Source organism: Kluyvera huaxiensis (genome assembly GCF_040149365.1).
Taxonomy (GTDB): domain Bacteria; phylum Pseudomonadota; class Gammaproteobacteria; order Enterobacterales; family Enterobacteriaceae; genus Kluyvera; species Kluyvera intermedia_A.
Map to the genome: position 1 here is coordinate 1 of NZ_JBEFLV010000022.1, position 56157 is coordinate 56157.

Consider the following 56157-nt stretch of genomic DNA (forward strand, 5'->3'; position numbering starts at 1 on the left):
GATCAGATTGTTGCCCAGGAGCGGTTGAACCGCCTGCAGGATAGCTCGCAGAAATACGTTACCCAGATTGGTGAGAAAACCAAAGCGCTGGTGGCTGGTGGCAGCATGAGCAGCCGCGGTGCGCAGCGGCAGAATGAAGAGGCACAACTGCGGCAGGGCTGGATGAATGCCGGTGGCACCGATGCGGATCAGGGCTATCAGAATGAGCTGGGAGCGCTCAAGGAATACTACGCCGCGCAGGACGAGCTACGTGGTGACTGGCAAGCGGGGGCAAAGTCAGCCTGGGCTGACTACGCCGACTCTGCCAATGACGCGTATGGTTCAATGAAGTCTGCCGCTGCTGCTACGTTCGACGGCATCAGCCAGAACATGGCCGATATGCTGACAACCGGCAAAGGGAACTGGGCTGACTTTACCCGCTCGACGCTTTCGATGTTGACGCAAATCCTGATGAAGCAGGCCATGGTTGGACTTGTCGATTCGGCAACCTCCTGGCTCGGATATGCCACAGGCGGATACACCGGCTCTGGTGGTAAGTATGAGCCAGCGGGTGTGGTTCACCGCGGCGAGTTTGTCTTTACTCAGGAGGCCACAAACCGGATCGGCGTCGGCAATCTGTACCGCATGATGCGCGGTTACGCGACTGGTGGACTGGTTGGCGGGAGTGGGGGCGGTGTTGCGTCTCCGCTCGGTGTTAGCGTCTATGCGCCGGTGTCAATCACTACGGGGCAAGGGGATTCCGGCCAGCAGAAAGGGAGCGGCGATGCAGTCGGAAAAGCCTATCAGCAGGTCATTGATAGCTCCGTCCGCGCGGGGATTGCGAAAGCTATACAGCCGGGCGGCATGATCTGGAATGCCAATAAACAGAGGTAAGCGATGGCGATTGAACATTTTGGATGGCGGATCAAAGCATCCAGCCAGCCAACGCTGAAGAGCAAGGATAGCGTCCGCACGGCGCAATTTGGCGATGGTTATAAACAGGTGACAGGCGCCGGGCTCAATGATGAAACCCTCAGCTATGAGTACTCATTCACCGGGCAACCGGAAACGGTCCGGGAAATTCATGCTTTCCTGCGGCGCCACAAAACAAAATCGTTTTCGTTTACCCCACCCGGCGGTGAGCTCACGTTGTGGCGTGTCGAACCAGACAGCCTGCAGCGCGTCACCAAAAGTAAAGCGGTGGAAACCGTTTCGGCCACGTTTGAACAGGCGTTTGCACCATGAGCTTAAACAGTGATTATCAGAAACTCGAGCCGGGCAATGTCGTCCGGCTTTTTGATGTCGATGGCACCGGTTTTGGCGTCAGTGATGTCCTCCGTTTTCATGCACATAATATTGCGCATACGCCGGAGGAAATCGCCGCCGCCGGCGGGGATGAGGACAAGCTACCTGCAAAATCTATCTGGTGGCAGGGGCTGGAATATAAAGCCTGGCCCTGCGAGATAGAAGGGATAGAGACGGCTACCGACGGAACCAGCGCACAGCCGACGCTGTCGGTCGCTAACCTTGATAGTTCCATTACCGCGCTGTGTCTTGCTTACGATGACCTGCTGCAGGCGAAAGTCACTATCCATGACACGCTGGCGCAGTATCTGGATGCGGTCAATTATCCGGAGGGAAACCCGGCGGCGGATCCGCAGCAGGAAAAGCTGAAGGTGTTTTATATCGATGCAAAGGACAGCGAAACGCATGAAGTGGTGGCGTTTAAACTCTCCAGCCCGATGGATCTGCAGGGGCTAATGATCCCCACCCGCCAGCTGCATTCACTTTGTACCTGGTGCATCCGTAACAAGTATCGATCGGGTGATGGTTGCGACTATGCAGGGACCCGCTATTTCGATAAGCACAACAACCCGGTTGATGACCCTTCGCAGGATGAATGTCCCGGCACGCTGACGGCGTGCAAACTGCGTCACGGCGAAAGTAACGAGCTGCCGTTTGGCGGTTTTCCGGGTACTTCCCTTCTCAGGAGCTGATATGCGACAGAAGATTATCGACGCCATCATGACGCATGCCGCCGCAGAATACCCGCGGGAGTGCTGTGGCGTGGTGGTGCAGAAAAGCCGGGTGCAGCGTTACATCCCCTGCCGTAATCTGGCAACGGACCCGATCGAACATTTCCACCTGTCACCGGAGGATTATGCCGCTGCCGAAGATCTGGGGACGGTTGTCGCCATCGTTCACAGTCATCCGGACGCCACAACGCAGCCGAGCGAACTGGATAAGGCACAGTGTGACGCTACACTGCTGCCCTGGCATATCGCCAGCTGGCCGGAAGGGGATATCCGCACCATTCAGCCGCGCGGCGAGTTACCGCTGCTGGAGCGCCCGTTCGTGCTCGGGCATTTCGATTGCTGGGGGCTGGTGATGAGCTATTTCAGGAAGACGCATGGCATTGAGCTGACCGATTACCGCGTGGATTATCCCTGGTGGGAGGACCAGTATCCGGAGAACTTTTACCGTGATTGCTGGTATGAGTGTGGTTTCCGTGAGTTTAATGGACCGCCGCGCGCCGGCGACATGGTTATCATGCAGGTGCAGGCCAATAAATGGAACCATGCAGGGATCCTGCTTGAAGGCAATATGCTACTGCACCACCTTTACGGCCACCTTAGTCAACGTGTACCCTACGGAGGGTATTGGCAGGAGCGCACAATGAAAATACTACGTTATAAGAATCTTATAAGCTTATGATTCGGTGATGTTTTTTTTGTGAGTCTTGTCTGCTTATTACTTTTAAAATTAATGATAAACATAGGGAATATAAATGTTTAAAGGTATCGCAGTATCTCTGTTAGCAGTATTTACTTTGAGTGGTTGCGCCAATCAAGAGGCTATTAAAAAACACACTGCATCTGGTAAACCTGAAGCAGAATATCCAGGTAAAACTAAAGAGCAGGTAAAGGATGCATTAGTTTCTTATTGCAACCAAAAAGGATTGTCAGTATTTGAATCTACAGACTCACTAGTTGTCTGTGGCAAGCAGGCTGATAGCGTATTAGCGCAAATGCTCGTGGGTAATGCATATTCAACCCCATCAATGGCAAAGATTCGATTCACTATAGCTTCGGTAAACAATACTCCTAAAGTATGGAGTGATATGTGGATTGAAAGCCAAATGCCGGGTGGGCAGTTAAATCAGATGCCATCCAAAAACAATACTGACATCAATTCAGTGCAAAATATGCTTGATAATCTTAAGCCGTAATAAAAAAATTAATAAAAAGCCCACCGAATGGTGGATTTTTTATTTGTGGAGGGGTGAGGATATGGCCTTGATTATACTTGGCGGTGTTCTTGGTAAGACGTTTGGAAAAGAACATGTTCGGTTAATTGATAGGATCGGAGAGATAGGCGTAGCGTTATCAAAAACAATACCAGGATTCGAAAAGTATATGATATCGAGTAAACGTCGAGGTCTTACATACGCTATTTTTAAGGGTAAGAAGAATATCGGAGTTGACGACCTTGGTTTTCCTGTTTCTGATGAAGTTATTCGCATTATTCCTGTCATTATAGGCAGCAAACGTTCTGGATTGTTACAGACTATCTTGGGTGCAGTCATTGTCATTGCATCAGCCGTTGGTAGCTATTTTGCTCCTGGCAACCCAATTTCTGCATTTGGATTTAAGGTTGGTGCAGCGATGATGCTAGGCGGTATTGTGCAGATGCTATCCCCACAACCTGCAGGGCTTGCCAGTAAACAGGATGCCGATAATCAGGCTTCCTACGCCTTTGGTGGTGTGACGAACACAGCAGCCCAGGGTAACCCTGTTCCTCTTGGCTACGGACGACGCCGGATCGGTGGCGCGATTGTATCGGCGGGCATCTACGTCGAAGACAAGCAGTAGCAAACATCATTTCTAACAACCACCTTCGGGTGGTTTTTTTATGGGTGAAATATGGCGCCGAAAAAAATCACAGGGCGGAAAGGTGGTGGTTCTAAAAGCCGGACGCCGACGGAGCAACCGGATGATCTCCAGTCTGTCGCAAAGGCAAAATTGCTGGTGGCGTTGGGTGAAGGTGAATTTGCTGGTGGTTTGACCGGAAAAGATATCTACCTCGACGGGACGCCGCTGGAGAACGCTGACGGCTCGAAAAACTTTGGTGGAGTGGTCTGGGAATTTCGCCCGGGGACTCAGGCTCAACAATACATCCAGGGGATTCCGGGATCTGAAAACGAAATCAGCATGGGGGTTGAGATATCCAGCGCCACCGCCTGGACCCGAACTTTCACAAATACGCTGCTCTCTGCTGTACGCCTGCGTATTAAATGGCCCTCGATTTACAAGCAGCAGGACAACGGCGATCTGGTAGGATACACCATCAATTATGCCATCGACCTGCAGACTGACGGCGGCACGTGGAAAACGGTTCTAAGCACGCGCGTATCGGGTAAAACCACCACGGGCTATGAGCGTAGCCACCGCATCGATTTACCGCAGTCTGGCAGCACGTGGACTCTGCGTTTGCGTAAAACCACAGGCGATGCGAACAGCGCCAAAGTGGGCGACACAATGACGCTTCAGAGCTACACGGAAGTGATCGACGCCAAGCTGCGTTATCCGAACACCGCGCTGCTCTATATCGAGTTTGATTCGAGCCAGTTTAATGGCTCCATTCCGCAGATTTCCTGCGAGCCGAAAATGCGGGTGATCCGCGTGCCGGATAACTACGATCCTGAAACCAGAAGTTATCTCGGCACCTGGACCGGCGCGTTTAAATGGGCCTGGACTGATAACCCGGCATGGGTTTTTTACGATCTGGTACTTAGTGACCGCTTTGGGCTCGGCAATCGCCTGACGGCTGCCAATATAGACAAATGGTCACTCTATGAAGTCGCGCAGTATTGCGATCAGATGGTGCCGGATGGGAAGGGCGGCGACGGTACAGAACCGCGTTATACCTGCAATGTCTACGTACAGGACCGGAATGACGCTTACACCGTGATGCGTGATTTCGCGGCTATCTTCCGTGGCATGACTTACTGGGGCGGTGATCAGATTGTGGCGCTGGCCGATATGCCGCGGGATATCGATTTTTCCTACACTCGCGCAAACGTGGTTGATGGCCTGTTTACCTACGCCAGCAGCACCACCAAAACCCGTTACACCACCGCGTTGGTTTCCTGGTCCGATCCTGACAACGCCTACGCCGACGCCATGGAGCCGGTATTCGAGCAGCAGCTTGTTGCGCGCTATGGCTTTAATCAGCTGGAAATGACCGCTATTGGCTGCACCAGGCAGTCAGAAGCGAACCGCAAAGGGCGCTGGGGGATCCTCACCAACAACAAGGACCGGGTAGTGACCTTCTCCGTTGGGCTGGACGGTAATATCCCGCAGCCTGGCTACATTATCGCGGTCGCTGATGAGCTGCTATCCGGCAAGGTCACCGGCGGGCGTATTCGTTCGGTGAATGGCCGGGTTATCGAACTGGACCGGGTTGCTGATGCCGCTGCTGGCGACCGTCTGATCCTCAACCTTCCATCCGGTGCGGCGCAGAGCCGAACGATTCAGGCGATAAACGGCAACAAGATTACCGTTACAACGGCATTCAGTGAAACGCCGGAGGCAGAATGCGTGTGGGTTGTCGAATCGGATGAACTCTACGCCCAGCAGTATCGGGTGGTCAGCGTGTCTGACAATAACGACGGCACGTTTACGATCTCCGGCGCGGCTCACGACCCGGATAAATACGCCCGGATCGACACTGGCGCCATCATTGACCAGCGTCCTGTCAGCGCCATCCCGCCGGGTAATCAGTCAGCGCCGGCGGATATTGCCATCGCGAGTTATTCCGTTGTGCAGCAGGGTATCAGCGTGGAAACGTTGCGCGCGACCTGGTCCGTTGTGGATAACGCTATCGCCTATGAAGCACAGTGGCGCCGCGATGATGGCAACTGGGTGAATGTGCCAAGGAGCTCAACGACGAGCTTTGAAGTGGAATCCATCTACTCCGGGCGCTATCTGGTTCGCGTTCGCGCAATCAACGCGGCGGAAATATCCTCCGGATGGGGATATTCGGAAGAGGCCACGCTAACCGGGAAAGTGGGCAACCCACCGCAGCCAGTAGGTTTCGCGGCCACGCCGATTAACTGGGGCATTCGCCTGAACTGGGGATTCCCGGCAAACACCTCGGACACTCTGAAAACGGAAATCCAGTACACCCCGAACGGGGACCAGTCGGACCCGCTTTTGCTCAGTGATGTTCCATATCCTTCATCTGAATATAGCCAGCTTGGTCTTAAAGCCGGGCAGGAATTCTGGTTCCGTGCTCAGCTGGTCGATAAAAGCGGGAATGAATCCGGGTGGACGAGCTGGATCAGGGGAATGGCGAACGATAACGCCGATGATTATCTGGGCGACATTACCGGCGATTTCATGACCTCGAAAGACGGTGATACGTTGACCAGTCAGATTGACCAAAACATCGAGGGGATCCTACAGAACGCACTGGCGAACAATGCGACGGTTGAGCATCAGTGGGCGCAATACGGTGAAATTCGCGCAGACATCCTGGTGGTTAAAACAACTATCGCCACCGTTGATAAGGCGATGGCCGAGCTGTCGACTACCGTGCAGGCTGAACTCGGCAACATGACGGCGACGCTGGAAGATAAGCTGACGGCGGTGGTTGATGCCAATGGGGCATCGGCGATTCACACTCTGAAGGCTGGCGTTCGTATCAACGGTGTGTATTACGGCGCCGGGATGTCTATTGCGGTGGTGGCAGATGCTGGGCAGCCGGTTGTTACGCGCATAGGGTTCAACGCTAATCAACTCGTTTTGATGAGTGGTGAAGGTGATACCCAGTTTTCACCTTTTGCATCGATTAACGGACAAGTATTTATCAATGATGCAATTATTAAGGATGCCTCAATTGATGGTGTGAAAATAAAAGACGCCACTATTATTGGCGCTAAAATTAAGGATGCGTCTATTGATTTTGCGAAAATAACTGACACGCTTCAATCAATTAATTTCAGTGTTGATGACCATACAGGGTGGAGCCTTTCTAAAGACGGTAATGGCACGTTTTACGGCACAGTAGCAGCGGAGCGTATAGAAGGTGATATCTCTGCTATCTGGACATTTACGTCTATGTCTATATCTGCGGGTAATCCTACCAGTAAAACAGTGACGTGGGAGGGTGGTTCAAAATATGCGGTACGAATATGTATTCCTTATTTCAATGGGAGCATAGCTTCTACGCGAGATGACCAGGTATATAGATGGCGAATACTGATAAACGGGCAGACAGCATTCGGTTGGTTTAACAGTATAGGTACGACAACAGTCGTAACTGAGTCGGCTGGTTTTGTCGATGTCCCTGCTGGCGTTAAAAACGTCAATATTACGGTTCAGGCTGAGCGTGTCAGTGGCAATATCGGGAATACGTTATATTTAGCTATCAAACCATTTGCGATAATTGTTTCACCAGCGACCACTCGATTTACTGGCTAATAAATCCGCTTCATAAACTACACAACCTATTAGTTGGTTAAGGGGCTAACTTTTGATGTGTGGTTCATTCGGCGGGTTTTTATTACTTAATTCAGGAGGAAAGTATGTCAGCAGGCACATTAACCCTGACAAATAATTCCGCAGCCGTAAAGGGCAACGGAACTGCATTTAATAACGAACTGGTTGCTGGCGACTTTATCGTTGCGACGGTTGGTGGTGTGACATATACGCTGCCGGTTAAAACAATTGAGACTGGTACCACACTGACTCTCGCAAGAAACTACAACGGACCAACGGTGTCTGCCGGGGCATGGACGGCAATGCCCCGGGACACTCTGAACCGCATCAGCGCACAGATTGCGGCGGATACAGCCTACGCTATTCGTCAGCGTGTTCTGGAAATTGATAACTGGTATCAGCTGTTGGAGGTCAACGGTGACGTAACTATTAAAATGGCTGACGGCTCCAGCTACACAGGACCCTCGTGGCTTTCTGTTGTATCCCAGACTCGTAACTTATCAGCATTAGGTATTGGAGGGACTGGCATCTCGTTAACCGCGCTGGACTGGCAGACATTTGACTTTGTGCCTGGTGCAAAATTTAACGTTTCGTCTCTGAACATAACAAACACGCCACCGGGGCTTACTATTCCTTCCGGTAGTTATGGGGTGCTGATTAACGTAACAGGATACGAGGGAAATAACCGGCATGTTGAAGTGTGGATTTCTACAACAACTGCGGCAAATTATTATCATTACGAAATTAGGGTAACAAATAATAATCAGCCAGGGCAGCGTGCGTTTACCGTGCGTCAGATTTGGACGTCTGCCGACGTTATCCCATTAGCCAATACCGCATTATCAACCATTGGGATTGGCGGTTATAGCACTTCAATCTCTAATTTTGACTGGCAAACGGCAACGTTTGATCAGGTGGGGCATTATAACGTTAACTGTTCGAACTGGCTTAATTCGCCGCCGGGTTTGCCTACCGCATCTCTCGCTATGATTGAAGTCGTTGCCATTCACAATCAGGAAGGGGCTAACCGCCGCTACGTACTCAGAGTTAGCCAGATTGTACAAGGCTCAACGCGTCAAATGTGGGACATTGTAGGTTACGGACTTCCTAATCTGAGAACCTGGACGGTTGATTCATATCTGATTTTCAGTTCAGCGGCTGCTGGGCGTCAGAAGCTTGGGTTTAACGATCTAGGGATAGGCGGTCAGATTGGAGCCCTGGCAGCATTTGACTGGCAAACTTTCGCGTTCGAAACCTCAGCGCATTACAACGTGTCGGCAGATTCATGGGTCGGCGCGCCATCTGAACTTTCATCTGTAGCAGGTAATGTGGCTGTTGTTGTTGTTGCGTCAACCGGCTCACAGAATGTGTCTTCGGCATGGAACATGCTCGAACTTACTACTTACAATAACAGTTCCGCTCGTAAAATATTTTCAGTTGTTTGTCGCGGCGCTATCGGTTCTCGCACTTTCTCAGTTACCCCTTTATTAGCTAAAGCGGATCTAGATGCAAGAGTTGGTTACGCGCTATTGGCCCCAGCGGGTAATATCACGACAAGTCAGAGAGTGGTCTTAGACAATCCATTCGGGATTAACGTTCCGGTGATTTGCTACATTGAAATCTCATTTAACAGTACATGGATGACACCTGGGATGATCTATAACCCCAGTTACGGAACGTTAGGTATTACGGCATCGTATAAAGGTGGGGAGGGTATTATTGTCCAGGCCGGAAATTATCGTATTGGTAGTGATCCACTTTCTGGTGGGACCAATGGAGGTGCAGCCGGCACAGGGCTAAATAACACCACTACGGCCCCATATCGCGTTCATGTATTTAAGGTGACAGCATGATTATTTATGTCTGGAAAGGTGATCACCGCTCGTATGGTTTCTCGCCAGAACTATGGGGTGGTGATACGGTAATGGTGGAGGTTGACAGCGATTTCGTCGGTGGCCTCGCGACTTATGATTCTGAAAGCGAGAAATGGATACCAGACGCGCCATACATCCGTACTCACGCTGATGATGTCACGGAGGCGAAATCAAGACTTCATGACCTTATTGCTGAAGCTGAAAAAATAATGGCTGGCTGGGTTCTGGATTTGAATCTGGAGATTATCAGTAACGAGGACAAGCAAAAGCTAATCGCCTGGCGGTTGTATGTGAAAGCGCTGGATGCGCTCGATCTGGATACTGCACCGGATATCGAGTGGCCGACAAAACCAGAGGCGTAACATCAATGGGTTGCAGCAGCCTGTGGTATGCAAGCACAGGCTGCCGCGGGCTGGCGAACATTTGATAGTGCGAGTATTGAATGATTGCCAGTCACGGCGGATTGTACTTAAGCAATATGACGGTTCAAGGCGTTTAATCTGAAACCAGCCACATATCAGCCTCTTCAAACATTTCCTGAACAGTACGGCTTATCTGTTCTTTCTCGTGCTTGCTGGCGTCAGTGTTGATCGCGGGCAGTGTCATCATCGGTTTAACCCGAATATCAGCATCGGGAAAGATCCGGTGAACCCTCCTGGTCAATTCGCCCAGAATGATATCTTTTGCCCCGGGCAGACCATCAAAATTCCTTTTGTCATAAACGAGTTCCACGAACATTGCTCATTGCTCCTTTACTGGATGGGTATACAGTATTTATACTGTGTTTTTATCCAGCATTCAAGAGAGGGCGTAAACATGGGCTTTCCTTCACCAGCTACCGACTATATAGAGCAGCGGGTTACGCCAGCCAGTGTCTGCATGACTCCCGACAGTCGCATCCTCGAGACGTCGGCGGGTTATGCGATCATCGTCCCGGTCACGCGCCCACAGCAGGGTGATGCGCTGTTGATTCTGTCCGGAGGTCGGACGCAGTTTGCGAAGCTTAGGGGGAAAGCGTTAATCACGGATGACGGCGAAGCGATCGAAGGTGATGCAGCTGAAGAGGCTGAGGTTATGAGGCGGGTGACGCACTTTATCAACAGCACTGATGCTGCGATATCTCTTGAGGCGGCATTGGCGCAGTTTTGAGACATATGTACGATAGAAAAATTCCGAAGATTGGCAATAGATCTCTTTATATTTGCATTCAAATTTTGTTTATTATGTATTTACATAACGTAAATTTATAAAATTTAATAAAAACAACTCAGATTGCTTATTTTTAAAGATGTATTTAATATATATGTTATAAATTGCAAAGCTCATTAAGGGATTCCCCAGTGAATATTGATAAAATGAAGATCCAGCATGCCGAGATTATCCATAAAATTAGCCGCCTCAGGGAGCTTAGCCGGGCGGGTGTGACGGCTCATGCGCAAGAAATCGCTCAAACCGTTATCAGTATGAGTTCTGTGATTAAAGTACACCTTTCTGCCGAAGATCAGTTTTTATATCCTTATCTGGAAAAGGTGAACGATCAAAAGCTAAAAACAATGAGCGTAAATTTTCAGCGCGAGATGGCTGATATTGTTGCCGAGTATGAAAAGTTTTCCCGTCGCTGGAATACGGCAAATAAGCTTATCAATTGTGACGAGGCATTTCGCCGCGACGCGAATGTAGTGTTGCGCAAGGTGCATGAACGAATGCAGCGCGAGGATCATAATTTTTATCCGCTGGTAGAGCAGCTTTAAAAAAGGGCGGCAATGGTTCATCCAATACGGGAATTTGGTTTCCCGTATCCAGAAAGGTATGAAAAGGACTTGGTAAAAGCTGGCACTACTCCGAAACTAACCACATATCGGATTCTTCAAACATTTCCTCCAGCATGCGGTTCAGCTTCTCCCGATCGCTTTTGCTGGCATCGCTGTTTAAGCCGTTCGCCTGCATCGGCTTAACCTTCACTTCTGCATCCGGAAAGATCCGGTGCACTCGCTTTGTTAACTCATTCAGAATTATTTCTCTGGCACCTGTTAATCCTTCAACATTCCGTTTGTCGTACACCAACTCAACGAACATACCGCCTCCAAAGCAACAATGATTTTGCACGCAATTTATACTGTTTATTTATACAGCGTCAACGGTTGGGCACGTAGCTTTTTAAGGAAGGTTTTTGGGGCATGTATGGGGCATAAATGCCAGTTTTGGGGCATGGTTGGGACATTTTAACTCATATGAACTTAACCGAATTTCATATGGAGGCGTCTTATAATACACTGATTAACCTAAAGAAAACACATGCTCTTGGGCGTTCTTTAGTGTTTTTTAAAATGCCCGCGTCACGCAGTTAAAGTGGCGGGCATACTCTTCAAGGCCTGTGATCCCCAGCCGCGCCCATTTTGGATGCGACCATTGCGGGAGCCCGAGATAAATCATAGCGCTGCGAGGATCTCGTCGGTGCTGCGTACGCGAGCGATGCGCGGGAAGATATGCGTCATGCTGCTTTGGTGCTGCTCGGCGGAGGAGGCGCTGCAGGCGTCTTCGGCAATAATCAGGTTAAAGCCCAGTTCCCAGGCGTTGCGGGCAGTGGACTCAACGCCGATGTTGGTGGAGATACCGCACAGAATAATGGTGTCGATGCCGCGGCGGCGCAGCTGCATTTCAAGATCGGTGCCGTAAAACGCACCCCACTGGCGCTTGGTGACTTCGATATCGCTATCCTGTTTGCCCAGCGTTGACGGGTAGTTCCACCAGTTGTCCGGCAGCGCTTTTGCCGGGGCCGGGCTATCAACCGGCTGTTTGAGTGCTTCAGCAAAATCGGCTGACCAGCCCACGCGAACCATGATAACCGGTGCAGAGGCGGTGCGACATTTTTGCGCCAGGCGCGCGGCACGTTCCACCACGTCGGTCGCCGTGTGCGGGCCACCGGCAAATGGCAGGATGCCTTCTTGCAGGTCAATCACCACCAGGGCGGTTTTGTTGGCGTCTAAATTCAGCATGGTTTTTCCTCTGTAAACGGGCTGTTGGCGCATACCTTACAATCGTCGCCAGGGTATTGAGGGGATAATTATTGTTAATTTTTGTGAGCGTAAGCAATAAGCGTTCAGCAAACAGGCGTATAAACCGCACTGGGCTTATCGTGAGCGAGAATTTCCAGTATAATAGCCCCCTTTTTTCATCAAGTAGTGACATTCAGCTAAAGCTGCGACAGTTAAGCCTGCACGGCAGGCGACAATCCGCCGACGGCTAAGTTAAGGGATATCTCATGCGTACAGAATATTGCGGACAGCTTCGACAGTCCCACGTTGGGCAGCAGGTGACTCTGTGTGGTTGGGTCAACCGTCGTCGTGATCTCGGCAGCCTCATTTTTATCGACATGCGCGACCGTGAAGGCATCGTTCAGGTATTCTTCGATCCGGATCGTGCGGATGCGTTGAAGTTAGCGTCTGAACTGCGTAACGAGTTCTGCATCCAGGTGACCGGCACCGTGCGTGCGCGTGATGAAAAAAACATCAACGCGGACATGGCAACCGGTGCGATTGAAGTTCTGGCGTCTGACCTGACCATCATCAACCGTTCAGAATCACTGCCGCTGGACTCCAACCACGTCAACACCGAAGAAGCGCGTCTGAAATACCGCTACCTCGATCTGCGTCGTCCGGAAATGGCACAGCGTCTGAAAACCCGTGCGAAAATCACCAGCTTCGTGCGTCGTTTTATGGATGACCACGGTTTCCTCGATATCGAAACCCCGATGCTGACCAAAGCGACGCCGGAAGGCGCGCGCGACTACCTCGTACCTTCCCGCGTACATAAAGGTAAATTCTACGCGCTGCCACAGTCTCCTCAGCTGTTCAAACAGTTGCTGATGATGTCTGGCTTCGACCGCTACTATCAGATAGTCAAATGCTTCCGTGACGAAGATCTGCGTGCTGACCGTCAACCTGAATTTACCCAGATCGACGTTGAGACTTCCTTTATGACTGCACCTCAGGTGCGCGAAGTGATGGAAGCGCTGGTTCGCCAGATGTGGCAGGAAGTGAAGGGCGTGGACCTGGGCGAATTCCCAATCATGACCTTTGCCGAAGCCGAACGCCGTTACGGTTCTGATAAACCGGATCTGCGTAACCCAATGGAGCTGGTCGACGTCGCTGACCTGCTGAAATCCGTTGAGTTCGCGGTATTCTCCGGCCCGGCAAACGATCCGAAAGGCCGCGTTGCTGCGCTGCGCGTTCCGGGCGGTGCTTCCTTGACCCGTAAACTTATCGACGAATACGGTAACTTTGTGAAGATCTACGGCGCGAAAGGCCTGGCTTACATCAAAGTGACCGAGCGTGCAAAAGGCCTGGAAGGGATTAACAGCCCTGTAGCCAAGTTCCTGACCGCTGACATCGTTGAAGCGATTCTTGAGCGCACCGGCGCACAAGATGGCGACATGATCTTCTTCGGTGCAGACAACAAGAAAGTGGTTGCCGATGCGCTGGGCGCACTGCGTCTGAAGCTGGGTAAAGATCTGAACCTGACCGACGAAAACATGTGGGCGCCGCTGTGGGTTATCGACTTCCCGATGTTTGAAGAAGACGGCGAAGGCGGCCTGACCGCAATGCACCACCCGTTCACCTCACCGAAAGACATGACGGCTGATGAACTGAAAGCGGCACCGGAAGATGCGGTGGCTAACGCTTACGATATGGTCATCAACGGCTATGAAGTGGGCGGCGGTTCTGTACGTATTCACCGTGGCGACATGCAGCAGACCGTGTTTGGTATCCTGGGTATCAACGAACAGGAACAACGCGAGAAGTTCGGCTTCCTGCTCGACGCGCTGAAATACGGTACCCCACCGCATGCAGGCCTGGCGTTTGGTCTGGACCGTCTGACCATGCTGCTGACCGGCACCGACAACATTCGTGATGTTATCGCCTTCCCGAAAACCACCGCGGCAGCTTGCCTGATGACCGAAGCGCCAAGCTTCGCGAATCCAGCATCTCTGGCCGAACTGGGTATTCAGGTTGTGGTGAAAGAGCCAAAAGAGTCGGCGGAGAACAAGTAATATGCTATTCAAGCGGCCCGTCTCTATTCTGGTGGTGATTTACGCCCAGGACAGCAAACGGGTGCTGATGTTGCAGCGACGCGACGATCCTGATTTCTGGCAGTCGGTTACCGGCAGCCTGGAAGAGGGGGAAACCGCGTCGCAGGCCGCCCTGCGCGAAGTAAAGGAAGAGGTCACTATTGACGTTGTTTCTGAGCAACTGACCTTGATGAACTGCCAGCGCACGGTGGAGTTTGAAATTTTTCAACATTTACGTCATCGCTATGCCCCCGGCATTGAGCGCAACACAGAATCCTGGTTCTGCCTTGCGCTTCCTCACGAGCGGGAAATTGTGTTCACCGAACACCTGACCTACCAATGGCTTGATGCGCCCGCTGCGGCGGGGCTCACCAAATCGTGGAGCAATCGGCAGGCGATTGAAGAATTTGTCATTAACGCTGCCTGAAAGGGCATAGTTTTTTGGAGATATTTTTATGGCAGGTCATAGTAAATGGGCCAACACCAGACATCGTAAAGCGGCGCAGGATTCTAAGCGCGGCAAAATCTTCACCAAGATCATTCGTGAGCTGGTGACGGCGGCCAAACTTGGCGGCGGCGATCCGGATGCCAACCCACGTCTGCGTGCGGCAGTAGATAAAGCGCTGTCCAACAACATGACGCGCGACACCTTGAACCGTGCGATCGCACGTGGTGTGGGTGGCGACGAAGACACGAACATGGAAACCATCATCTATGAAGGTTATGGTCCTGGTGGCACTGCGGTGATGATCGAATGTCTGTCTGACAACCGTAACCGTACCGTTGCCGACGTGCGTCACGCATTTACCAAAACCGGTGGCAACCTCGGCACCGACGGTTCCGTTGCTTATCTGTTCAGCAAAAAAGGCATCATCTCCTTTGAACAGGGCGACGAAGACACCATCATGGAAGCTGCGCTGGAAGCGGGTGCAGAAGACGTTGTGACCTTCGACGACGGCGCGATTGATGTCTATACCGCATGGGAAGATATGGGCAAAGTGCGTGATGCGCTGGAAGCGGCTGGCCTGAAAGCAGATGCGGCTGAAGTGTCTATGATTCCGTCGACCAAAGCGGACATGGATGCAGAGACTGCACCGAAGCTGCTGCGCCTTATCGACATGCTGGAAGACTGTGATGATGTGCAGGAAGTCTACCACAACGGCGAAATCTCTGACGAAGTTGCTGCTACCTTAGAATAATGCGGCTGAGCCCAAACATAACAGGAGATGTGTGATGTCTATTATTCTCGGCATTGACCCGGGATCGCGCATCACCGGTTATGGCGTTATTCGTCAGGTAGGCCGTCAGCTAACTTACCTTGGCAGCGGATGTATTCGTACCAAGGTGGATGATTTACCGTCGCGCCTGAAGTTGATCTATGCGGGCGTGACGGAAATCATCACCCAGTTTCAGCCGGACTATTTCGCCATTGAGCAGGTCTTTATGGCCAAAAACGCCGATTCGGCGCTCAAGCTGGGGCAGGCGCGCGGCGTTGCTATTGTGGCCGCCACCAATCAGGATCTTCCCGTATTCGAATATGCCGCCCGTCAGGTCAAACAGACCGTCGTCGGGATTGGTAGCGCCGAAAAAAGCCAGGTTCAGCATATGGTGCGCACGCTGTTAAAGCTGCCCGCTAATCCGCAGGCGGACGCCGCCGATGCGCTGGCCATCGCCATTACCCACTGCCACGTCAGCCAGAATGCCATGCAAATGAGCGATACGCGGCTGAATTTAGCACGCGGGCGATTACGATAATGACAAATCAGGCTGGATAAACATCCAGCCTTTTTTTATGATAGCGCATTACCTTTTTAGCCCTTAACGCAGGAGCGTCATGTGATAGGCAGACTCAGAGGCATCATTCTCGAAAAACAACCCCCGTTGGTTCTTCTGGAAACGGGCGGGGTAGGCTATGAAGTGCATATGCCGATGACCTGTTTTTACGAGCTGCCGGAAGCCGGGCAGGAGGCAATTGTCTTCACCCACTTCGTGGTGCGTGAAGACGCGCAGCTGCTGTACGGCTTTAACAATAAGCAGGAACGCACTCTGTTTAAAGAGCTGATTAAAACCAACGGCGTGGGGCCAAAGCTGGCACTGGCGATCCTCTCCGGTATGTCGGCGCAGCAGTTCGTTAACGCCGTAGAGCGTGAAGAACTCGGCGCGCTGGTAAAATTACCGGGTATCGGTAAGAAAACCGCTGAGCGTCTGATCGTTGAGATGAAAGACCGCTTCAAAGGCCTACACGGCGATCTCTTTACTCCTGCCGCCGATCTGGTGCTGACCTCTCCGGCGGGGCCAGATAGCGATGATGCCGAGCAGGAAGCGGTTGCTGCGCTGGTGGCACTGGGCTATAAACCTCAGGAAGCCAGCCGTATGGTCAGCAAAATTGCCCGTCCGGATGCTAGCAGCGAAACATTGATCCGCGAAGCGCTGCGCGCGGCGCTATGAGGTAAAGGATGATTGAAGCAGACCGCCTGATAGCATCAGGCAGTACCATGGCGGAAGAGGTGGCGGATCGCGCCATCCGCCCCAAATTACTGGCTGAATATATCGGTCAGCCGCATGTGCGCTCGCAGATGGAAATTTTCATCCAGGCGGCAAAACTGCGCGGCGACGCGCTCGATCACCTGCTAATTTTTGGTCCTCCGGGGTTGGGGAAAACCACGTTGGCCAATATCGTCGCCAATGAGATGGGGGTGAATTTACGCACCACATCCGGCCCGGTGCTTGAAAAAGCAGGCGATCTGGCCGCCATGTTGACCAACCTTGAGCCTCACGATGTGCTGTTTATCGATGAGATCCACCGCCTGTCGCCGGTGGTGGAAGAGGTGCTCTATCCCGCCATGGAAGATTACCAGCTCGATATTATGATCGGGGAAGGCCCGGCGGCGCGTTCAATTAAAATCGACCTGCCGCCGTTTACCCTGATTGGCGCGACCACCCGCGCGGGGTCTCTGACGTCACCGTTGCGCGACCGTTTTGGTATTGTGCAGCGTCTGGAGTTCTATCAGGTCCCCGACCTTCAGCATATCGTGGGCCGCAGCGCGCGTTTTATGGGGCTGGAGATGAGCGAAGAGGGCGCGCTGGAAGTGGCTCGCCGTGCTCGCGGTACGCCGCGTATCGCCAACCGCCTGCTGCGCCGCGTGCGCGACTTTGCGGAAGTGAAGCATGATGGCACGATTTCGGTGGATATCGCCGCTCAGGCGCTGGATATGCTGAACGTTGATGCCGAAGGGTTTGACTATATGGACCGTAAGCTGTTGCTGGCGGTTATCGATAAGTTCTTTGGCGGCCCGGTTGGCCTCGATAACCTGGCGGCGGCGATTGGCGAAGAGCGGGAAACCATTGAGGACGTGCTGGAACCGTATCTGATCCAGCAGGGGTTCTTGCAACGTACGCCGCGTGGGCGTATGGCGACGGTTCGCGCGTGGGATCACTTCGGGATTAAACCGCCGGAAACGCCTTGAGCATAGTGTCGGATGGCGATGCTGACGCATCTTATCCGACCTACAGTATACACACCGCCGCGCTTGCACATTACCGCCCGTAGGTCGGGCAAGCGCAGCGTCCCCGACAATCAGGCCTGCACATTACCGCCCGTAGGTCGGGCAAGCGCAGCGCCCCCGACAATCAGGCCTGCACATTACCGCCCGTAGGTCGGGCAAGCGCAGCGTCCCCGACAATCAGGCTTGCACATTATCCCCCGTAGGTCGGGCAGCGTAGCGCCCCCGACGATACAGTGCATTCAGTTCGCCTGTTTTTTCATCATGCTGAAAATGAACAGCAGCGCGGCGCACAGCACTACCGAAGGGCCCGCAGGCGTATCGTAGAACGCTGAGAAGGTCAGCCCGCCGGTGACGGCAATCATCCCCATTCCTACCGCAATTCCCGCCATTTGTTCCGGCGTACGCGCAAAACGACGCGCCGTTGCCGCTGGGATAATCAGCAGTGAAGTAATAATCAACGCCCCAACAAACTTCATCGCCACGCCGATGGTGAGTGCGGTCACGAGCATCAGCAGCAGCTTCACGCGCTGTAGCTTCACGCCGTCCACAAATGCCAAATCCGGACTAATGGTCATCGACAGCAGATTACGCCATTGCCAGAAGAGGATCGCCAGCACCACCACCACGCCGAGCGCAATGGAAATAAGGTCCTGTGGCGTCACGGCGAGCAGATCGCCAAACAGATAGGCCATCAGGTCAACCCGGACGTTCGACATCAGACTGACCACGACCAGACCCAGCGACAGCGCACTGTGCGCCATAATTCCCAGCAGGGTATCAATCGCCAGGTGAGGGCGTTTTTCCAGCCATACCAGCCCGGCTGCCAGCAGCAGCGTGACCGCAATGACCGCATAGAATGGATTCACATCCAGAAGAAGGCCAAAGGCGACCCCCAGTAATGAAGCATGGGCGAGGGTATCGCCAAAATAGGACATCCGACGCCAGACCACAAACGAGCCTAGCGGGCCAGCAGCGCACGCCAGCATCATTCCGGCAAGCCAGCCGGGAAGTAAAATTTCAATCATGACTGCCCATTTCCCCGACGCAAAATAATACGGCCCTGTAAATCATGGCGATGGTTATGCTGATGGCGATAAATCCCCAGCTGCTCAGCACCGCGTGGGCCAAACATCGAGATAAATTCCGGATGCATCGAAACCACATCCGGCGTGCCGGAGCAGCAGATATGGTGATTCAGACATAGAACCTCATCCGTTTTTGCCATCACCAGATGCAGGTCATGAGACACCATCAGCACCGCGCAGTTGAGTTCCTGACGCAGTTGGTTAATGAGGTCATACAGCGCAACCTGGCCGTTAACATCAACGCCCTGGGTCGGTTCATCGAGAACCAGTAACTGCGGTTTATTCAGCAACGCACGCGCCAGCAACACGCGCTGGGTTTCACCACCAGAGAGCTTCTGCATTGGTGCATCCTGAAGATGGGCTGCCTGAACTCGCATCAGCGCAGGGAGGATATCCTCTTTACGCGTTGCGGGATGTAAACGTAAAAAACGCTTGACGGTCAGCGGCAATGTCGCGTCGAGGTGTAATTTTTGCGGCACGTAGCCAATGCGCAGCTGTTTATCGCGAATGACAACGCCTTCGCTGGGTGCTACCAGGCCGAGGACCACGCGCACCAACGTTGATTTGCCGGCACCATTAGGACCAAGCAGCGTCAGAATGCGGCCTGGCTTGAGATTCAGCGAGATGTCAGAGAGCACCCGGCGTTGGCCGAAGGTGACTGCAACATTTTCCAGAGATACAAGATTTGTCATAGCAATTAGGGGTTGCACAAGATAGTGAATGTTATAATATCACACATCTCTTATTCATTTCGATTATCAGACGCATAATGTTACAGAAAAATACGCTTCTTTTCGCAGCTTTATCCGCTGCACTTTGGGGAACGGCAGCACAGAGTGCTGATGCCGCCGTTGTGACGTCGCTCAAGCCGTTGGGATTCATCGCTTCCGCGATTGCTGACGGGGTAACAGAGACCCAGGTATTACTGCCTGACGGTGCCTCTGAACATGATTATTCACTGCGTCCATCTGATGCAAAACGCTTACAGAACGCGGACTTAGTGGTTTGGATTGGTCCAGAAATGGAAGCGTTCATGGACAAGTCAACGCAAAGCATTCCTGATGCGAAAAAAGTGACTATCGCCCAGCTTGATGGGGTGAAACCGTTACTCATGAAGGGGGCTGATGATGACGATGACGATCACGGTGCCGAGGGTGGACATGACCATGCCCACGCGGAAAAAGGTGACGAGCATCACCATCACGGCGATTACAACATGCATTTGTGGCTTTCCCCAGAGATAGCGCGGCTGTCAGCGGTTGCAATCCATGACAAATTAGTGGAACTTATGCCCCAGAGTCGAGCCCGGCTTGACGCCAACCTGAAGGATTTTGAGGCCAATCTGGCCACTACCGATAAACAGGTTGCGAACGAGCTGGCATCGGTGAAAGGAAAAGGGTATTTCGTTTTTCATGACGCCTATGGTTACTACGAAAAACACTACGGTTTGACCCCGCTAGGGCACTTTACCGTGAACCCTGAAATCCAACCCGGTGCGCAGCGTTTACATCAAATAAGAACACAGTTGGTTGAGCAAAAAGCAACCTGCGTTTTTGCTGAGCCACAATTCAGGCCCGCTGTCGTTGAATCTGTCGCGCGGGGAACCACCGTCCGCATGGGAACGTTGGATCCTCTCGGCACCAATATACAGCTGAGTAAAGAGAGCTATCCGGCGTTTCTGACTCAACTGGCGACCCAGTATGCGAGCTGCCTGAAAGGAGATAAGTAAGGAAGTGAATACGTGCAGCAGATAGCCCGCTCTGTCGCTCTGGCATTTAATAATTTGCCGCGGCCCCACCGCGTTATGCTGGGGTCACTGACCGTTCTCACACTGGCCGTCGCTGTCTGGCGGCCATACGTTTATCACCCAACCTCCTCACCGGTCATCCGGACTATCGAGCTGGAGAAAAAAGAGATCCGCTCGCTATTACCCGAGGCCAGTGAGCCAATCGATCAGTCCGCTCAGGAAGACGAAGCGATTCCTCAGGATGAACTGGACGACAAAGCCGATAACGAAACGGGCGTGCATGAATATGTGGTATCCACGGGCGATACCCTTAGCAGCATCCTGAATCAGTACGGTATTGATATGGGCAATATCAGCCAGCTTGCAGCGGCGGATAAAGACCTGAAAAATATGAAAGTCGGTCAGCAGCTCTCCTGGACGCTGAACGATGACGGCGATCTCCAGCGTCTGACGTGGGAAATGTCGCGCCGTGAAACTCGCACCTACGATCGCGTTGCTAATGGCTTTAAAATGAGCAGCGAGATGCAGCAGGGCGACTGGGTTAACAGCCTGGTGAAAGGCACCGTTGGCGGCAGCTTTGTCTCCAGCGCCGTGAATGCCGGGTTAACCAGCGTGGAAGCTAGCGCGGTCATCAAAGCTATGCAGTGGCAGATGGACTTCCGTAAGCTGAAAAAAGGCGATGAATTCTCAGTACTGATGTCGCGTGAGATGCTGGATGGTAAGCGCGAGCAAAGCCAGCTGCTGGGCGTGCGTTTGCGTTCAGACGGCAAAGATTATTACGCGATTCGCGCAGAAGACGGTAAGTTCTACGACCGTAACGGTACGGGGCTGGCGAAGGGCTTCCTGCGCTTCCCAACCGCGCGCCAGTTCCGCGTGTCGTCCAACTTTAACCCGCGTCGTCTGAACCCTGTTACCGGGCGCGTTGCGCCGCACCGTGGCGTTGATTTTGCGATGCCACAAGGGACGCCGGTTCTGGCGGTCGGCGATGGCGAAGTGGTGGTAGCGAAGCGCAGCGGCGCGGCAGGTTACTATGTGGCGGTCCGTCATGGTCGTACCTACACCACTCGTTATATGCACCTGCGTAAGCTGTTGGTGAAACCGGGTCAGAAGGTGAAACGTGGGGATCGTATTGCGCTATCTGGCAATACCGGGCGTTCAACCGGGCCGCATCTGCACTATGAAGTATGGCTTAACCAGCAGGCGGTGAACCCGCTAACGGCCAAGCTGCCGCGTACCGAAGGGCTGACCGGCTCCGACCGTACCGACTATCTGGCCCAGGTGAAACAAGTCTTACCGCAGCTGCGTTTCGACTGATATCGCCTAAGAAACAGACGTTCAGAGCCGGTGCTTTCTTAGCACCGGCTTTTTCTTTTGTGTGAACCCCGCGCGCTCGCTACACTATCTGATTATCCGCACCACCCGATGATTCGAACCAGGAACAGGCATGGAAACGAAGAAAAATAATAGTGAATACATTCCCGAGTTTGAGAAATCTTTCCGCCATCCGCGCTACTGGGGCGCCTGGCTAGGCGTACTGGCTTTTGCTGGGATCGCTTACATTCCGGCAAAAATTCGCGATCCGCTGTTGGGCAAGCTGGGTCGTCTGGCAGGGAAATTCGGTAAGAGCGCACGCCGCCGCGCGCAGATCAATCTGCTCTATTGCTTCCCGGACAAAAGCGAAGCCGAGCGGGAAACCATTATTGATGAGATGTTCGCAACTGCGCCGCAGGCGATGGTGATGATGGCAGAGCTGGCGCTGAAAGGGCCGGAAAAAATTCTGCCGCGCCTCGATTGGCAGGGGCAGGAGATTATCGATGAAATGCGCCGTAACGGTGAGAACGTTATCTTCCTTGTGCCGCACGGCTGGGGCGTCGATATTCCGGCGATGGTGATGGCCTCTCAGGGGCAGAAAATGGCGGCGATGTTCCATAACCAGGGCAACAAGGTGTTCGACTTTGTGTGGAATACCGTTCGTCGCCGCTTTGGTGGTCGTCTGCACGCGCGAAACGACGGCATTAAACCGTTTATTCAGTCGGTGCGTCAGGGCTACTGGGGATATTATCTGCCGGACCAGGATCACGGCCCGGAGCACAGCGAATTTGTTGATTTCTTTGCCACCTATAAAGCCACGCTGCCGGCGATTGGCCGTCTGATGAAAGTGTGCCGTGCGCGTGTGGTGCCGCTGTTCCCGGTCTATAACGGCAAAACGCACCGCTTAACGATTCTGGTGCGCCCACCGATGGATGACCTACTGGAAGCCGATGACAACACCATTGCGCGTCGAATGAACGAAGAAGTGGAAATCTTCGTTGGCCCGCATACCGAGCAGTACACGTGGATCCTGAAATTGCTGAAGACGCGTAAGCCTGGTGAAACGGAGCCGTATCAGCGTAAAGAGCTGTATCCGAAGAAAAAGAAATAGCACGCGGTAAGCCCGGAAGGGCGGTATCGCGCGACAACAATAAAAAAGCCCAGGCAGCTGCCTGGGCTTTTTGCACTTCGAGGTTTACTCGACGGTCAGGATACGCGTGGTGTTGGTTGAACCCACGGTGCTCATCACGTCGCCCTGGGTGACGATAACCAGATCACCCGACATCAGGTAGCCTTTGTCACGCAGCAGGTTAACCGCATCGTGTGCTGCCGCAACGCCATCACAAGCGCTATCGAAGAACACCGGGGTCACGCCGCGGTACAGCGCCGTCAGGTTCAGCGTGCGTTCGTGGCGAGACATGGCGAAAATCGGCAGACCGGAAGTAATACGGGACGTCATCAGCGCGGTACGACCGGATTCGGTCATGGTGATGATGGCGGTCACGCCTTTCAGGTGGTTAGCCGCGTACATCGCCGACATGGCAATGGCTTCTTCCACGTTGTCGAACTGTACGTCCAGACGGTGTTTAGAGACGTTAATGCTTGGAATTTTCTCTGCGCCCAGGCACACGCGCGCCATGGCAGCAACGGTCTCAGAAGGATACTGACCCGCGGCGGTTTCCGCAGACAGCATCACGGCATCGGTACCATCCAGCACGGCGTTCGCCACGTCCATGACTTCGGCGCGGGTTGGCATCGGGTTGGTTATCATCGATTCCATCATCTGGGTCGCGGTGATGACGGTACGGTTCAGCTGACGCGCGCGACGAATCAGCGCTTTCTGGATACCGACCAGTTCAGGGTCGCCGATCTCAACGCCCAGGTCACCACGGGCAACCATCACCACATCAGACGCGAGAATAATATCGTCCATCGCATCCTGGCTGCATACCGCTTCCGCACGTTCCACTTTGGCAACGATTTTAGCGTCACAGCCAGCTTCACGGGCCAGACGACGAGCATAGTTCAGGTCTTCGCCGCAGCGCGGGAAGGAGACGGCAAGGTAGTCGACGCTAATTTTGGCGGCGGTCAGGATGTCAGCCTTGTCTTTTTCGGTCAGGGCCTCAGCAGAAAGACCACCGCCTAACTTGTTGATGCCCTTATTGTTGGACAGCGGTCCACCGACGGTCACTTCGGTGAACACTTTCATGCCCTGAATTTCCAGCACTTTTAACTGTACGCGGCCATCATCCAGCAACAGAATGTCGCCTGGAACCACGTCGGCTGGCAGACCTTTATAGTCGATGCCGACTTTCTCTTTATCGCCTTCGCCTTTACCCAGGTTGGCATCAAGCAGGAATTTATCGCCGATATTGAGGAATACTTTGCCTTCTTTGAAGGTTGATACGCGGATCTTTGGTCCTTGCAAATCGCCGAGGATGGCTACATGACGCCCAAGTTTTGCCGCAATTTCGCGTACTTTATCGGCACGTAGCTGGTGGTCTTCCGGCGTACCGTGTGAAAAGTTCATACGTACAACGTTAGCACCGGCAGAAATAACCTTCTCGAGGTTATTGTCGCGGTCAGTTGCTGGGCCTAACGTGGTGACGATCTTGGTTCTGCGAAGCCTTCTGGACATGTAATACTCCGTTGACTAATACAACTTAAGGTGTTGCGTGAACAGGAATTCGGCAATGTCGCCAGGTGGGCGCTACCGAATGATTTAATTAATGACGTCGTGCTTATCGCTTTTAGTGGTTATCGCTGTGTGTCGATAGCTCTTTATCAAACCGCGATTCTTTCAATGCTTCTTTGACTCGCTTCAAGTTATCCCTGAATTTTGCCCCACGGCGCAGGGTAAACCCCGTTGCCAGCACATCAATCACGGTAAGCTGTGCCAGTCTTGAGACCATCGGCATGTAAATATCGGTATCTTCCGGAACATCAAGGGTGATAGCGAGCGTGGCTTCCCGGGCCAGCGGCGTGCCGGCTGAAGTGATAGCGATGACCATAGCATCATTCTCCCGCGCCACCTGCGCCACTTCAACCAGGCTTTTGGTTCTGCCGGTATGGGAAATCAGCACCACTACATCATCGTCGCTGCAATTCATACAGCTCATTCGTTGCAAAACGATGTCATCAGAATAGATGACCGGGACGTTGAATCGGAAAAATTTGTTCATCGCATCGTGTGCGACCGCCGCCGAAGAACCGAGGCCAAAGAAGGCAATCTTCTTGGCCTGGGTTAAAAGATCGACTGCCCGATTGACCGCTGACATATCAAGAGACTGGCGCACATGTGCCAGGCTTGCCATCGCGGACTCGAAAATTTTCGCCGTATAGGCTTCTACGCTGTCATCCTCATCAACATTACGATTAACATACGGTGTACCGTTGGCGAGACTTTGGGCAAGATGGAGCTTGAAATCCGGGAAACCACGGGTATCCATACTGCGACAAAAACGGTTAACGGTGGGTTCGCTGACCTCGGCCTCAAGGGCGAGCGCGGCAATACTTGAATGGATTGCCTGTTCAGGGGCCGCAAGAATAACTTCCGCGACTTTTCGCTCGGATTTGCTAAGGTTTTCCAGTTGGGACTGGATTCTTTCCAGCATGTTCATCGTGACAAGGCGCTCATAGATTGAAACGATTCCATTAATGGGTGAAATCTTCAGGCGTTTTAGCAAGAATATACGCTTGATGCTGGATGAAAAGTGAATAGTAACAGCAAAATATGTTGTTTATTTTCATTACATGATCAACGTCGTATTTTAACTGGCGTCATTCAGGCGAAAGAACGAACAAAATTGGCGGATTGCCTAACGCTGCTGCCGTAACGGTTCCGATTTGTGCGATCGGAAGGCGAGAAGGGCGTTAAAGGGTTTCGGCAATTTGGTAAACACAGTACAGTGCACCGTAAGAAAATTACAATGATATCCGGCATATTTCAGGAAAACCTGAAGGATAAAGTATATATACCCTAAATAATTCGAGTTGCATGAAGGCGGCAAGAGAGCGAATCCCCAGGAGCGTACATGAGTACGTGACTGGGGGGAACGAGCGCAGCCAACGCACAGGCAACTTGAAGTATGAAGGGTATAGAACCGGATCTTTAACTGAGGAGAATGACATGGCGGTAACGCAAACGGCCCAGGCATGCGATCTGGTCATTTTCGGCGCGAAGGGCGATTTGGCCCGCCGGAAACTGCTGCCTTCCCTGTATCAGCTTGAAAAAGCCGGTCAAATTAACCCTGACACCCGTATTATCGGCGTAGGCCGTGCCGACTGGGACAAAGCAACGTACACCAAAGTGGTGCGCGAAGCGCTGGAAACCTTCATGAAAGAGAAAATTAATGAAGGTTTGTGGGATACCCTCAGTGCGCGTCTCGATTTCTGCAACCTCGATGTTAATGATGTTTCGGCGTTTTCTCGTCTGGGTGAGATGCTCGATCAGAAAAATCGCGTCACCATCAACTATTTTGCTATGCCGCCAAGCACCTTTGGCGCCATCTGCCGTGGTCTGGGCGAAGCGAAGCTGAACGCCAAGCCGGCTCGCGTCGTCATGGAAAAACCGCTGGGTACCTCGCTGGAAACCTCCCGTGAGATTAACGACCAGGTCGGTGAATATTTCGAAGAGTGCCAGGTTTACCGTATCGACCATTATCTGGGTAAAGAGACGGTACTGAACCTGCTGGCGCTGCGTTTTGCCAACTCCCTGTTTGTGAACAACTGGGATAACCGCACTATCGATCACGTGGAAATTACCGTGGCCGAAGAGGTGGGTATCGAAGGGCGCTGGGGCTACTTTGACCAGGCCGGCCAGATGCGCGACATGATCCAAAACCACCTGCTGCAAATCCTTTGCATGATTGCTATGGCGCCGCCGTCAGACCTGAGCGCTGACAGCATTCGTGATGAGAAGGTGAAGGTACTGAAGTCGCTGCGCCGCATTGACCGCAGCAACGTGCGTGAAAAAACCGTCCGTGGTCAGTACACCGCAGGCTTCGCGCAGGGGCAGAAAGTTCCGGGCTATCTCGAAGAAGAGGGGGCCAATAAATCGAGCAGCACCGAAACCTTCGTGGCTATCCGTGTTGATATCGATAACTGGCGCTGGGCGGGCGTACCGTTCTACCTGCGCACCGGCAAACGTCTGCCGACCAAATGCTCTGAAGTCGTTGTTTATTTCAAGAATCCAGAGCTGAACCTATTCAAAGAGACCTGGCCTGAGCTGCCGCAGAACAAACTGACCATTCGCCTGCAGCCGGATGAAGGTGTGGATATTCAGATCCTCAACAAAGTGCCGGGTCTGGATCACAAGCATAATCTGCAGGTCACTAAGCTGGATCTGAGCTACTCCGAAACCTTTAATCAAACGCATCTAGCCGACGCCTACGAACGTCTGCTGCTGGAAACTATGCGCGGTATTCAGGCGCTGTTCGTTCGCCGTGATGAAGTTGAAGAGGCCTGGAAGTGGGTTGACTCCATTACCGGTGCGTGGGCGAGCGATAACGATGCCCCTAAACCGTATCAGGCTGGCACCTGGGGGCCGGTGGCTTCCGTGGCGATGATCACCCGTGATGGCCGTTCCTGGAACGAGTTTGAATAAGGGATAACGGTAATCCGGAAGTGTTATTTTACCGGTAACATGATCTAACACAGCATGTAGTGCTATTTTTGCGCATTTAAGCCCCGGGCGGATTCACTCCCGGGGCTTTTTTTATTACACTAGCGGTAGATACTTGCCTCTGAGCTGCGTTATACGGGCGTTTAAGATAAGTTAAGCCAATATATTCGTCCGATTAGACAGCGGCCTGGACAGAAAAATTTGAGGAGCCTTTATGAACTCTGTAATGTTACGGGTAACAAATCGCATTATTGAACGCTCTCGCAGTACGCGTGAAGCCTATCTGGCGCGCATCGAGCAGGCGAAAACTGAAACGGTTCACCGTTCAGAGCTGGCCTGCGGTAACCTGGCGCACGGTTTTGCCGCCTGCCAGCCAGATGATAAAGCGTCGTTGAAAAGCATGCTGCGTAACAATATCGCGATCATCACCTCCTATAACGATATGCTTTCTGCCCATCAGCCGTATGAATATTATCCAGACCAAATCCGTAAGGCGCTGCACAGCGTCAATGCGGTGGGTCAGGTTGCGGGCGGCGTGCCTGCTATGTGTGACGGCGTGACCCAGGGGCAGGACGGCATGGAGCTCTCTTTACTGAGCCGTGAAGTCATTGCAATGTCCGCAGCGGTGGGCCTGTCTCACAATATGTTCGACGGCGCGCTGTACCTTGGCGTGTGCGACAAAATAGTCCCAGGGCTTGCCATGGCGGCGTTTTCCTTCGGCCACCTGCCTTCGGTATTCATTCCGTCAGGCCCAATGGCCAGTGGCTTGCCGAACAAAGAAAAAGTCCGTATTCGTCAGCTGTATGCTGAAGGCAAGGTTGACCGTAACGCGCTGCTGGAGTCGGAAGCAGCTTCCTACCATGCGCCAGGCACCTGTACTTTCTACGGCACTGCCAATACCAACCAGATGGTTATCGAATTCATGGGTATGCAGCTGCCGGGTTCTTCATTCGTTCACCCGGATGCCCCGCTGCGTGCTGAACTGACCGCCGCTGCGGCGCGTCAGGTGACGCGTATGACCGGCAATGGCAATGACTGGATGCCGCTGGGCAAAATGGTTGATGAAAAAGTGGTGGTCAACGGGATCGTGGCGCTGCTGGCGACCGGCGGTTCGACGAACCACACCATGCACCTGGTTGCAATGGCTCGCGCGGCGGGCATCATCATTAACTGGGATGACTTCTCCGAACTGTCTGACGTTGTGCCGCTGATGGCCCGTCTGTATCCAAACGGCCCGGCTGATATCAACCACTTCCAGGCTGCGGGCGGCGTACCGGTGCTGGTGCGCGAACTGCTCAAAGGCGGACTGCTGCATGAAGACGTCAACACCGTAGCGGGCTTTGGTTTGTCCCACTACACCATGGAGCCATGGCTCAATGAGGGCAAGCTGGACTGGCGTGAAGGCGCAACGGCGTCTTTGGATGACAGCATCATTGCCACCTTCGACAAGCCGTTCTCTAAACATGGCGGCACCAAAGTACTGAGCGGTAATCTCGGCCGTGCGGTGATGAAAACTTCTGCTGTACCGGTTGAAAACCAGGTGATTGAAGCCCCAGCCGTTATTTTTGAAAGCCAGCATGATGTATTACCTGCGTTTGAAGCGGGTCTGCTGGACAAAGATTGCGTCGTTGTTGTGCGCCATCAAGGGCCAAAAGCGAACGGTATGCCAGAATTACATAAACTTATGCCGCCACTTGGTGTATTATTGGACCGCTGTTTCAAAATTGCGTTAGTCACTGATGGACGACTGTCTGGTGCATCCGGTAAAGTGCCGTCGGCGATTCACGTGACCCCTGAAGCCTATGACGGTGGGCTGTTGGCAAAAGTACGCGACGGCGACATGATTCGCGTAAACGGCCAGACCGGCGAGCTTACGCTGCTGGTCGATGAAGCCGAACTGGCCGCGCGTCAACCGCATATTCCTGATCTGAGCGCTTCGCGCGTGGGAACAGGCCGTGAACTGTTCGGTGCATTACGGGAAAAACTGTCCGGTGCAGAGCAGGGCGCAACCTGTATTACCTTTTAAGATGACACGATTTGTAGATCTGGCGAGAGAGAATTTCTGATGAAAAACTGGAAAACAACTGCAGAAGCAATCCTGACCACCGGCCCGGTAGTACCGGTTATCGTGGTTAACAAGCTTGAGCACGCAGTACCGATGGCGAAAGCGCTGGTTGCAGGCGGCGTACGCGTCCTGGAAGTGACGCTGCGTACCGCATGCGCGATGGATGCTATCCGCGCTATTGCTAAAGAAGTTCCGGATGCTATCGTCGGCGCGGGTACCGTGACCAACGCACAGCAGCTGAAAGAAGTCACCGAAGCTGGCGCGCAGTTTGCTATCAGCCCGGGCCTGACCGACAATCTGCTGAAAGCAGCGACTGCAGGCACTATCCCGCTGATCCCGGGTATCTGCTCTGTATCTGAACTGATGCTGGGTATGGAACATGGTCTGAAAGAGTTCAAATTCTTCCCGGCTGAAGCCAACGGTGGCGTGAAAGCGCTGCAGGCGATTGCAGGTCCATTCTCTCACATCCGTTTCTGCCCAACTGGCGGTATCTCCCCAGCTAACTACCGTGACTATCTGGCACTGAAAAGCGTTCTGTGCATCGGTGGTTCATGGTTAGTTCCAGCTGACGCGCTGGAAGCTGGCGATTACGATCGCATCACCAAACTGGCTCGTGAAGCAGTTGAAGGTGCTAAGCTGTAAGATAACTGTCTGCCCGATTTGGTTTTCGGGTCGCAGATAAGAAGGGCGGGTATGCGCAAGCAGCCCGCCTTTTTTATTACCCTTGAACGATGACGGCAGCCGCGGCGATTTTTGCGCGCTCAACCGCTTGCTCCACGCTATCGCCCGTTGCCAGCGCCACGCCCATACGACGGGAGCCATCAATATCCGGTTTGCCGAACAGGCGCAATTGCACCCCAGCACCCAGCGCGTTCTGCACATTATCGAAGGTAACGTTACGGCTACTCAGCTGTGGCAGCAGTACCGCGGAAGCCGAAGGGCCGTATTGGCGAATTGCCCCCACGGGTAATCCGAGGAATGCTCGAACATGCAGGGCAAACTCAGAGACGTCCTGCGAAATCAGCGTCACCATTCCGGTATCGTGTGGGCGCGGAGAGACTTCGCTAAACACCACATCATCACCGCAGACAAATAGCTCTACGCCGAATAACCCGTAACCCCCCAGCGCCAGTACCACCTCACGGGCAATTTCCTGCGCACGCGCCAGCGCCAGCTCGCTCATCTGCTGCGGCTGCCAGGATTCACGGTAGTCGCCATCTTCCTGACGATGTCCTACTGGCGCACAGAAATGAACGCCATCGACCGCATTGACGGTGAGCAGGGTTATCTCAAAATCAAAATTCACCACCCCTTCAACAATAACGCGCCCGGCCCCTGCGCGGCCGCCCTGTTGAGCATACTGCCATGCCTGCGCCAGCTGCTCTTCATGGCGAATAAAGGTCTGCCCTTTACCGGACGAACTCATGACCGGCTTAACGATACAGGGGAGGCCAATATTCGCTACTGCCTGGCGGAACTGCGCTTCACTGTCGGCAAAACGGTACGCGGAGGTGGGTAATTTGAGGGTTTCAGCCGCCAGGCGACGGATGCCTTCGCGGTTCATAGTCAGTTTGGTGGCACGCGCACACGGCACCACGTGCTGGCCTGCCTGCTCGAGTTCAATCAGCGTATCGGTGGCGATAGCCTCAATTTCCGGCACGATAAAGTCTGGTTTTTCCTGCTCAACCAGCGCTTTAAGTACCATACCGTCGAGCATATTAATCACATAGGAACGATGTGCGACGTGCATTGCCGGGGCATCGGCATAACGATCGACGGCGATCACTTCGATTCCTAACCGCTGGCACTCAATGGCCACTTCTTTACCCAATTCACCTGAACCCAGAAGCATTACGCGCGTCGCAGCAGGACGCAAAGCTGTGCCTAATAACGTCATTACCTATTCCACCGTCTATCCAAAGTTTGGCACATTATAAACGAAAACGTTTGCGTCTGTCTTGGGATCAGCAAGCAGGAGAGGGTATCGCGTTAAATTTTCGCATCTTTATGCGGCGCAGACATATTCTGACATCCGCTCGCCTAGTCTGAATGTCGTACACGTTTCTATTGGAGGTCATATGTCAGGCTGGTTGAATCAACTGCAATCGCTGCTGGGGCAAAAGTCGGGTGAAGGGAAAAGTGGGCTGAATCAGATGCTGGTGCCTGGCGCTCTGGGCGGTCTGGCGGGTTTACTGATTGCCAGTAAGTCGTCGCGGAAAATGCTGGCGAAATACGGCACCGGTGCGCTGCTGGTCGGCGGCGGTGCGGTAGCGGGCAGCGTACTGTGGAACAAGTACAAAGACAAAATGCGCGGCAGTCCACAAACGGAAATGAAGTATGGCGAACCCGCCGCACCGCTCGATGTACGTACTGAACGGCTGATTTTAGCGCTGGTCTTCGCGGCGAAAAGCGACGGGCATATTGATGCGAAAGAACAGGCCGCCATTGAACAACAGCTGCGTGAGGCGGGCGTAGAAGAGCAGGGGCGAGCGCTCATTGCCCAGGCCATTGAACAACCGCTTGATCCGCAGCGTCTGGCCCGCGATGTCCATAATGAAGAAGAGGCGCTGGAACTGTATTTCATCAGCTGCGCCGCGATTGAGATCGATCACTTTATGGAACGTAGCTATCTGAATGCGCTGGGCGACGCCTTGAAGCTGCCAGTGGAGGTGCGTGAAGGCATTGAACAGGATTTACGGCAGCAAAAACAGCAACTTTAAATGACTTATTACAGGTTTTGCTTGCATCGTCGTCTAATTTGTCCACCCTTATAGGGTGTGACTAATACAGAAGAATAATGAGATGCCACCTAAAGCAAAACGGATACCCCACACCATGACCTTGCATGGTGATACGCGCGTTGATAATTACTACTGGCTTCGGGATGATTCGCGATCCCAGCCCGCGGTGCTTGACTATTTGCAGCAGGAGAATGCCTACGGGCGCGAGGCTATGTCATCGCAGCGCAGCCTGCAGGATCGCGTATTAAAAGAGATTATTGACCGCATACCGCCAAAAGAGGTATCAGCACCGTATATCAAAAACGGCTATCGCTATCGTCAGGTCTATGAACCGGGCCGCGAGTACGCGATTTACCAGCGCCAGGCGCTGGGCGAAGAAGCCTGGTCATTACTGATTGATGAAAACAAACGCGCCGCCCACAGTGAGTTTTATACGCTGGGCGGGCTAAATGTGGCCCCTGATAATAACCTGCTGGCGGTGACGGAAGATTTTCTCTCGCGCCGTCAGTACGGCCTGCGCATTCGCCATCTGCAAAATGAAACCTGGCTACCGGAAGTGATTGAGGGCGTTTCGCCGGGCGTAGTCTGGGCCAACGATTCACGCACGCTCTATTATGTGCGCCAGCATCCCGTCACGCTGCTGCCGTGGCAGGTGTGGCGTCATCATATTGGAACGCCAACGGTCCAGGACGAGTTGATCTATGAAGAGGCGGACGACGCGTTTTATGTCAGCCTGCACAAAACCTCATCGCGTAAATATGTGGTGATTGCGCTCTCCAGCGCGACGACCAGCGAAATGCTGCTGCTTGATGCAGACAAATCAGATGCCCAGCCGCAGTCCTATTTACCGCGCCGTAAAGATCACGAATACAGCATCGACCACTATCAGCAGCAGTTCTATCTGCGCTCCAACCGCGATGGCAAGAACTTCGGTTTATACCGCAGTGATAGCTGGGATGAGCATGCATGGCAAACGCTGATTGCCCCGCGTGACGCGGTCATGCTGGAAGATTTCACCCTGTTCCGTGACTGGCTGGTGGTTGAAGAGCGCGAACATGGCTTGATTCGACTACGGCAAATCCACCGCCACAGCCAGCGGGAAACGCAGATTGCTTTCGATGATCCAACGTACGTCACGTGGATTGCCTATAACCCGGAACCCGAAACGGCCTGTCTGCGTTACGGCTATTCGTCGATGACCACGCCGGATACGCTGTTTGAGCTGAATATGGACAGCGGCGAGCGGCAGGTACTTAAACAGCAGGAAGTGAAAGGCTTTGCCGCCAGTCGCTATCGCAGTGAGCGTTTATGGGTAACTGCCCGTGATGGCGCTCAGGTGCCGGTGTCGTTGGTCTATCGGCAGGAACATTTCCGCCGTGGTAAAAATCCGCTGCTGGTGTACGGCTATGGATCCTATGGCGCCAGTATGGATGCCGACTTTAGCAGTAGCCGCCTGAGTCTGCTGGACCGTGGCTTCGTCTTTGCTATCGCGCATATTCGCGGCGGGGGAGAGTTGGGGCAGCAGTGGTACGAAGACGGTAAATTCCTGAAAAAGAAAAATACCTTCAACGATTACATTGATGTTTGCGATGCGTTGCTGGAACAGGGGTACGGGAACCCAACCTTGTGCTACGGCATGGGGGGCAGCGCTGGAGGCATGCTGATGGGGACAGTGATTAACGAACGTCCTGAACTGCTTCACGGCGTGGTGGCGCAGGTGCCGTTTGTCGATGTCGTCACCACCATGCTCGATGAATCAATTCCGCTGACCACCGGGGAATTTGAGGAGTGGGGCAACCCGGAGGATGAGGACTACTATCACTATATGAAGTCCTACAGCCCATATGACAATGTCAGGCCGCAGGCGTATCCGCATCTTCTGGTGACCACCGGCCTGCACGATTCACAGGTGCAGTATTGGGAACCGGCAAAATGGGTCGCTAAGCTGCGCGAACAGAAGGTCGATGACAACCTTCTGCTACTGTGTACCGATATGGATTCCGGGCATGGCGGGAAGTCAGGGCGTTACAAAAGTTACGAGGGCGTGGCGCTGGAATACGCCTTCCTGATTGCCCTGGCGCAGGGGACGCTGCCAGGACAAACGGAACGCTAGCTACTTTTCAAGATAGTGTTTTAACGTCAGCCGTAATTCCGGGCTCATGCGATCGAGGTTGTTGAACAGCCAGCGCAGGTAGCCCGGATCGTCTTTGGCGATTTCCGCCACCTCTTGCCCACGATATTTGCCGAAGGTAAAGGTGCGTAGCAGCGCCGGACGCCCGGTGACGTCAACCATCTGTTCGGCGCTCCAGCCGGAGACCTGCATGATATCAATCAACAGCGCGGCGGTGATGTAACAGTCGTACAGGGCGCGGTGATGGTGCAGGCCGGATGGCGTGACGACGCTCAGCTTACGCGACTTATACAGCGCCATATTGCTGTATTTAATCCCCGGCCATAAACGACGCGCCATCTTCATGGTGCAGATCCATTCGCCATCCATTTCCGGCAAGACGCGGCGGTCGAAGCTGGCGTTATGGGCGACGTACCATGGACTGCCCTGATAGAACGGTACGACCTCTTCAATCCACGGCTTATCGGCCACCATCTCTTCGGTAATGCGGTGGATGGCCATCGCCTGCGCGCTGATAGGGCGATCGGGGCGAACCAAATGGCTCATAGGATTAACTATTTTACCGTCAACAACATCGACGGAGGCAATCTCAACAACGCCTCCCTGTAAGTCGCAGGTTTCGGTATCAATTACGCGCAGCATGGCGAACTCCCGGCCAAAAACGACTAGCGTAAAGGAATGATCTCGCCTTGCCAACCCTGGGCGCTTTTTCTGCCGGTTAACAGTAGTTCGCCGCCGTCAGCTCGCACGATTAGCTGGCCGTTTTCATCCCATAGCGCGCTGCCGCCGGAAAAAGTGCCGTTGGCGTAATTGGATTTTAAGACGGCAATTGAATATTTATGTGCAAAGCGCTGCAAGCGTTCGGTGGTTCGCTGCTGTTGGGGCTCAGCCATTGAGCTGACCGTCGCCATAAGCGATGCCTGAGAAGAGAGGCCGCAGCCCTCATGGCTTAGTTCAAACACGCTAATTTGGTCGGACTCCGGCGCAAGGCAGGTCCCATGACCCTGTTGGTGCTTGGTAGGGTGAACGCTGTGTGGATTGAAAATCACGATGCCCTTAATCCGCGTACCGTTTGTGTCCATCGGCAGCCCGGCGATGATGGTCATCTGATGACGCTGGGCGGCGTCGCAAAGCGGTTGTAGTTCAGCGTCGCACGGTGGCGCGGGCAGCGGGTGATCGTCGACGGGGCCGGTGAGCGATAGCTCCGGGAAGATAAGAACCTTACATGCCTGCTCGGCGGCGGCGTCGATAAATCGCAGATGGTGAGTGATATTTTCCGCAACATCACCCTTACGAGGCGCATATTGCGCCGCAGCAATAGTCCATGTCAGCATAGTTGCATCCTTCAACACGTTGAATTGGGCTTTTATTCTGCGTAATAGTACTTGATTCTATGTAAGAAAATGTCACCAAGGGTAATGATTACTTGGATTTTGGCTCGTACGGCAGACGAGAAAGATTGACGGAGGCTAAGCGATGCGCGATCAGTCGCTCGCGAAACCAGTTGCGCAGGTGCTCAGGTTGTTCGCGCTCCACCACTTCTGCCACAATCGGCATATTGTAGCGTTCTTTGAATGCCACACCCGCGGCGGCCAAATCAACGTTCACTTTGTCCATTTCGTCTTGCGGCAGGGTAGCCAGATTGGTTTGCATGATTTTTTCTCCTTAGAATACCGGCGCAAAAGTTACTAAGAGTCTCGCAAAATGGCAAGTCCGAAGGGCCCTCATCTCGACTCGTTCATTATACAGCGTTATTCTTTGATTTAGATTGATAACAAAAAGGAATGATGGAAATGAAATTCACCACGCCTCGCGCACTCTTCGCCACGCTGTTCCTGCTAAGCGCTTTTGCTACGACGCCGGTATGGGCACATGCCCACTTGCAGCAACAGACACCGGCGGCGGATGCGGAAGTCAGCCCCGCGCCTACAGCCTTGACGCTGACCTTCTCTGAAGGCATTGAGGCGAATTTTAGTGGCATAACGTTAAAAGGTGCAGACGGGAAGTCTATCAATACTGGCAAAGCGGCGCGCAGCGACAGCGATAAAGCCCAGCTTATCGTTCCATTGACCGAGACGCTGGCATCGGGCCTGTATACCGTCGAGTGGCACGTGGTATCGGTTGATGGACACAAAACCAAAGGTCAGTACCAGTTTAGCGTGAAGTAACCATGCTGAACGCACTGTATATCGGACTCCGCTTTATCCACTTTGCCTCGCTGATGGTGGCGTTTGGCTGCACGCTTTATGCGGGCTGGTGGGCACCATCTGCGCTACGCCGCCTGCTGATTCAGCGTTTCTCATCTCTGCTTCGCGGCTCCCTGGTTTTAGGCGCGCTTTCGGCGATGTTGATGCTGATGGTGCAGGGCGGCTTGATGGGCGAGGGTTGGTCAGATACCTGGAGACCGGAGATCTGGCAAGCGGTGCTACAAACGCAGTTTGGCAGCGTATGGCTATGGCAAATCGTGTTGGCCTGGGTCACGCTCGGCATTCTGTGGGTGCAGCCAAGGCAGATGATGCGACGGCTTTTGCTTCTCTGCGTCGCACAGTTTATCCTGCTGGCCGGAGTCGGGCACGCCGCAATGTCTGACGGCGCGCTGGGCGCCTTGCAGCGCATTAATCATGCATTGCACCTGCTTTGTGCGGCGGCATGGGTCGGCGGGTTAGTGCCGTTCCTTTACTGTTTGCGTTTGGCAAACGGTCGTTGGCGTAAGCTGGCCATCTCCACGATGATGCGTTATTCCCGTTACGGTCATCTCGCCGTTGCGGGGGTGATAGCCACGGGGCTGGTCAATGCGTGGCTCATTCAGGGCGGCTTAACGACCGCGACGGCTTATGGCCTGGCGCTGTGGATGAAGTGTGGGTTGGTAGGGCTGATGGTCGTGGTGGCGTTGGCAAACCGTTACCTATTGGTGCCAAGAATGTCGGCGACCGATTCACGGGTTCAACGGCTTTTTCTTCGCACCACGCAGGCTGAAATTATTTTGGGGGCTCTGGTGCTGGCGTGCGTGAGCGTATTCGCCACCTGGGAACCCTTTTGATGAAATGGCGAAACCATGAAAAAAATCATTCTCTCTTTGTTGTTATTAACGGTCTCTGGCTCCGCGCTGGCGGCGCAAATTATTACCGTCAGCCGCTTTGAGGTGGGTAAGGAAAAGTGGGCGTTTAACCGTGAAGAGGTGATGTTGACCTGCCGCGCAGGTAACGCGCTGTACGTCATCAATCCAAGTACTTTGGTTCAGTATCCGTTAAATGATATTGCCGAGGAGCAGGTAAAAGCGGGTAAGACCCAAGCGCAGCCGCTGAGCATCATTCAGGTTGACGACCCTAAGCAGCCCGGCGTGAAAATGAGCCTGGCGCCGTTTATCGAGCGCGCAGAGAAGCTGTGCTGATTCATAGCATAACGGCTTAATAAGCAATAAAAAACCGCAGCCATTCCTGATGAATGATTGCGGTTTTTTTATTATATGCCGTTTAATCGACGAAAATTTTCCGCTCACAGAGTCTGCGGACTGGAAAACCTGTCACGGTCATCTATTCTTATAAAGCATGGCGATTGAGCCTGCATTAATGCCAACTTTTAGCGCACGGCTCTATCCCAAGAGCCATTTCCCTGGACCGAATACAGGAATCGTATTCGGTCTCTTTTTATCCAGCTTTAATTTCAGTCACTTACGGCTCTATGTCCGAAAATGTCCGAAAAATGTCCGAATTTCAATATTCGGGCTTTCTTTGTTATACCACACCGTTTTTGGCATTCACAATTCATTTACACACAGAAATCAGATCATCACGAACTCTTTTTTTCTGCTGTCAAAATACTTGGCGGCCATTATTTCTGACTTGTGGCCAAACAGACGTTGAACAAATTCCTTTCCACATTCCACTTCATACATTCTGCCTGCCAGACTTCGGATCTCATGAAACGATGGTGGGTTGTCGGTAAATTCTCTTCCTGACAAATTTCTCGCCTTCACAAAACCCTTCGTCAGACTATCCAGGTTTATGCTTCCGTCCTCGCTGTTTTTTCTAATCCCCTGACCTGCTCCCAGTTGATTAACACACTCCGATGTTAGTAATGCCTCCATAAGCAACATCCCCATGAAGAAGCGTTTTGCCAGTGTAACGAAACCCTATTGCGCTGTTGTATGGTGAACGTGAGATTAGCAGGGGTATCTTCAGTGTTGGAGACGTGGCCGAAGACATTTAAGCCAAACACGAATACGGGTGTCGAACTTGAGTAATATCAACAAGAAAGCTAGTAATGTAAAAATTTGTATCTTTGCTGTGTTAGGATAAATCTGATTACAATCAAAGGATGATCTTAATGAAAAAAATTTTAGTTGTCGCTCTTGGGGCTTTGTTACTCACTGGCTGTTCTATTCGTGTTGCTGATTTGACTGTTGGTAGTACCAAAAACTACAACATCAACGGTAATAAATTTGTCACTGGCCCCCGAGTTACTGCTGAAGATTCCTATCCGGTGGTTATTTTCCCACTAGGAATCCCAAACATGAAAACAGCAATTGATAAAGCTATTGAGAAAGATAAATGCGCTGTTGGATTGAGTAATCTGGTTATCACTCAGCTGAACCATTCCTTCCTCTTCGGCAAAATTGGCGTTCGGGCTGAAGGTAATTTAATCATCGATAAATCATTACCGGGTTGTGAAAATCACAGTTAATAGTTTTTAATATGATGAGCCACCTACGGGTGGCTTTTTTATGGGATCAATATGGCGACGATAACTGTTGCAAAAGGTGGCAGCCTGAAGCATCGCACGTCTGTGGGATGATCTGATAGTGCACAGTCGATGGTGCTCGCATGCTACTGGCGCTGGTGGACGAGGACAATCAATAATCGGCAAATTGACGTAGCACTTATCCGCAACAGCCTAGAGGCGCGCGTAGGCATCAACCGACCCCGTTTTTAATCAATAGATTTAACAGGTTTGCATTTTATGGTTTTAACTATTTGATTATTAGATGATTATAGTTATTGAAAAGCCTAAGTTCGGTTGGAAAAATAGTGGTATCCACATTACAGGAGACGACTATGCAAACCCGCATTTTTCCATTAAGCACTAATAAACAACGTACTTACATTTTACTCACCGAAGTGATGGGCTTGTTTGAACCTTCGATTCTGGGAGGGAAAAGCAAACTGTTTAGAGCGCCGCGGCTGGCAAATATACAATATGGTTATGGCCCGGTAATTGAAGATGACATTGATTCCACTAAAAAAATATTCAGAAGCCGGTCGAGATTTGTGGTTACGAAGTTCCTTGACGATAACAATATTAACGTTGGTGATCTGCTTCAGATTTCAAAAATCGCGCCTTTTTCTTACAGAATCACGGCGGTAAACAAAGCCCATCAGTAGTCATCACCAAGGCAATCTTAACGTGATGCTTTTGAAGCCAGATTAAAGCTAGTGATTGATATCTATCATTAGCTTTAACTAACCAGTACCCAGCTAATTATAACAAAGCAAACTATCCGCTGAATTATTTTGTAACGTTATTAAAAAACCCTATTTTTTTAATACGAAAAGGTGCATGCTTGCGGCGAGTTCAGCCACAGCCTGCCACGCCACACCTTTCTCTGTTTCCGCGATGTTTTGTAAATAAGCGTCCGGGCGGGGAATTAGTCGAACGTAGTACTGTCGAACACTTATACGTACCGCGTAAGACAGATGAACGGATTCGATTTCCCTTACGCGATACCTGTGCTCCACGTTACTGGAATTAATGATGTTCAAAAATTTTGATACCCGCCTGCTTCATCCGCGCAACGCGATGAAGTGGTTCGCTCTGGCTCTATTATGGCTAGTGGTACAACTCCCTTACCCGCTATTGCACACTCTTGGCACTTCCGTAGGTAAAGCATCACGCCGTTTTTTAAAGCGTCGTGAGCAGATTGCTACACGCAACATCGAACTCTGTTTCCCCAACATGGACGCTGCTGAACGGGAAAAGCTGATTGAGCAAAATTTTATGTCGCTCGGTATGGGGCTTATCGAAACCGGTATGGCCTGGTTCTGGAGCGATGCAAGAGTTAAAAAATGGTTTGACGTTGAAGGCTACGACAATCTGATCAACGCGCTGAAAGAACAGCGCGGCGTGATGGTCGTCGGCGTTCACTTTATGTCACTGGAATTGGGCGGCCGCGCTATGGGGTTGTGCCGTCCGATGATGGCGACCTATCGCCCGCACAACGATCCTTTAATGGAGTGGGTACAGACGACGGGCCGACTGCGCTCCAATAAAGCGATGATCGATCGCCGCAACCTGCGCGGTTTAGTTCAGGCGTTGAAAGCCGGGGAAGCCGTTTGGTTTGCACCAGACCAGGACTACGGTCCAAAAGGTAGTGTATTCGCGCCGTTCTTCTCCGTGAGTGAAGCGGCAACTACTAATGGTACGAATGTGCTGTCACGTTTGTCCGGTGCGGCAATGCTGACAGTGACCATGGTGCGTAAGCCGAATAAGAAAGGCTACACCCTGCATATTAGCGAGGCGATGACTGATTACCCTAGCGGTGATGAGATTTCAGCGGCGAGCTATATGAACAAAATTATTGAGCGTGAGATTTTACGTGCGCCAGAGCAATATTTGTGGGTGCACCGTCGTTTTAAAACGCGACCACGGGGAGAATCATCCTTATATAAGGTCGTCCCGCACGCCAAATAAATAACCCGCCGATAGGCGGGTTCTTTTTGGGTTAGACAAGCCGCATAACCCAGGCATCGGAAGGTTGATCGTAGTGCTTACGATAGAGAACAGAACGCTCGCCATCAAGAAGTGCCGGGATGCTGGTGTCAGCGTCCCAGGCGTCTAGCTGCATACATAAATCAGGGTCGGACTTACAAGGGATACTTAACGTTCGCTCGCCAAACTGCTCGGCGTGCAGTACGGCATCATCAATTTCAAATGCGCCGATGCGTACGCTGGTTTTACTCATAATGCTCTCCGTTAATCAGCTGACCTGTCGTGGTACGACCAGTTGGTCGCACCTATTTCAGCGTAGTCAACGCAGAGATTTACGCCAGTAAAATAATGCGTTTTTTTTATTCGCTACTCCGACCTGTTACCAAACAGCTTACCATCGCGGACCAGTTCGCGCGGATAGCTATTCTTCAGGCGTGAAATAATGCGCTTCGCCAACCCCAGAGGAAAGCCCTGGAAGGTGACAATCACATCATCGGAAGCAGGGGATTGCTGTGGATATACATCACGACCACGATACCACTCCTGCGCCTCCTCCAGCGTTAGCTCATGTCCTAACTTGTCGGTTTTAGCCAGCGCAATAACCGCTTCATGCTGCCAGCGGAAGCCTTTGTTGTGCGTCTCTGCAAGTTTTAGGCCGATACGCGAGAAGCGTACTTTACCCAGCAGCGGCTCAATTTCCGTTGGGAATAGCCAGATCTCTTTATCGCGTTGCCATAGGGTGAGCGATTCATCCCATTCGATACCCACTTTACCAGCCGCGCTGGCCACCTCGGCGGATTCGCGGGTCTTCATTGGGAAAAACGGGAATTTACCGACTTTATAGCCCGGCGTCGGTAGCGGCTCTATAGCAGCCGTTTTGCGCAGACGAGCAACAAAGAAGCCTTCACAGTCGTAAATCTGCGGGAATACATGCAAAAAACCTTCCGGTGTCAGTGCCTTACTGGCGCTCGGGAACAGTTCACCCAGCGGCACGATCTCCACTGCATCCGGGTAGCGAGACAGTAGCCAGTCAATGACCGACTCATTTTCATCGCGATTAAGCGTACAGGTAGAATAGACCAGCGTTCCACCGGGGCACAGCGCGTGGAAAGCGCTGTCGATAAGTTCGCGTTGCGTTGCGGCGATCTCAAGGTTGCTGGCCGGAGACCAGTTTTTCAGCGCGTCGGCGTCTTTACGTACTACGCCTTCACCGGAGCAGGGTGCATCCAGCAAAATGGCATCAAAGCATTCCGGCAGCGCAGCGCCGAAGACGCGACCATCGAAATGGGTGAGCGCGGTATTGGTTATCCCACAACGACTGATATTGGCATGCAGCACTTTGACGCGACTGGCGGAAAATTCATTGGCCAGCAGCATGCCGCGGTTATCCATTCGGGCGGCAATCTGGGTGGTCTTGGAACCCGGAGCGGCGGCAACGTCCATCACGCGTTCGGGTTGCACGCCGTCGGCAAATAATGCGGCAACCGGCAGCATTGAACTGGCTTCCTGAATATAAAACAGGCCGCTTAAATGTTCTGCGGTACTGCCCAGCGGCAGCGCTTCCTCATCTTCCCTTTCAATCCAGAAACCTTCCGCGCACCATGGGACCGGCGTTAGCTGCCAGCCGTACGGCGCAACTAGCGCGAGGAAATCATCGACCGTTATTTTTAGCGTGTTGACACGCAGGCTGCGGCGCAACGGGCGCTGACAGGCATCGAGAAAATCATCAAAGTCGAGATGAGCAGGCATGGCCTCACGCATCTGCGCGAGGAATTCATCGGGAAAATAGACAGAGTTTTGAGCCACTGGCGAATACCACAAGGAGATAAAGAGCGCGCAGTCTACCATAAAACGCGCCGGTGACGGGCACCGGCGCGCAGGGATTTAACGTGGCAGGGCAGTGCCCCATTCACGCCATTCTTTGGGTTCAGACTCCAACAACAAGAAGTGTTTTCCTTCCTGTGCTTTTGGTGCCAGCGGCGTTCCCGGCGGTGTGGCGAAGGCGATGCCGCCGCGAATGAACTGATTAAAGGTGCCGGTTTTCACCACGCCGCCAATCAGGCCAAAGTCGAGGCTGTAGCCCGATGCCAGCCAGAAGACCGAGTTGTTGCGAACCAGGTGCTGATAGCGCTGGCCAATACGCATTTCGATCATCACGCGGTCAGAGAGGCTGCCCAGATGCAGGGCCGTGACCGTACCGACTTCCAGACCGCGGAACAGAACCGGAGTACCGATGTTCATCGAACCAGCTTCCGGCGCTTCGACCACAATATTCAAACCGTTCAGATAGCGCGAGTCAGAGATAGTCGCTTCCTGCAGTTCAAAGTCACGACGCATTTCTCCGTGCCCTGGCTCGACGTTGACGTACGGCTGGAGCAGCGTATCAAGATGCTCAACGCCTGCCGCCGAAATCTGCGGTGTAATCACCGAGAAGCGCGTGCCGCGACGGGCGAAGGTGCTGACGTATTCCGGATAGAGCACGGCGCTGGCCTGGACTTCATTGCGTGAAGCATTCAGCTCAAGATTTTGTACCTGTCCGATGTCGATGCCTAAATAGCGAATAGGCATACCGGCGGAGAGTTTATCGGCGTCAAAAGCGTGCAGGGTTATCTGTCCACCGATGGCTCGCGCGGCGGTTTCTGACGGGAACAGCACTCGCTTGTCGCCTTTGCGGCTGCCGTTGCTGGCCTGGTTAATGTTATCGAAGCTGACCGCGCCTTTGAGCGCCCGAGAGAGCGGGGAAGCCTGAACCGTTAACCCGCTGCCGTTAAGCTGCACTTTTGCACCGCCTTCGGCCCAGAAAACGCTGTTTGGCGTCAGCAGCGAGCGATATTCCGGCTTAATGTGCACGGCAATATCAAAGGCATTGGCGCGCGGCTGGACGGCGGTGATTTCACCCACTTCAAACTTGCGGTACAGCACGACGGAACCGGTCTGGATATCCGGCAGCGTTTCAGCGGTCAGCATCAAGGTGGTAGTAGGGTAATCACTCAGGTTGTTTTCCTGCGCTTTCTCCAGATTGGCGTACAGCGGGTAGCTGGCCTTCATCGGGCCTTTTTCACCCGGCAGAATGCGGATGCCGCCGCTCAGCCACTCATTAGCGCTGGCACCGAGGAATTCCACGCCATCAATGCCGACTTTGACGTCCATTTTGCTGTTGACAACAAACTTACTGTCGCCGTGTACTAAATCACGATATTGCGGATCGATGGCGATAGCGAACTCAATCCCTTTTACGCTCAGCGTACGCTGGAGAACCTGACCAATTTTGACCCCATGTAGCATAATAGGCTGACCGCCGTCGATGCCATAGCTCTCCGGCGCCGTCAGCGTTAGCGTCATCACGCCGGGTTGTTGCAGCAGCGTTTTATCGGCTGCCAGCACCGCAAAGCGGTCTTTCGGCTCACCCTCGCCAGGGACCAGTTCGAAGGTGCTGCCGGTCAACAGCATGCTGAGGTTAGGGTTATCGAGCGTCAGTTTAGGTTGATGTAGCTCGATGCGCGTTTTTTCACGCAGCAGCGTAACCACGCTCGGATCGACGGTCATTTCGCCGGTCACCGAGCCATCAGGATTGAGCGTGAGTTTGGTGAGCTGGCCAACTTCCAGCCCCTGATAGAGCATTGGCGTGGAACCGGCTTTCAGCCCGTCACCGCTTGGAAGCTGGAGCTGGATAATCACGCCGCGCTGGCTGTGCGCCAGATCTTCATATAGCCCGTACTCATCGTTCTGCTCGGCCGCTTTAGAATCCGACGGTGAGTCAAAGGCAATCGCGCCATTGACCAGCGCCGATAGGCTTTCCAGCTGTACTTTGGCGCCGCTTAAGCCGACATCGGCTTTAACGCCGGAAACGTTCCAGAAACGGCTGCCTTTTTTTACCAGATTGGTAAAGCGACGTTCAACCAGCACATCGATAGTGACGCCCTGGTTATTCGGATTGATCGCGTAATCATAAACGCGGCCAACCGGAATTTTACGGAAATAGACCAGCGATCCGCTGCTCAGCGAGCCTAAATCGGCCGCGTGCAGGTGAATCATCAGTTCGCCGTTATTCAGCCGGTATTTTGGCTGGGTATCGAGTGCGGTAAAACGATCGCGCGGTTCGCCTTTGCCGGGCATCATGCCGATATAGTTACCGCCCACCAGTGCATCAAGGCCGGAAACCCCGGCAAGCGACGCTTTCGGCGTCACCAGCCAGAACTGGGTGTCGTCGCGTAACGCATCTTCCATATCGCTTTTAATACTGGCGCGGACCTCAATCTTGCTGCGGTCACGGGCCAGGCGAATATCCTGCACCGTTCCGACCTCAACCCCCTGGAAGCGCACGGGCGTCCGCCCAGGAACAATCCCGTCCGCCGACATAAAGTCGATGGTAATGGTAGTGCCCCTGTCTTCGTAGCTATTCCAGATAAGCCAGCCGGCTATCATCAGCGCGATGACCGGCAGTAGCCAAAACGGAGAAATGCGACGTTTCGTTTTAATTCGCGCCTCAGTCTGTGAAGCGGGCGTTTCCTGACTCATGTGCGTCCCAAAGTAAGCGGCTGTCCAGCCATTCAACAGCAAGAATAGTTAATATTACCGCAGCGCCAAAATAAAACGCAGCGGGACCCATCGTGAAAGCGAGAAGCTGATCGCGATTGATGAGCGACATGGTTAATGAAATCACAAACAGATCCAGCATTGACCAGCGGCCAATCCAGGTGACGAACCGCAGCAACAGGATACGCGTACGTAAACCATGCTGACATTTAAAACGAATGCTGATAAGCAGGGTCAGCATGACGATAATTTTGGTGAAGGGCACCAGAATACTGGCGATGAACACGACCGCCGCCACCGCAACATTACTGCTGGCAAGTGACATGATCCCCGAAAGGATCGTGTCCTCCTGACGGCCGCCGTTAACATAGATGATGGAAATCGGCAGCAGGTTAGCTGGGAAAATAAAGATGATTGAGGCGACCAACGCCGCCCAGCTTTTCTGTAGGCTCTGACGACGGCGATAGCGCAGCGGCGTGTGACAGCGGCGACAGCGACCGCGAACGTCGGCAAAACCGGTGTAATGGCACTCAAGGCAAACGCGCAGGTTTGCGTCCGGGCGTGTCGCGGGGCGCTGAGGATAAAAACGCTCCCACAATTGCTCAATATTCAGATGAATAAGCGTCAGAATACTGAGCACCACTAAGACGATAAATGCCAGCAGGCCGAGGCCGGGCTGCAAAAAGGCATAATCCTGAACTTTGATTGACGCCACGGCGATGCCGACGAGGTAGATGTCCAGCATCACCCACTCTTTAAGTTTATCGAGCATCAACAAGACGGGGCGGAGATTCATGCCTAGAATATTACCCAGCCACAGATAGGCGATAGCCAGCACCAGTACCGCGGGCGCGGCAACGGCGCAGAAAAATACCATCGCAGCCGTGACCGGATGGCCCTGATCGGTCATTTGCCAGATACCGGCCAGCAGGCTGGCGTCAATCCGCACGCCAAGCAGGTGCAGCCGCAGCAGCGGTTCGCTCCAGGCAAAAGGCATTAACAGCAGCATAGTAACTGCCATCGCGCCAAGACGGGTTAGCGACCAGTCGCGCCCTTCGCGAACTTTGGCGTTACAGCGCGGGCAGTAGGCGCTTTGTGATGATTTTACGACCGGTAACCGAAAAAGCGTATCGCACTGCGGGCAACGTTGGTAATGTGCCCACGGTAACGGTGCGCCAACGGCGTGAATACGTATTTTTTTCGTCGGTGTTATACGTGAAGTTGTCAGTGCCATTTATTACATTGATAAATGAATGTATAACTCTATCTTAACCTAAGTATGGATTCATCTTGAGCTCAAACGCACTTAATGCGTATTTTATAAGGCTGTAGAGTGAGTAACGAATCAGTAACATCGCAAACAATAGTGATTGAATAATGACCAAAACAGAATTTTACGCGGATCTTAACCGCGATTTTCAGGCATTGATGGCAGGTGAAACAAGTTTTTTAGCCGTAATCTCCAATACCAGCGCGCTGCTGTATGAGCGCCTGTCTGATGTAAACTGGGCGGGATTTTATCTGCTGGAAGGTGAAACATTAGTTCTGGGGCCGTTCCAGGGAAAAATTGCCTGTGTGCGCATCCCTGTCGGTCGCGGCGTCTGCGGGACGGCCATTGCCGAAAATCGCGTGCAGCGCGTCGAAGATGTCCACGCTTTTGATGGCCATATTGCCTGCGATGCATCCAGCAATGCGGAAATTGTGCTGCCGCTTCAGGTTAACGGCCAGGCTCTTGGCGTGCTGGATATCGATAGCACGGTGTTCTCTCGTTTTAGCGAAGAGGACGAAGTGGGCCTGACTGAACTGGTCGGCCACCTTCAAAAAGTGCTTGAAGCCACCGATTATCAAAAATTCTTTGCACCCGTCGCAGGATAATCAACGGATAACGTAGCATTTACGGATGACGTCATTATAATGTCGCCTGTTCATGCCTGCGGCTTGTTGGCTACGTCCGTTGTAATCAGGAAATTTCATGGAAAATCAACCTAAGTTGAATAGCAGTAAAGAAGTTATCGCATTTTTGGCCGAACGTTTCCCGCAGTGTTTCAGCGCGGAAGGTGAAGCTCGCCCCCTGAAGGTCGGTATTTTTCAGGATCTCGTCGAGCGTGTTGAAGGGGAAATGAACCTCAGCAAAACTCAACTGCGTTCCGCATTACGTCTTTATACTTCAAGCTGGCGTTACCTTTATGGTATTAAAGCCGGTGCAGTCCGCGTCGATCTCGACGGCAATCCTTGCGGAGAGCTGGACGAGCAGCACGTGGCACATGCCCGCCAGCAGCTTGAAGAAGCCAAAGCTCGCGTTCAGGCTCAACGTGCTGAACAGCAGGCTAAAAAACGCGAAGCAGCGATTGCTGCAGGTGAGCCGGTTGATGCGCCACGTCGTGAGCGTAAACCACGTCCGCCAGTGCGCCGTAAAGAAGGGGCCGAGCGTAAGCCGCGCGCAGCCACTACGGCGAAACCTGCTGCGAAAGTTGTCCGCGAAGTGCGTGAAGAGAAGCTGACTCCAGTATCTGATTTGTCTGCGTTGACCGTTGGGCAAGCACTGAAAGTTAAAGCGGGCAACAGCGCGATGGACGCCACGATTCTGGAAATCACCAAAGATGGCGTTCGCGTGCAGCTTACTTCGGGTCTGTCAATGATTGTACGCGCAGAACACCTGGTGTTCTGAAACGGAGGCCGGGCCAGGCATGAACAAATTCTTTAGGCTCTCCGCGCTTGCTGGTCTGTTATTAATAACAGGCCAGGCCGTAGCGGTTGATGATATTACCCGTGTTGATCAACTTCCTATCCTTAAGGAAGAGACGCAACACGCCACGGTGAGCGAGCGCGTAACATCGCGCTTTACCCGTTCTCATTATCGCCAGTTCGATCTCGATGAGGCTTTTTCAGCCAAAATTTTCAATCGCTATCTGAACCTGCTGGATTACAGCCACAACGTGCTGCTGGCCAGCGACGTTGAGCAATTTTCCGCGAAAAAAGGGCAGATTGGCGACGAGCTTCGTTCGGGCAAATTAGATGTCTTCTACGATCTCTACAACCTGGCGCAAAAACGCCGCTTTGAGCGCTATGAGTATGCGCTGAAGGTGCTTGAGCGTCCGATGGACTTCACCGGCAACGATACCTTTAACCTCGACCGCTCAAAAGCGCCGTGGCCAAAAGATCAGGCCGAGCTGAATGCGCTGTGGGACAGCAAGGTTAAGTACGATCAGCTGAGCCTGAAGCTGGCCGGTAAAGACGACAAAGAAATTCATGACACGCTGGCACGGCGCTATAAATTCGCGATTCGTCGCCTGGCGCAAACTAACAGCGAAGACGTATTCTCGCTGGCGATGACCTCCTTCGCCCGTGAAATCGATCCGCACACCAACTATCTGTCTCCGCGTAACACCGAACAGTTTAATACTGAAATGAGCCTGTCTCTGGAAGGTATTGGCGCGGTGCTGCAAATGGATGATGACTACACCGTCATTAATTCCATGGTAGCAGGCGGCCCGGCGGCCAAAAGCAAAGCGATTAGCGTAGGCGATCGCATTGTCGGCGTAGGCCAGACCGGTAAAGGCATGGTGGATGTGATTGGCTGGCGTCTTGACGACGTAGTCGCGCTGATCAAAGGGCCGAAGGGCAGCAAAGTGCGCCTGGAAGTTCTTCCTGCTGGTAAAGGTTCTAAAACGCGTATCGTCACCTTGACCCGCGAGCGTATTCGTCTCGAAGACCGCGCGGTGAAAATGTCGGTTAAAAGCGTTGGCAAAGAAAAAGTCGGCGTACTGGATATCCCAGGCTTCTACGTGGGCCTGACTGAGGACGTGAAGGTTCAGCTGCAGAAGCTGGAAAAACAGAACGTCAGCAGCGTGATTATCGACCTGCGCAGCAACGGCGGTGGGGCATTGACCGAAGCGGTTTCGCTTTCCGGTCTGTTCATTCCGTCCGGTCCGGTAGTGCAGGTGCGTGATAACAACGGCAAAGTTCGCGAAGATAGCGATACCGACGGCGTGGTTTATTACAAGGGTCCGCTGGTGGTTCTGGTTGACCGCTTCAGCGCTTCGGCATCAGAGATCTTTGCCGCCGCGATGCAGGATTATGGCCGTGCGCTGATCGTTGGTGAACCGACCTTTGGTAAAGGCACGGTGCAGCAGTATCGTTCACTGAACCGTATCTACGATCAGATGCTGCGTCCTGAATGGCCAGCGCTGGGCTCAGTCCAGTACACCATTCAGAAGTTCTACCGTATCAACGGTGGCAGTACGCAGCGTAAGGGCGTGACGCCGGATATTCTGATGCCAACCGGCAAAGAAGAGACCGAAACCGGTGAGAAGTTCGAAGACAACGCACTGCCGTGGGACAGCGTTAATGCTGCCACTTACGTGACGTCTGGTGACATGGCGCCATTCGAACCTCAACTGCTGAAGCTGCACGATGAACGTATCGTGAAAGATCCCGAGTTCCAGTACATCGCCAAAGACATTGCCCACTTCAATTCGCTGAAGGATAAACGCAATATCGCTTCTCTGAACTACGCCCAGCGTGAGAAAGAGAATAATGAAGACGATGCGACGCGCCTGGCGCGGATTAACGATCGCTATAAGCGTGAAGGTAAGCCGCCGCTGAAAAAACTCGACGATCTGCCGAAAGACTATAAAGAGCCGGATCCGTATCTCGACGAGACGGTTAATATCGCCGTCGACCTGGCGCGGCTTGAGAAAGCCAGCCCCGCAGCTCAACCCGCTGCGAGCAAATAACCCCCAACAGGCACAAGCAATTGTGCCTGTTTTTTTTATCTCTCTCTTCTTCACGTCAACAACTATGCTACAAAATGTAAAGTTGTGTCTTTCTGGTGACTTAGCCTCACGTAATCGTTGAAAATCGCCGTATTGCCCCTACGATATGGGTAATCGCATAGTGCGTTTTGTTAAAAAGAGGTTAAAAGTAAATTATGATGCGAATCGCGCTCTTCCTGATGACCAACCTGGCTGTAATGGTTGTGTTTGGGCTAGTGCTAAGCCTGACAGGAATTCAGTCGAGCAGTATGACGGGTCTGTTGATTATGGCGCTGCTTTTTGGTTTCGGCGGTTCCATTGTTTCATTGATGATGTCGAAATGGATGGCCCTGAAATCGGTCGGTGGTGAAGTGATTGAGCAGCCGCGTAACGAGCAGGAACGTTGGTTGCTGCAAACCGTTGCCCGCCAGTCGGAGCAGGTCGGTATTGTGATGCCGCAGGTTGCGCTGTACCACGCGCCGGATATTAATGCCTTTGCTACCGGTGCGCGCCGTGACGCCTCGCTGGTTGCCGTCAGTACCGGTTTGCTGCAGAACATGAGTCGTGACGAAGCGGAAGCGGTCATCGCCCATGAAATAAGCCATATTGCGAATGGTGACATGGTGACTATGACCCTGATTCAGGGCATTGTGAACACCTTCGTTATCTTCATCTCCCGCGTCATCGCGCAGATTGCGGCCGGTTTCCTCGGCGGTAACCGTGACGAAGGCGAAGAGGGGGGGAATGGCAACCCGCTGATCTATTTTGCGGTTTCGATGGTGCTCGAGCTGGTGTTCGGTATTCTGGCGAGCATTATCACCATGTGGTTCTCGCGCTATCGTGAGTTCCATGCGGATGCCGGTTCAGCAAAACTGGTTGGCCGTGAGAAGATGATTGCAGCGCTACAGCGCCTGAAAACCAGCTACGAACCGCAGGAGGCCAGCAGTATGATGGCGTTCTGTATTAACGGTAAGTCGAAGTCGCTGAGCGAAATGTTCATGACTCACCCACCGTTGGATAAACGTATTGAAGCGCTGCGTAGCGGCGAATACATGAAATAAGAAAAGCGCCTCGAATGAGGCGCTTTTTTTTGATCCGATTTCGTTTAGCGAGGTCGGATTTTAGCTTTGCGCCCGAGGTTGGGTAACACGCAGTCCGCTAAATAGCGTTGCCACCAACGCCAGCGTGCCGGCGAGCAGCAGCGAAACGTGAGTCCCGCCGTTGCCAAACACGTTGAACATCAGCGCGACCAATGCGGCACCGGTACTTTGCCCCAGTAAACGTGCGGTCCCTAGCATCCCGCTGGCTCCGCCGCTACGGTGACGTGGTGCCGACGCGATAATGGTATGGTTGTTAGGCGACTGGAACAGACCAAAACCCGCGCCGCACAGCAACATACGCCAGATAATGTCGATATCGCTCGGAGACGACGGCAGCATCGCCATCGCAAATAACCCGCAGGCCATAATGCCCATCCCCAACGCCCCAAGTAATCCCGCATGTACGCGCTCAATCAGATAACCCGCCAGCGGTGCCATCACCATGGTCGCCAACGGCCACGGCGTCAGCAGCAGACCGGTTTCAACTTCGGTTCGGCCCACGATGCTTTGCAGAAAGAAGGGCAGTGAGACCATCGCCAGCATCTGGGCGCAGAAGGAGCAAATCGAGGTGCAAATGGAAAGTGAAAACAGCGGGATGCGCAGCAGGTCAACGGGCAGCAACGGCACCGGCAGTTGAAGCTGGCGGCGAACGAAGAAGAAGCCAACGACCAGCAGAGCCACCAGTTCGGCACTCACCAGCATCAGTGATTGCCCCTGAGCAAAGCTGCTCAGCGCGGTAATCAACAGGCCGAAGGTCAGCGCATTCATTACCGCACTTGGTAAGTCAAAACGCTGTGTCTGACTACGGGTACCGTTCGACGGCAGAAAACGAACGGCCAATAGCCAGGCAATAATGCCCAATGGAACGTTAATCAGGAATAGCCACTGCCACGAAGCCAGCGACAAAATGGCGGCGGCAATCGTCGGCCCGGCGGCGGAAGACACAGCCACGACGAAAGAGTTAATCCCCATCCCGCGTCCTAGCTGTCGCTGCGGATAAATCAGGCGAATCAGCGCCGTGTTCACGCTCATCAGTGCGGCGCCACCGAAACCTTGCGCAATTCGGGCAAGGGTCAGCATTTCCAGCGAATGCGACAATGCGCAAAGCAGCGATGTGAGGGTAAAAACGATTAACCCGGCTTTATAGATACGGTGGTAGCCAATCATATCGCCGAGGAAGGAGAGGGAGAGCAGAGAGATAACAATCGCAATCTGATAGGCGTTGACTATCCAGATAGAGGACGCGGGTGACGCGTTAAGGTCGCTGGCGATAGTCGGCAGGGCAACGTTGGCGATCGCGCCGTCGAGTACCGCCATAGTAATACCAATAACAATCGTCAGAATGGCCCCGTAGCGCTGGGGCACAGGCAAACCATCAAGCAGAGCTCTAGTCATGAGGAAAAACTTGTTTTTGCGGAAATTATTAACCAGAAAATGATTCTAGCATTGATTAATCATTTCAATGTCGCAGATTTGTAACCAGGTCACAGAAGTTTCATTGCTACAAAGGGATTGCGAAATTATAATAAAAACCGGTTCTAATATTTATAAAACAGTTGCGATGAGGTGATAAATGTCAGCAGCGGATTTGGACAAACAGCCAGATTCTGTCTCTTCGGTACTAAAGGTTTTTGGTATCCTGCAGGCACTTGGCGAAGAACGCGAAATCGGCATTACTGAACTTTCGCAGCGCGTCATGATGTCAAAAAGCACCGTTTATCGCTTTTTGCAGACCATGAAATCATTGGGGTACGTTGCCCAGGAAGGGGAATCCGAAAAGTATTCGCTCACGCTGAAGCTGTTTGAGTTGGGTGCTCGCGCATTACAGAACGTTGATTTGATCCGCAGTGCGGATATTCAGATGCGTGAACTCTCTCGTCTGACTAAAGAAACGGTTCACCTGGGTGCGTTGGATGAAGACAGTATCGTCTACATCCATAAGATTGATTCCATGTACAACCTGCGCATGTACTCTCGCGTAGGTCGCCGTAACCCGTTGTACAGTACGGCAATTGGTAAAGTGCTGCTGGCCTGGCGTGAAACTGACGAAGTGCGTCAGATCCTCGAAGGCGTTGAATATAAGTGCAGCACCGACCGCACCATTGCCAATACTGATGAGCTGATCACCGTGCTTGAACAGGTGCGTAAGCAAGGGTATGGGGAAGATAACGAAGAGCAGGAAGAAGGGCTGCGTTGTATCGGCGTACCGGTATTTGACCGCTTTGGCGTGGTCATCGCTGGGTTGAGTATCTCTTTCCCAACGCTGCGCTTTTCTGAAGAGCGTCTGCATGAGTATGTGGAGATGCTGCATACGGCAGCACGTAAAATTTCAGAGCAGATGGGCTATAACGATTACCCATTCTGAGTCTGACAATAAAAAGCCCGGCGATGACCGGGCTTTTTTTTCATCTTTTTTAGCCTTCATCGATGACGCTGGTGCTTTTACGCAGCAGTGGGCAGCTTGAGCGGCCAACGATGCCGTTGTCACCGTGCAGGTAAAACGCAGTACTGAATCCCTGAGCCGTCAGATACTTGCACTGTAACCCTAAGCCTCCGGCGGTCTTCTGGCTGCCTGCCAGTACGCCGTATCCGCTCAGGAGAACGCCAATGCCGACGATAACCAAAAAGATGACGGTTCTGATAAACAGGCGCATAAGAATTCCTCTTCTATTATTTGTTTCATCAATACTACGTTACTTCGATAACCGATTGACACAAGTCTATGATTCCTAAAAGTGCAAGATGCTATTACAGTTAGCCGCGGTTTAAGGTTAGCATGCTAACTTGGTTGCATCTGAATAAGAAGTCATGCGGAGAGTGGAGTGAAAAAGTTTCGGTGGGTATTATTGATACTCGTGATTGCTGCTTGCTTACTGCTGTGGACGCAAATGATCAACGTAATGTGCGATCAGGACGTTCAATTTTTCAGCGGTATTTGCAGTATCAACAGGTTTATACCCTGGTAAAACATTTTTACTGGCAGCGATTTCCTTCCGTAGTGTGAGTGGTAGAATAGATCGTTCCTTTTGAGGTGGTAAAATGAGTGATCTTGTAAGTTCTGGGGCATTAAATCTGGTTTCTCTGGCGTTATCCTTCCTTCTGCTATTAGTCGGTCTGGTTTTGTGGTTTTTTGTGAACCGCGCCAGCTCACGTACTAATGAGCAAATCGAACTCCTTGAATCACTGCTCGATCAGCAAAAGCGTCAGAATGCGCTGTTGCGTCGGTTGTGTGAGGCAAGTGAGCCAGAGAAAAAAGAAGAAGAAGCACCAAAAAATGAAGCAGTAGAAGACAATAACGAAGATGATTTTATTCGCCTGGTCGCAGAGCGGTAATCTCGTTGTATGACGATTCCGGGCAGCCTGTGATAGGCTGCCGGACGAAATCCGATGCCCTTTCCCGATGTGTCTCCCCGTGTTCCTCTGGTCGATGACTTCCCTGCGCGCCATGTTGGGCAATCTATAACGATTTGTTATTGTTATTAGCCTACGATTGGTGAGTTTAATTTACGACGGATATATTATGGCTCGAATTAGCATAGTATCGCTGCTTAATTAATAGCCGGATAATCTGCATTTAATTAGCGAAACGTTTTTATTGCGCCGTTATGAGGCAGTGTCACAAAATTTTCATTATTTTAGTGCACACTCGATGTGTTATTAACCAGATAACCCGTGTAAGTTCTCCGTGTAAATGCGCCGCTCTTATAACTTCCAGCAAAAGGCATGTGAAAAAGTTATAGCGAAAATATATCTAACGATATATAGAAAGATGAAGCATCTGGATGAATCTGAACACAGATTAAATGTGGGGCTATGTTAAAAAAGTCTTACGTTACCGTAATCTAGGTCACATTTAAGGTCTGCTAACATCGCGCGAGGACGATGCTTCAGGGCGTACAGATGCGTAGGCGGACAAATGATTTGTTAGGATTTGTGCGGCTGATCGAGACACGTTTAAAAATGGCTTGCCATTAATTACGTTGTATGTGATAACACGTTTTGGGTTAAACGAGGTACAGTTCTGTTTATGTATGGCATTATCAGTAAAGAAGTTCTGAGTAAACACGTTGACGTTGAATACCGCTTCTCTGCCGAACCTTATATTAGTGCCGCATGCAGTCATGTCTCAGTTTTATCTATATGAAAACGCCTGCGGGCGCAGAAAACACTCTAAGGAATTTTGCAAATGGCAAAGATTAAAGGTCAAGTTAAGTGGTTCAACGAGTCTAAAGGTTTTGGTTTCATTACTCCTGCTGACGGCAGCAAAGATGTATTCGTACATTTCTCTGCAATCCAGGGTAACGGCTTCAAAACTCTGGCTGAAGGCCAGAACGTTGAGTTCGAAATTCAGGACGGCCAGAAAGGCCCAGCGGCTGTTAACGTAACCGCTATCTGATTCGACAATCACTGATCTTGCGGCGCGTCAGCGC

Annotated in this window: 58 protein-coding genes and 1 pseudogene; 40 read left to right on the forward strand and 19 right to left on the reverse strand. The window is 52.6% G+C overall.

Translation table 11 applies throughout. The features are described 5' to 3' along the window. From ABOC97_RS19335 to ABOC97_RS19375, 9 genes are all read left to right on the forward strand, one after another. A partial coding sequence (locus ABOC97_RS19335) for a phage tail tape measure protein (protein WP_349600921.1) occupies positions 1-873 on the forward strand: 873 nt, incomplete at its 5' end. 3 nt (positions 874-876) lie between these two features. Beyond that, positions 877-1224: a phage tail protein gene (locus tag ABOC97_RS19340; protein WP_061279023.1), complete on the forward strand. Its 348-nt coding sequence runs from the start codon at positions 877-879 to the stop codon at positions 1222-1224. Further along, entirely contained in the window at positions 1221-1976 is a 756-nt protein-coding gene (locus ABOC97_RS19345) for a phage minor tail protein L (protein WP_061279021.1), read from the forward strand. Before ABOC97_RS19340 ends, ABOC97_RS19345 begins: the two co-directional genes overlap by 4 nt. Before the next feature lies 1 nt (position 1977). Next, positions 1978-2694, forward strand: coding sequence for a C40 family peptidase (locus tag ABOC97_RS19350; protein ID WP_349600926.1), 717 nt, complete (start codon positions 1978-1980; stop codon positions 2692-2694). A gap of 73 nt (positions 2695-2767) precedes the next feature. Further along, positions 2768-3208 (forward strand): hypothetical protein, encoded by a 441-nt coding sequence (locus ABOC97_RS19355; RefSeq protein WP_181575544.1) that lies wholly within the window; start codon positions 2768-2770, stop codon positions 3206-3208. Between the two features lie 61 nt (positions 3209-3269). After that, positions 3270-3851 carry a tail assembly protein gene (locus ABOC97_RS19360; RefSeq protein ID WP_112205496.1) on the forward strand — a complete coding sequence of 194 codons (582 nt, stop codon included), beginning with the start codon at positions 3270-3272 and terminating at the stop codon, positions 3849-3851. A gap of 51 nt (positions 3852-3902) precedes the next feature. After that, positions 3903-7463 (forward strand): TipJ family phage tail tip protein, encoded by a 3561-nt coding sequence (locus ABOC97_RS19365; RefSeq protein WP_349600931.1) that lies wholly within the window; start codon positions 3903-3905, stop codon positions 7461-7463. Positions 7464-7567: 104 nt separating this feature from the next. Then, the gene (locus tag ABOC97_RS19370) at positions 7568-9334 is read left to right on the forward strand and encodes a hypothetical protein (RefSeq protein WP_349600935.1); all 1767 of its coding nucleotides are present in this window, start codon (positions 7568-7570) and stop codon (positions 9332-9334) included. After that, a complete protein-coding gene (locus tag ABOC97_RS19375) occupies positions 9331-9717 on the forward strand; it encodes a tail fiber assembly protein (protein WP_349600938.1) in 387 nt (128 codons plus the stop codon). The genes ABOC97_RS19370 and ABOC97_RS19375 overlap by 4 nt, the downstream gene beginning before the upstream one ends. A gap of 133 nt (positions 9718-9850) precedes the next feature. On the opposite strand, the gene ABOC97_RS19380 is transcribed toward ABOC97_RS19375, so the two are convergent. Further along, a complete protein-coding gene (locus ABOC97_RS19380; protein WP_008323361.1) occupies positions 9851-10093 on the reverse strand; it encodes a DinI family protein in 243 nt (80 codons plus the stop codon). 78 nt (positions 10094-10171) lie between these two features. Between ABOC97_RS19380 and ABOC97_RS19385 the strand changes: the two genes are divergently transcribed. After that, on the forward strand, positions 10172-10504 hold the full coding sequence (locus ABOC97_RS19385; protein WP_003841689.1) for a hypothetical protein: 333 nt from the start codon (positions 10172-10174) through the stop codon (positions 10502-10504). Between the two features lie 191 nt (positions 10505-10695). Next, positions 10696-11106, forward strand: coding sequence for a hemerythrin domain-containing protein (locus tag ABOC97_RS19390; protein ID WP_048217473.1), 411 nt, complete (start codon positions 10696-10698; stop codon positions 11104-11106). 85 nt (positions 11107-11191) lie between these two features. On the opposite strand, the gene ABOC97_RS19395 is transcribed toward ABOC97_RS19390, so the two are convergent. The 3 genes and pseudogenes from ABOC97_RS19395 to ABOC97_RS19405 form a co-directional block, all read right to left on the reverse strand. Next, positions 11192-11431: a DinI family protein gene (locus ABOC97_RS19395; RefSeq protein ID WP_000497460.1), complete on the reverse strand. Its 240-nt coding sequence runs from the start codon at positions 11429-11431 to the stop codon at positions 11192-11194. Positions 11432-11692: 261 nt separating this feature from the next. Then, a pseudogene (locus ABOC97_RS19400) lies at positions 11693-11788 on the reverse strand (hypothetical protein); the annotation flags it as partial. Further along, on the reverse strand, positions 11785-12351 hold the full coding sequence (locus ABOC97_RS19405; protein WP_349600943.1) for a hydrolase: 567 nt from the start codon (positions 12349-12351) through the stop codon (positions 11785-11787). The gene ABOC97_RS19405 and the pseudogene ABOC97_RS19400, both read right to left, overlap by 4 nt. A gap of 266 nt (positions 12352-12617) precedes the next feature. Here ABOC97_RS19405 and aspS point away from each other — a divergent pair, with 266 nt between their 5' ends. The 6 genes from aspS to ruvB all read left to right on the forward strand — a co-directional run bounded on the left by aspS (position 12618) and on the right by ruvB (position 17890). After that, a complete protein-coding gene (gene aspS / locus ABOC97_RS19410; RefSeq protein ID WP_349600946.1) occupies positions 12618-14405 on the forward strand; it encodes an aspartate--tRNA ligase in 1788 nt (595 codons plus the stop codon). A gap of 1 nt (position 14406) precedes the next feature. Continuing rightward, the gene (nudB, locus tag ABOC97_RS19415) at positions 14407-14850 is read left to right on the forward strand and encodes a dihydroneopterin triphosphate diphosphatase (protein ID WP_349600949.1); all 444 of its coding nucleotides are present in this window, start codon (positions 14407-14409) and stop codon (positions 14848-14850) included. A gap of 28 nt (positions 14851-14878) precedes the next feature. After that, positions 14879-15622: a YebC/PmpR family DNA-binding transcriptional regulator gene (locus ABOC97_RS19420; protein WP_234502746.1), complete on the forward strand. Its 744-nt coding sequence runs from the start codon at positions 14879-14881 to the stop codon at positions 15620-15622. 34 nt (positions 15623-15656) lie between these two features. Beyond that, positions 15657-16178 (forward strand): crossover junction endodeoxyribonuclease RuvC, encoded by a 522-nt coding sequence (gene ruvC, locus ABOC97_RS19425; RefSeq protein WP_061284686.1) that lies wholly within the window; start codon positions 15657-15659, stop codon positions 16176-16178. Between the two features lie 81 nt (positions 16179-16259). Continuing rightward, positions 16260-16871 carry a Holliday junction branch migration protein RuvA gene (gene ruvA / locus ABOC97_RS19430; RefSeq protein WP_234502747.1) on the forward strand — a complete coding sequence of 204 codons (612 nt, stop codon included), beginning with the start codon at positions 16260-16262 and terminating at the stop codon, positions 16869-16871. 8 nt (positions 16872-16879) lie between these two features. Next, positions 16880-17890: a Holliday junction branch migration DNA helicase RuvB gene (gene ruvB, locus ABOC97_RS19435; protein ID WP_349600954.1), complete on the forward strand. Its 1011-nt coding sequence runs from the start codon at positions 16880-16882 to the stop codon at positions 17888-17890. 278 nt (positions 17891-18168) lie between these two features. Here ruvB and znuB read toward each other — a convergent pair whose 3' ends face one another. Both znuB and znuC read right to left on the reverse strand, forming a co-directional pair. Beyond that, complete coding sequence (gene znuB / locus ABOC97_RS19440) at positions 18169-18954, reverse strand: zinc ABC transporter permease subunit ZnuB (protein WP_234502749.1); 786 nt, start codon at positions 18952-18954, stop codon at positions 18169-18171. Next, positions 18951-19706 carry a zinc ABC transporter ATP-binding protein ZnuC gene (gene znuC, locus ABOC97_RS19445; protein ID WP_234502750.1) on the reverse strand — a complete coding sequence of 252 codons (756 nt, stop codon included), beginning with the start codon at positions 19704-19706 and terminating at the stop codon, positions 18951-18953. Before znuC ends, znuB begins: the two co-directional genes overlap by 4 nt. 77 nt (positions 19707-19783) lie before the next feature. On the opposite strand from znuC, the gene znuA reads away from it, so the two are divergent. The 3 genes from znuA to lpxM all read left to right on the forward strand — a co-directional run bounded on the left by znuA (position 19784) and on the right by lpxM (position 23183). Then, complete coding sequence (gene znuA / locus ABOC97_RS19450) at positions 19784-20743, forward strand: zinc ABC transporter substrate-binding protein ZnuA (protein ID WP_349600959.1); 960 nt, start codon at positions 19784-19786, stop codon at positions 20741-20743. 12 nt (positions 20744-20755) lie between these two features. Beyond that, positions 20756-22075, forward strand: coding sequence for a murein DD-endopeptidase MepM (mepM, locus tag ABOC97_RS19455; RefSeq protein ID WP_234502752.1), 1320 nt, complete (start codon positions 20756-20758; stop codon positions 22073-22075). Between the two features lie 130 nt (positions 22076-22205). Next, on the forward strand, positions 22206-23183 hold the full coding sequence (lpxM, locus tag ABOC97_RS19460; protein ID WP_349600961.1) for a lauroyl-Kdo(2)-lipid IV(A) myristoyltransferase: 978 nt from the start codon (positions 22206-22208) through the stop codon (positions 23181-23183). An 84-nt stretch (positions 23184-23267) separates the two neighbouring features. On the opposite strand, the gene pyk is transcribed toward lpxM, so the two are convergent. Both pyk and ABOC97_RS19470 read right to left on the reverse strand, forming a co-directional pair. Next, a complete protein-coding gene (pyk, locus tag ABOC97_RS19465) occupies positions 23268-24710 on the reverse strand; it encodes a pyruvate kinase (protein WP_349600964.1) in 1443 nt (480 codons plus the stop codon). A 112-nt stretch (positions 24711-24822) separates the two neighbouring features. Further along, positions 24823-25692, reverse strand: coding sequence for a MurR/RpiR family transcriptional regulator (locus tag ABOC97_RS19470; protein WP_349601069.1), 870 nt, complete (start codon positions 25690-25692; stop codon positions 24823-24825). A 509-nt stretch (positions 25693-26201) separates the two neighbouring features. Here ABOC97_RS19470 and zwf point away from each other — a divergent pair. The 3 genes from zwf to ABOC97_RS19485 all read left to right on the forward strand — a co-directional run bounded on the left by zwf (position 26202) and on the right by ABOC97_RS19485 (position 30402). Next, positions 26202-27677 (forward strand): glucose-6-phosphate dehydrogenase, encoded by a 1476-nt coding sequence (gene zwf / locus ABOC97_RS19475; RefSeq protein ID WP_234502758.1) that lies wholly within the window; start codon positions 26202-26204, stop codon positions 27675-27677. 232 nt (positions 27678-27909) lie between these two features. Beyond that, positions 27910-29721, forward strand: a complete 1812-nt coding sequence (edd, locus tag ABOC97_RS19480) for a phosphogluconate dehydratase (protein ID WP_349600968.1) — start codon at positions 27910-27912, stop codon at positions 29719-29721. 39 nt (positions 29722-29760) lie between these two features. Next, positions 29761-30402, forward strand: coding sequence for a bifunctional 4-hydroxy-2-oxoglutarate aldolase/2-dehydro-3-deoxy-phosphogluconate aldolase (locus tag ABOC97_RS19485; RefSeq protein WP_234502763.1), 642 nt, complete (start codon positions 29761-29763; stop codon positions 30400-30402). Between the two features lie 76 nt (positions 30403-30478). On the opposite strand, the gene purT is transcribed toward ABOC97_RS19485, so the two are convergent. After that, the gene (gene purT, locus ABOC97_RS19490; RefSeq protein WP_349600971.1) at positions 30479-31657 is read right to left on the reverse strand and encodes a formate-dependent phosphoribosylglycinamide formyltransferase; all 1179 of its coding nucleotides are present in this window, start codon (positions 31655-31657) and stop codon (positions 30479-30481) included. 181 nt (positions 31658-31838) lie between these two features. Here purT and ABOC97_RS19495 point away from each other — a divergent pair, with 181 nt between their 5' ends. Further along, the gene (locus tag ABOC97_RS19495) at positions 31839-32480 is read left to right on the forward strand and encodes a tellurite resistance TerB family protein (protein ID WP_349600974.1); all 642 of its coding nucleotides are present in this window, start codon (positions 31839-31841) and stop codon (positions 32478-32480) included. 82 nt (positions 32481-32562) lie between these two features. Continuing rightward, on the forward strand, positions 32563-34614 hold the full coding sequence (ptrB, locus tag ABOC97_RS19500) for an oligopeptidase B (protein WP_349600976.1): 2052 nt from the start codon (positions 32563-32565) through the stop codon (positions 34612-34614). Here the strand turns inward: ptrB and exoX are convergent, their stop codons facing one another. The 3 genes from exoX to ABOC97_RS19515 all read right to left on the reverse strand — a co-directional run bounded on the left by exoX (position 34615) and on the right by ABOC97_RS19515 (position 36285). Then, positions 34615-35274, reverse strand: a complete 660-nt coding sequence (gene exoX / locus ABOC97_RS19505) for an exodeoxyribonuclease X (protein WP_349600979.1) — start codon at positions 35272-35274, stop codon at positions 34615-34617. A gap of 23 nt (positions 35275-35297) precedes the next feature. After that, positions 35298-35966 (reverse strand): carbon-nitrogen hydrolase family protein, encoded by a 669-nt coding sequence (locus ABOC97_RS19510; protein ID WP_234502773.1) that lies wholly within the window; start codon positions 35964-35966, stop codon positions 35298-35300. 88 nt (positions 35967-36054) lie between these two features. Continuing rightward, complete coding sequence (locus ABOC97_RS19515; RefSeq protein WP_234502775.1) at positions 36055-36285, reverse strand: DNA polymerase III subunit theta; 231 nt, start codon at positions 36283-36285, stop codon at positions 36055-36057. A gap of 140 nt (positions 36286-36425) precedes the next feature. Here ABOC97_RS19515 and yobA point away from each other — a divergent pair, with 140 nt between their 5' ends. From yobA to ABOC97_RS19530, 3 genes are read left to right on the forward strand one after another with little or no spacing between them, the layout of a single operon-like run. Further along, positions 36426-36800, forward strand: a complete 375-nt coding sequence (gene yobA / locus ABOC97_RS19520) for a CopC domain-containing protein YobA (RefSeq protein ID WP_349600984.1) — start codon at positions 36426-36428, stop codon at positions 36798-36800. 2 nt (positions 36801-36802) lie between these two features. After that, the gene (copD, locus tag ABOC97_RS19525; protein ID WP_349600987.1) at positions 36803-37672 is read left to right on the forward strand and encodes a copper homeostasis membrane protein CopD; all 870 of its coding nucleotides are present in this window, start codon (positions 36803-36805) and stop codon (positions 37670-37672) included. 15 nt (positions 37673-37687) lie between these two features. Then, on the forward strand, positions 37688-38023 hold the full coding sequence (locus ABOC97_RS19530) for a YebY family protein (RefSeq protein ID WP_234502778.1): 336 nt from the start codon (positions 37688-37690) through the stop codon (positions 38021-38023). Between the two features lie 390 nt (positions 38024-38413). Here the strand turns inward: ABOC97_RS19530 and ABOC97_RS19535 are convergent, their stop codons facing one another. Continuing rightward, entirely contained in the window at positions 38414-38719 is a 306-nt protein-coding gene (locus tag ABOC97_RS19535) for a tyrosine-type recombinase/integrase (protein ID WP_459253831.1), read from the reverse strand. 239 nt (positions 38720-38958) lie between these two features. Between ABOC97_RS19535 and ABOC97_RS19540 the strand changes: the two genes are divergently transcribed. The 3 genes from ABOC97_RS19540 to lpxP all read left to right on the forward strand — a co-directional run bounded on the left by ABOC97_RS19540 (position 38959) and on the right by lpxP (position 41319). After that, a complete protein-coding gene (locus tag ABOC97_RS19540) occupies positions 38959-39315 on the forward strand; it encodes a lipoprotein (RefSeq protein ID WP_349600991.1) in 357 nt (118 codons plus the stop codon). Positions 39316-39686: 371 nt separating this feature from the next. Continuing rightward, positions 39687-40013, forward strand: coding sequence for a hypothetical protein (locus ABOC97_RS19545; protein ID WP_349600994.1), 327 nt, complete (start codon positions 39687-39689; stop codon positions 40011-40013). A 370-nt stretch (positions 40014-40383) separates the two neighbouring features. Beyond that, positions 40384-41319, forward strand: coding sequence for a kdo(2)-lipid IV(A) palmitoleoyltransferase (gene lpxP / locus ABOC97_RS19550; RefSeq protein WP_234502819.1), 936 nt, complete (start codon positions 40384-40386; stop codon positions 41317-41319). Positions 41320-41350: 31 nt separating this feature from the next. On the opposite strand, the gene ABOC97_RS19555 is transcribed toward lpxP, so the two are convergent. The 4 genes from ABOC97_RS19555 to yebS form a co-directional block, all read right to left on the reverse strand. Continuing rightward, entirely contained in the window at positions 41351-41590 is a 240-nt protein-coding gene (locus ABOC97_RS19555) for a YebV family protein (RefSeq protein ID WP_234502780.1), read from the reverse strand. A 113-nt stretch (positions 41591-41703) separates the two neighbouring features. Continuing rightward, a complete protein-coding gene (rsmF, locus tag ABOC97_RS19560; protein WP_349600998.1) occupies positions 41704-43143 on the reverse strand; it encodes a 16S rRNA (cytosine(1407)-C(5))-methyltransferase RsmF in 1440 nt (479 codons plus the stop codon). Between the two features lie 78 nt (positions 43144-43221). Continuing rightward, complete coding sequence (locus ABOC97_RS19565) at positions 43222-45855, reverse strand: PqiB family protein (protein ID WP_349601001.1); 2634 nt, start codon at positions 45853-45855, stop codon at positions 43222-43224. Next, a complete protein-coding gene (yebS, locus tag ABOC97_RS19570; RefSeq protein WP_349601004.1) occupies positions 45824-47107 on the reverse strand; it encodes a membrane integrity lipid transport subunit YebS in 1284 nt (427 codons plus the stop codon). The genes ABOC97_RS19565 and yebS overlap by 32 nt, the downstream gene beginning before the upstream one ends. Before the next feature lie 143 nt (positions 47108-47250). Between yebS and ABOC97_RS19575 the strand changes: the two genes are divergently transcribed. The 4 genes from ABOC97_RS19575 (at position 47251) to htpX (ending at position 51688) form a co-directional block, all read left to right on the forward strand. Continuing rightward, positions 47251-47748, forward strand: a complete 498-nt coding sequence (locus ABOC97_RS19575; RefSeq protein ID WP_234502785.1) for a GAF domain-containing protein — start codon at positions 47251-47253, stop codon at positions 47746-47748. A gap of 97 nt (positions 47749-47845) precedes the next feature. After that, on the forward strand, positions 47846-48541 hold the full coding sequence (gene proQ / locus ABOC97_RS19580) for an RNA chaperone ProQ (RefSeq protein ID WP_349601007.1): 696 nt from the start codon (positions 47846-47848) through the stop codon (positions 48539-48541). A gap of 19 nt (positions 48542-48560) precedes the next feature. Beyond that, on the forward strand, positions 48561-50609 hold the full coding sequence (gene prc / locus ABOC97_RS19585) for a carboxy terminal-processing peptidase (protein ID WP_349601010.1): 2049 nt from the start codon (positions 48561-48563) through the stop codon (positions 50607-50609). A gap of 194 nt (positions 50610-50803) precedes the next feature. Next, positions 50804-51688 (forward strand): protease HtpX, encoded by an 885-nt coding sequence (htpX, locus tag ABOC97_RS19590; RefSeq protein ID WP_349601013.1) that lies wholly within the window; start codon positions 50804-50806, stop codon positions 51686-51688. A 60-nt stretch (positions 51689-51748) separates the two neighbouring features. Here htpX and ABOC97_RS19595 read toward each other — a convergent pair whose 3' ends face one another. Continuing rightward, entirely contained in the window at positions 51749-53122 is a 1374-nt protein-coding gene (locus tag ABOC97_RS19595) for an MFS transporter (protein ID WP_349601015.1), read from the reverse strand. 178 nt (positions 53123-53300) lie between these two features. Here ABOC97_RS19595 and kdgR point away from each other — a divergent pair, with 178 nt between their 5' ends. Further along, positions 53301-54092 carry a DNA-binding transcriptional regulator KdgR gene (gene kdgR / locus ABOC97_RS19600; RefSeq protein WP_234502796.1) on the forward strand — a complete coding sequence of 264 codons (792 nt, stop codon included), beginning with the start codon at positions 53301-53303 and terminating at the stop codon, positions 54090-54092. A gap of 49 nt (positions 54093-54141) precedes the next feature. Here kdgR and ABOC97_RS19605 read toward each other — a convergent pair whose 3' ends face one another. Further along, entirely contained in the window at positions 54142-54381 is a 240-nt protein-coding gene (locus ABOC97_RS19605; RefSeq protein WP_234502798.1) for a YobH family protein, read from the reverse strand. 168 nt (positions 54382-54549) lie between these two features. Here ABOC97_RS19605 and mgrB point away from each other — a divergent pair, with 168 nt between their 5' ends. The 4 genes from mgrB to cspE all read left to right on the forward strand — a co-directional run bounded on the left by mgrB (position 54550) and on the right by cspE (position 56123). Next, positions 54550-54693, forward strand: a complete 144-nt coding sequence (gene mgrB / locus ABOC97_RS19610; RefSeq protein ID WP_035891646.1) for a PhoP/PhoQ regulatory lipoprotein MgrB — start codon at positions 54550-54552, stop codon at positions 54691-54693. 73 nt (positions 54694-54766) lie between these two features. Continuing rightward, a complete protein-coding gene (locus ABOC97_RS19615; RefSeq protein ID WP_349601020.1) occupies positions 54767-55060 on the forward strand; it encodes a YebO family protein in 294 nt (97 codons plus the stop codon). Between the two features lie 694 nt (positions 55061-55754). Next, positions 55755-55871 (forward strand): DUF2627 domain-containing protein, encoded by a 117-nt coding sequence (locus ABOC97_RS19620; protein WP_072277114.1) that lies wholly within the window; start codon positions 55755-55757, stop codon positions 55869-55871. Between the two features lie 42 nt (positions 55872-55913). Next, positions 55914-56123, forward strand: coding sequence for a transcription antiterminator/RNA stability regulator CspE (gene cspE / locus ABOC97_RS19625; RefSeq protein ID WP_001062678.1), 210 nt, complete (start codon positions 55914-55916; stop codon positions 56121-56123). Positions 56124-56157 lie beyond the last annotated feature (34 nt).

Excerpts from the sequence above, each read along its gene's own strand:
- ABOC97_RS19360 (WP_112205496.1), top strand. The coding sequence starts at position 3,270 with ATGGCCTTGATTATACTTGGCGGTGTTCTTGGTAAGACGTTTGGAAAA.
- ABOC97_RS19420 (WP_234502746.1), top strand. The coding sequence starts at position 14,879 with ATGGCAGGTCATAGTAAATGGGCCAACACCAGACATCGTAAAGCGGCG.
- ABOC97_RS19515 (WP_234502775.1), bottom strand. The coding sequence starts at position 36,285 with ATGCAAACCAATCTGGCTACCCTGCCGCAAGACGAAATGGACAAAGTG.
- ABOC97_RS19470 (WP_349601069.1), bottom strand. The coding sequence starts at position 25,692 with ATGAACATGCTGGAAAGAATCCAGTCCCAACTGGAAAACCTTAGCAAA.
- ABOC97_RS19380 (WP_008323361.1), bottom strand. The coding sequence starts at position 10,093 with ATGTTCGTGGAACTCGTTTATGACAAAAGGAATTTTGATGGTCTGCCC.
- ABOC97_RS19530 (WP_234502778.1), top strand. The coding sequence starts at position 37,688 with ATGAAAAAAATCATTCTCTCTTTGTTGTTATTAACGGTCTCTGGCTCC.
- exoX (WP_349600979.1), bottom strand. The coding sequence starts at position 35,274 with ATGCTGCGCGTAATTGATACCGAAACCTGCGACTTACAGGGAGGCGTT.
- yobA (WP_349600984.1), top strand. The coding sequence starts at position 36,426 with ATGAAATTCACCACGCCTCGCGCACTCTTCGCCACGCTGTTCCTGCTA.
- purT (WP_349600971.1), bottom strand. The coding sequence starts at position 31,657 with ATGACGTTATTAGGCACAGCTTTGCGTCCTGCTGCGACGCGCGTAATG.
- zwf (WP_234502758.1), top strand. The coding sequence starts at position 26,202 with ATGGCGGTAACGCAAACGGCCCAGGCATGCGATCTGGTCATTTTCGGC.
- ABOC97_RS19395 (WP_000497460.1), bottom strand. The coding sequence starts at position 11,431 with ATGTTCGTTGAGTTGGTGTACGACAAACGGAATGTTGAAGGATTAACA.
- ABOC97_RS19375 (WP_349600938.1), top strand. The coding sequence starts at position 9,331 with ATGATTATTTATGTCTGGAAAGGTGATCACCGCTCGTATGGTTTCTCG.
- ABOC97_RS19405 (WP_349600943.1), bottom strand. The coding sequence starts at position 12,351 with ATGCTGAATTTAGACGCCAACAAAACCGCCCTGGTGGTGATTGACCTG.
- ABOC97_RS19615 (WP_349601020.1), top strand. The coding sequence starts at position 54,767 with ATGAGTGATCTTGTAAGTTCTGGGGCATTAAATCTGGTTTCTCTGGCG.
- znuB (WP_234502749.1), bottom strand. The coding sequence starts at position 18,954 with ATGATTGAAATTTTACTTCCCGGCTGGCTTGCCGGAATGATGCTGGCG.
- ABOC97_RS19385 (WP_003841689.1), top strand. The coding sequence starts at position 10,172 with ATGGGCTTTCCTTCACCAGCTACCGACTATATAGAGCAGCGGGTTACG.
- ABOC97_RS19355 (WP_181575544.1), top strand. The coding sequence starts at position 2,768 with ATGTTTAAAGGTATCGCAGTATCTCTGTTAGCAGTATTTACTTTGAGT.
- ABOC97_RS19510 (WP_234502773.1), bottom strand. The coding sequence starts at position 35,966 with ATGCTGACATGGACTATTGCTGCGGCGCAATATGCGCCTCGTAAGGGT.
- ABOC97_RS19345 (WP_061279021.1), top strand. The coding sequence starts at position 1,221 with ATGAGCTTAAACAGTGATTATCAGAAACTCGAGCCGGGCAATGTCGTC.
- yebS (WP_349601004.1), bottom strand. The coding sequence starts at position 47,107 with ATGGCACTGACAACTTCACGTATAACACCGACGAAAAAAATACGTATT.
- ABOC97_RS19350 (WP_349600926.1), top strand. The coding sequence starts at position 1,978 with ATGCGACAGAAGATTATCGACGCCATCATGACGCATGCCGCCGCAGAA.
- nudB (WP_349600949.1), top strand. The coding sequence starts at position 14,407 with ATGCTATTCAAGCGGCCCGTCTCTATTCTGGTGGTGATTTACGCCCAG.
- ABOC97_RS19540 (WP_349600991.1), top strand. The coding sequence starts at position 38,959 with ATGAAAAAAATTTTAGTTGTCGCTCTTGGGGCTTTGTTACTCACTGGC.
- ABOC97_RS19545 (WP_349600994.1), top strand. The coding sequence starts at position 39,687 with ATGCAAACCCGCATTTTTCCATTAAGCACTAATAAACAACGTACTTAC.
- kdgR (WP_234502796.1), top strand. The coding sequence starts at position 53,301 with ATGTCAGCAGCGGATTTGGACAAACAGCCAGATTCTGTCTCTTCGGTA.
- aspS (WP_349600946.1), top strand. The coding sequence starts at position 12,618 with ATGCGTACAGAATATTGCGGACAGCTTCGACAGTCCCACGTTGGGCAG.
- ABOC97_RS19535 (WP_459253831.1), bottom strand. The coding sequence starts at position 38,719 with ATGGAGGCATTACTAACATCGGAGTGTGTTAATCAACTGGGAGCAGGT.
- ptrB (WP_349600976.1), top strand. The coding sequence starts at position 32,563 with ATGCCACCTAAAGCAAAACGGATACCCCACACCATGACCTTGCATGGT.
- ruvB (WP_349600954.1), top strand. The coding sequence starts at position 16,880 with ATGATTGAAGCAGACCGCCTGATAGCATCAGGCAGTACCATGGCGGAA.
- pyk (WP_349600964.1), bottom strand. The coding sequence starts at position 24,710 with ATGTCCAGAAGGCTTCGCAGAACCAAGATCGTCACCACGTTAGGCCCA.
- ABOC97_RS19565 (WP_349601001.1), bottom strand. The coding sequence starts at position 45,855 with ATGAGTCAGGAAACGCCCGCTTCACAGACTGAGGCGCGAATTAAAACG.
- znuA (WP_349600959.1), top strand. The coding sequence starts at position 19,784 with ATGTTACAGAAAAATACGCTTCTTTTCGCAGCTTTATCCGCTGCACTT.
- htpX (WP_349601013.1), top strand. The coding sequence starts at position 50,804 with ATGATGCGAATCGCGCTCTTCCTGATGACCAACCTGGCTGTAATGGTT.
- ABOC97_RS19595 (WP_349601015.1), bottom strand. The coding sequence starts at position 53,122 with ATGACTAGAGCTCTGCTTGATGGTTTGCCTGTGCCCCAGCGCTACGGG.
- ABOC97_RS19365 (WP_349600931.1), top strand. The coding sequence starts at position 3,903 with ATGGCGCCGAAAAAAATCACAGGGCGGAAAGGTGGTGGTTCTAAAAGC.
- ABOC97_RS19575 (WP_234502785.1), top strand. The coding sequence starts at position 47,251 with ATGACCAAAACAGAATTTTACGCGGATCTTAACCGCGATTTTCAGGCA.
- lpxM (WP_349600961.1), top strand. The coding sequence starts at position 22,206 with ATGGAAACGAAGAAAAATAATAGTGAATACATTCCCGAGTTTGAGAAA.
- ABOC97_RS19495 (WP_349600974.1), top strand. The coding sequence starts at position 31,839 with ATGTCAGGCTGGTTGAATCAACTGCAATCGCTGCTGGGGCAAAAGTCG.
- ABOC97_RS19605 (WP_234502798.1), bottom strand. The coding sequence starts at position 54,381 with ATGCGCCTGTTTATCAGAACCGTCATCTTTTTGGTTATCGTCGGCATT.
- edd (WP_349600968.1), top strand. The coding sequence starts at position 27,910 with ATGAACTCTGTAATGTTACGGGTAACAAATCGCATTATTGAACGCTCT.
- znuC (WP_234502750.1), bottom strand. The coding sequence starts at position 19,706 with ATGACAAATCTTGTATCTCTGGAAAATGTTGCAGTCACCTTCGGCCAA.
- prc (WP_349601010.1), top strand. The coding sequence starts at position 48,561 with ATGAACAAATTCTTTAGGCTCTCCGCGCTTGCTGGTCTGTTATTAATA.
- ABOC97_RS19340 (WP_061279023.1), top strand. The coding sequence starts at position 877 with ATGGCGATTGAACATTTTGGATGGCGGATCAAAGCATCCAGCCAGCCA.
- copD (WP_349600987.1), top strand. The coding sequence starts at position 36,803 with ATGCTGAACGCACTGTATATCGGACTCCGCTTTATCCACTTTGCCTCG.
- ruvC (WP_061284686.1), top strand. The coding sequence starts at position 15,657 with ATGTCTATTATTCTCGGCATTGACCCGGGATCGCGCATCACCGGTTAT.
- proQ (WP_349601007.1), top strand. The coding sequence starts at position 47,846 with ATGGAAAATCAACCTAAGTTGAATAGCAGTAAAGAAGTTATCGCATTT.
- ABOC97_RS19485 (WP_234502763.1), top strand. The coding sequence starts at position 29,761 with ATGAAAAACTGGAAAACAACTGCAGAAGCAATCCTGACCACCGGCCCG.
- ABOC97_RS19555 (WP_234502780.1), bottom strand. The coding sequence starts at position 41,590 with ATGAGTAAAACCAGCGTACGCATCGGCGCATTTGAAATTGATGATGCC.
- ABOC97_RS19370 (WP_349600935.1), top strand. The coding sequence starts at position 7,568 with ATGTCAGCAGGCACATTAACCCTGACAAATAATTCCGCAGCCGTAAAG.
- cspE (WP_001062678.1), top strand. The coding sequence starts at position 55,914 with ATGGCAAAGATTAAAGGTCAAGTTAAGTGGTTCAACGAGTCTAAAGGT.
- lpxP (WP_234502819.1), top strand. The coding sequence starts at position 40,384 with ATGTTCAAAAATTTTGATACCCGCCTGCTTCATCCGCGCAACGCGATG.
- ABOC97_RS19620 (WP_072277114.1), top strand. The coding sequence starts at position 55,755 with ATGTATGGCATTATCAGTAAAGAAGTTCTGAGTAAACACGTTGACGTT.